This is a genomic window from Streptomyces sp. NPDC059166, from assembly GCF_042755185.1.
Taxonomy (GTDB): domain Bacteria; phylum Actinomycetota; class Actinomycetes; order Streptomycetales; family Streptomycetaceae; genus Streptomyces.
In genome coordinates, this window is sequence record NZ_JBHZCI010000034.1 from 1 (window position 1) to 57,311 (window position 57,311).

Annotated in this window: 47 protein-coding genes, 2 tRNA genes and 5 pseudogenes (1 of these 54 running past the window's edge); 39 read left to right on the plus strand and 15 right to left on the minus strand. The window is 70.8% G+C overall.

The window, feature by feature from the left end; genetic code table 11:
• Positions 1 to 95: 95 nt before the first annotated feature.
• Positions 96 to 311: pseudogene (locus ACFXOA_RS23810) on the minus strand (DUF4343 domain-containing protein); the annotation flags it as partial.
• An 84-nt stretch (positions 312 to 395) separates the two neighbouring features.
• On the opposite strand from ACFXOA_RS23810, the gene ACFXOA_RS23815 reads away from it, so the two are divergent.
• From ACFXOA_RS23815 to ACFXOA_RS23855, 9 genes and pseudogenes are all read left to right on the plus strand, one after another.
• Positions 396 to 1,268, plus strand: a complete 873-nt coding sequence (locus ACFXOA_RS23815) for an aminoglycoside phosphotransferase family protein (RefSeq protein ID WP_385032079.1) — start codon at positions 396 to 398, stop codon at positions 1,266 to 1,268.
• A gap of 185 nt (positions 1,269 to 1,453) precedes the next feature.
• Positions 1,454 to 1,667, plus strand: a pseudogene (locus ACFXOA_RS23820) (amino acid permease); the annotation flags it as partial.
• Positions 1,668 to 1,896: 229 nt separating this feature from the next.
• Complete coding sequence (gene kdpF, locus ACFXOA_RS23825) at positions 1,897 to 1,986, plus strand: K(+)-transporting ATPase subunit F (protein ID WP_362540215.1); 90 nt, start codon at positions 1,897 to 1,899, stop codon at positions 1,984 to 1,986.
• Between the two features lie 7 nt (positions 1,987 to 1,993).
• The gene (gene kdpA / locus ACFXOA_RS23830) at positions 1,994 to 3,694 is read left to right on the plus strand and encodes a potassium-transporting ATPase subunit KdpA (RefSeq protein ID WP_385032082.1); all 1,701 of its coding nucleotides are present in this window, start codon (positions 1,994 to 1,996) and stop codon (positions 3,692 to 3,694) included.
• Positions 3,691 to 5,826, plus strand: coding sequence for a potassium-transporting ATPase subunit KdpB (gene kdpB, locus ACFXOA_RS23835; RefSeq protein ID WP_385032085.1), 2,136 nt, complete (start codon positions 3,691 to 3,693; stop codon positions 5,824 to 5,826). Before kdpA ends, kdpB begins: the two co-directional genes overlap by 4 nt.
• A gap of 5 nt (positions 5,827 to 5,831) precedes the next feature.
• Positions 5,832 to 6,503, plus strand: a complete 672-nt coding sequence (locus tag ACFXOA_RS23840) for a potassium-transporting ATPase subunit C (RefSeq protein WP_385032088.1) — start codon at positions 5,832 to 5,834, stop codon at positions 6,501 to 6,503.
• A gap of 197 nt (positions 6,504 to 6,700) precedes the next feature.
• Complete coding sequence (locus ACFXOA_RS23845; RefSeq protein WP_385032091.1) at positions 6,701 to 6,913, plus strand: hypothetical protein; 213 nt, start codon at positions 6,701 to 6,703, stop codon at positions 6,911 to 6,913.
• Between the two features lie 211 nt (positions 6,914 to 7,124).
• A complete protein-coding gene (locus ACFXOA_RS23850; RefSeq protein ID WP_385032094.1) occupies positions 7,125 to 9,323 on the plus strand; it encodes a phosphocholine-specific phospholipase C in 2,199 nt (732 codons plus the stop codon).
• Between the two features lie 68 nt (positions 9,324 to 9,391).
• Positions 9,392 to 9,607, plus strand: a pseudogene (locus ACFXOA_RS23855) (DUF234 domain-containing protein); the annotation flags it as partial.
• A 216-nt stretch (positions 9,608 to 9,823) separates the two neighbouring features.
• On the opposite strand, the gene ACFXOA_RS23860 reads toward ACFXOA_RS23855, so the two are convergent.
• Positions 9,824 to 10,246, minus strand: a complete 423-nt coding sequence (locus ACFXOA_RS23860; protein WP_385032097.1) for a hypothetical protein — start codon at positions 10,244 to 10,246, stop codon at positions 9,824 to 9,826.
• Positions 10,247 to 10,511: 265 nt separating this feature from the next.
• Between ACFXOA_RS23860 and ACFXOA_RS23865 the strand changes: the two genes are divergently transcribed.
• Positions 10,512 to 12,671: an ATP-binding protein gene (locus ACFXOA_RS23865; RefSeq protein ID WP_385032100.1), complete on the plus strand. Its 2,160-nt coding sequence runs from the start codon at positions 10,512 to 10,514 to the stop codon at positions 12,669 to 12,671.
• 101 nt (positions 12,672 to 12,772) lie between these two features.
• Positions 12,773 to 12,967 (plus strand): annotated as a pseudogene (locus ACFXOA_RS23870) (tyrosine-type recombinase/integrase); the annotation flags it as partial.
• A gap of 71 nt (positions 12,968 to 13,038) precedes the next feature.
• Here the strand turns inward: ACFXOA_RS23870 and ACFXOA_RS23875 are convergent.
• Positions 13,039 to 13,111 (minus strand) — tRNA-Arg (locus ACFXOA_RS23875).
• Between the two features lie 654 nt (positions 13,112 to 13,765).
• Between ACFXOA_RS23875 and ACFXOA_RS23880 the strand changes: the two genes are divergently transcribed.
• The 3 genes and pseudogenes from ACFXOA_RS23880 (at position 13,766) to ACFXOA_RS23890 (ending at position 18,483) form a co-directional block, all read left to right on the plus strand.
• A complete protein-coding gene (locus ACFXOA_RS23880; protein WP_385032103.1) occupies positions 13,766 to 16,498 on the plus strand; it encodes an AAA family ATPase in 2,733 nt (910 codons plus the stop codon).
• Between the two features lie 26 nt (positions 16,499 to 16,524).
• A pseudogene (locus ACFXOA_RS23885) lies at positions 16,525 to 16,653 on the plus strand (6-pyruvoyl tetrahydropterin synthase family protein); the annotation flags it as partial.
• A gap of 72 nt (positions 16,654 to 16,725) precedes the next feature.
• A complete protein-coding gene (locus ACFXOA_RS23890) occupies positions 16,726 to 18,483 on the plus strand; it encodes a class I adenylate-forming enzyme family protein (RefSeq protein WP_385032106.1) in 1,758 nt (585 codons plus the stop codon).
• A 168-nt stretch (positions 18,484 to 18,651) separates the two neighbouring features.
• On the opposite strand, the gene ACFXOA_RS23895 is transcribed toward ACFXOA_RS23890, so the two are convergent.
• Positions 18,652 to 19,929: a M6 family metalloprotease domain-containing protein gene (locus ACFXOA_RS23895; RefSeq protein ID WP_385032108.1), complete on the minus strand. Its 1,278-nt coding sequence runs from the start codon at positions 19,927 to 19,929 to the stop codon at positions 18,652 to 18,654.
• Between the two features lie 265 nt (positions 19,930 to 20,194).
• On the opposite strand from ACFXOA_RS23895, the gene ACFXOA_RS23900 reads away from it, so the two are divergent.
• Complete coding sequence (locus tag ACFXOA_RS23900) at positions 20,195 to 20,857, plus strand: TetR/AcrR family transcriptional regulator (RefSeq protein WP_385032262.1); 663 nt, start codon at positions 20,195 to 20,197, stop codon at positions 20,855 to 20,857.
• Positions 20,858 to 21,098: 241 nt separating this feature from the next.
• Complete coding sequence (locus tag ACFXOA_RS23905; RefSeq protein WP_385032111.1) at positions 21,099 to 22,628, plus strand: MFS transporter; 1,530 nt, start codon at positions 21,099 to 21,101, stop codon at positions 22,626 to 22,628.
• A gap of 75 nt (positions 22,629 to 22,703) precedes the next feature.
• Here ACFXOA_RS23905 and ACFXOA_RS23910 read toward each other — a convergent pair whose 3' ends face one another.
• The gene (locus ACFXOA_RS23910) at positions 22,704 to 23,216 is read right to left on the minus strand and encodes a MarR family winged helix-turn-helix transcriptional regulator (protein WP_385032114.1); all 513 of its coding nucleotides are present in this window, start codon (positions 23,214 to 23,216) and stop codon (positions 22,704 to 22,706) included.
• Positions 23,217 to 23,428: 212 nt separating this feature from the next.
• On the opposite strand from ACFXOA_RS23910, the gene ACFXOA_RS23915 reads away from it, so the two are divergent.
• Complete coding sequence (locus tag ACFXOA_RS23915) at positions 23,429 to 24,211, plus strand: dioxygenase (RefSeq protein WP_385032117.1); 783 nt, start codon at positions 23,429 to 23,431, stop codon at positions 24,209 to 24,211.
• Here ACFXOA_RS23915 and ACFXOA_RS23920 read toward each other — a convergent pair.
• Entirely contained in the window at positions 24,159 to 24,737 is a 579-nt protein-coding gene (locus ACFXOA_RS23920) for a GNAT family N-acetyltransferase (protein ID WP_385032121.1), read from the minus strand. The two genes, ACFXOA_RS23915 and ACFXOA_RS23920, sit on opposite strands and share 53 nt — an antisense overlap.
• Before the next feature lie 147 nt (positions 24,738 to 24,884).
• Here ACFXOA_RS23920 and ACFXOA_RS23925 point away from each other — a divergent pair, with 147 nt between their 5' ends.
• On the plus strand, positions 24,885 to 25,886 hold the full coding sequence (locus ACFXOA_RS23925) for an RNA polymerase sigma factor RpoD/SigA (protein ID WP_385032124.1): 1,002 nt from the start codon (positions 24,885 to 24,887) through the stop codon (positions 25,884 to 25,886).
• 132 nt (positions 25,887 to 26,018) lie between these two features.
• Here ACFXOA_RS23925 and ACFXOA_RS23930 read toward each other — a convergent pair whose 3' ends face one another.
• The 3 genes from ACFXOA_RS23930 to ACFXOA_RS23940 all read right to left on the minus strand — a co-directional run bounded on the left by ACFXOA_RS23930 (position 26,019) and on the right by ACFXOA_RS23940 (position 29,080).
• Positions 26,019 to 26,990, minus strand: coding sequence for a helix-turn-helix transcriptional regulator (locus ACFXOA_RS23930; protein WP_385032127.1), 972 nt, complete (start codon positions 26,988 to 26,990; stop codon positions 26,019 to 26,021).
• A gap of 96 nt (positions 26,991 to 27,086) precedes the next feature.
• The gene (locus ACFXOA_RS23935; RefSeq protein ID WP_385032130.1) at positions 27,087 to 27,833 is read right to left on the minus strand and encodes a DUF6227 family protein; all 747 of its coding nucleotides are present in this window, start codon (positions 27,831 to 27,833) and stop codon (positions 27,087 to 27,089) included.
• A gap of 131 nt (positions 27,834 to 27,964) precedes the next feature.
• The gene (locus ACFXOA_RS23940; protein WP_385032133.1) at positions 27,965 to 29,080 is read right to left on the minus strand and encodes a P1 family peptidase; all 1,116 of its coding nucleotides are present in this window, start codon (positions 29,078 to 29,080) and stop codon (positions 27,965 to 27,967) included.
• Positions 29,081 to 29,243: 163 nt separating this feature from the next.
• Between ACFXOA_RS23940 and ACFXOA_RS23945 the strand changes: the two genes are divergently transcribed.
• The 6 genes from ACFXOA_RS23945 to ACFXOA_RS23970 are packed head-to-tail and all read left to right on the plus strand — an operon-like array spanning position 29,244 to position 34,680.
• Complete coding sequence (locus tag ACFXOA_RS23945; protein WP_385032136.1) at positions 29,244 to 30,407, plus strand: MFS transporter; 1,164 nt, start codon at positions 29,244 to 29,246, stop codon at positions 30,405 to 30,407.
• The gene (locus ACFXOA_RS23950; protein ID WP_385032139.1) at positions 30,404 to 32,728 is read left to right on the plus strand and encodes a molybdopterin oxidoreductase family protein; all 2,325 of its coding nucleotides are present in this window, start codon (positions 30,404 to 30,406) and stop codon (positions 32,726 to 32,728) included. The genes ACFXOA_RS23945 and ACFXOA_RS23950 overlap by 4 nt, the downstream gene beginning before the upstream one ends.
• Before the next feature lie 7 nt (positions 32,729 to 32,735).
• The gene (locus ACFXOA_RS23955) at positions 32,736 to 33,338 is read left to right on the plus strand and encodes a 4Fe-4S dicluster domain-containing protein (protein WP_362540280.1); all 603 of its coding nucleotides are present in this window, start codon (positions 32,736 to 32,738) and stop codon (positions 33,336 to 33,338) included.
• Positions 33,335 to 34,030, plus strand: a complete 696-nt coding sequence (locus ACFXOA_RS23960; protein WP_385032144.1) for a ubiquinol-cytochrome c reductase iron-sulfur subunit — start codon at positions 33,335 to 33,337, stop codon at positions 34,028 to 34,030. The genes ACFXOA_RS23955 and ACFXOA_RS23960 overlap by 4 nt, the downstream gene beginning before the upstream one ends.
• Complete coding sequence (locus tag ACFXOA_RS23965) at positions 34,027 to 34,431, plus strand: hypothetical protein (RefSeq protein ID WP_385032147.1); 405 nt, start codon at positions 34,027 to 34,029, stop codon at positions 34,429 to 34,431. The genes ACFXOA_RS23960 and ACFXOA_RS23965 overlap by 4 nt, the downstream gene beginning before the upstream one ends.
• Positions 34,432 to 34,452: 21 nt before the next feature.
• Complete coding sequence (locus ACFXOA_RS23970; RefSeq protein WP_385032150.1) at positions 34,453 to 34,680, plus strand: hypothetical protein; 228 nt, start codon at positions 34,453 to 34,455, stop codon at positions 34,678 to 34,680.
• A gap of 22 nt (positions 34,681 to 34,702) precedes the next feature.
• On the opposite strand, the gene ACFXOA_RS23975 is transcribed toward ACFXOA_RS23970, so the two are convergent.
• The 5 genes from ACFXOA_RS23975 to ACFXOA_RS23995 all read right to left on the minus strand — a co-directional run bounded on the left by ACFXOA_RS23975 (position 34,703) and on the right by ACFXOA_RS23995 (position 40,727).
• Positions 34,703 to 35,338, minus strand: a complete 636-nt coding sequence (locus ACFXOA_RS23975) for a hypothetical protein (protein WP_385032265.1) — start codon at positions 35,336 to 35,338, stop codon at positions 34,703 to 34,705.
• 799 nt (positions 35,339 to 36,137) lie between these two features.
• Positions 36,138 to 36,986 carry an S-methyl-5'-thioadenosine phosphorylase gene (locus tag ACFXOA_RS23980; RefSeq protein ID WP_385032153.1) on the minus strand — a complete coding sequence of 283 codons (849 nt, stop codon included), beginning with the start codon at positions 36,984 to 36,986 and terminating at the stop codon, positions 36,138 to 36,140.
• 80 nt (positions 36,987 to 37,066) lie between these two features.
• Positions 37,067 to 37,402: an FmdB family zinc ribbon protein gene (locus ACFXOA_RS23985; protein ID WP_385032155.1), complete on the minus strand. Its 336-nt coding sequence runs from the start codon at positions 37,400 to 37,402 to the stop codon at positions 37,067 to 37,069.
• A 66-nt stretch (positions 37,403 to 37,468) separates the two neighbouring features.
• A complete protein-coding gene (locus tag ACFXOA_RS23990; RefSeq protein WP_385032158.1) occupies positions 37,469 to 38,752 on the minus strand; it encodes an MFS transporter in 1,284 nt (427 codons plus the stop codon).
• A gap of 340 nt (positions 38,753 to 39,092) precedes the next feature.
• On the minus strand, positions 39,093 to 40,727 hold the full coding sequence (locus tag ACFXOA_RS23995) for a potassium/proton antiporter (RefSeq protein ID WP_385032160.1): 1,635 nt from the start codon (positions 40,725 to 40,727) through the stop codon (positions 39,093 to 39,095).
• A gap of 277 nt (positions 40,728 to 41,004) precedes the next feature.
• Here ACFXOA_RS23995 and ACFXOA_RS24000 point away from each other — a divergent pair, with 277 nt between their 5' ends.
• The gene (locus ACFXOA_RS24000) at positions 41,005 to 43,749 is read left to right on the plus strand and encodes a penicillin acylase family protein (protein WP_385032163.1); all 2,745 of its coding nucleotides are present in this window, start codon (positions 41,005 to 41,007) and stop codon (positions 43,747 to 43,749) included.
• Here ACFXOA_RS24000 and ACFXOA_RS24005 read toward each other — a convergent pair.
• Positions 43,746 to 44,354: a 5-formyltetrahydrofolate cyclo-ligase gene (locus tag ACFXOA_RS24005; protein ID WP_385032166.1), complete on the minus strand. Its 609-nt coding sequence runs from the start codon at positions 44,352 to 44,354 to the stop codon at positions 43,746 to 43,748. The genes ACFXOA_RS24000 and ACFXOA_RS24005 overlap by 4 nt on opposite strands.
• Positions 44,355 to 44,447: 93 nt before the next feature.
• On the opposite strand from ACFXOA_RS24005, the gene galU reads away from it, so the two are divergent.
• From galU to ACFXOA_RS24075, 14 genes are all read left to right on the plus strand, one after another.
• Positions 44,448 to 45,350: a UTP--glucose-1-phosphate uridylyltransferase GalU gene (galU, locus tag ACFXOA_RS24010; protein ID WP_385032169.1), complete on the plus strand. Its 903-nt coding sequence runs from the start codon at positions 44,448 to 44,450 to the stop codon at positions 45,348 to 45,350.
• 4 nt (positions 45,351 to 45,354) lie between these two features.
• Positions 45,355 to 46,662 (plus strand): gephyrin-like molybdotransferase Glp, encoded by a 1,308-nt coding sequence (gene glp / locus ACFXOA_RS24015; protein ID WP_385032172.1) that lies wholly within the window; start codon positions 45,355 to 45,357, stop codon positions 46,660 to 46,662.
• Between the two features lie 127 nt (positions 46,663 to 46,789).
• Complete coding sequence (gene moaC, locus ACFXOA_RS24020) at positions 46,790 to 47,290, plus strand: cyclic pyranopterin monophosphate synthase MoaC (RefSeq protein WP_385032175.1); 501 nt, start codon at positions 46,790 to 46,792, stop codon at positions 47,288 to 47,290.
• Positions 47,287 to 47,799 carry a molybdenum cofactor biosynthesis protein B gene (locus ACFXOA_RS24025; protein WP_385032178.1) on the plus strand — a complete coding sequence of 171 codons (513 nt, stop codon included), beginning with the start codon at positions 47,287 to 47,289 and terminating at the stop codon, positions 47,797 to 47,799. The genes moaC and ACFXOA_RS24025 overlap by 4 nt, the downstream gene beginning before the upstream one ends.
• Before the next feature lie 17 nt (positions 47,800 to 47,816).
• Positions 47,817 to 48,446: a GNAT family N-acetyltransferase gene (locus tag ACFXOA_RS24030; RefSeq protein WP_385032181.1), complete on the plus strand. Its 630-nt coding sequence runs from the start codon at positions 47,817 to 47,819 to the stop codon at positions 48,444 to 48,446.
• A gap of 124 nt (positions 48,447 to 48,570) precedes the next feature.
• Complete coding sequence (gene glpR / locus ACFXOA_RS24035) at positions 48,571 to 49,719, plus strand: gephyrin-like molybdotransferase receptor GlpR (protein ID WP_385032184.1); 1,149 nt, start codon at positions 48,571 to 48,573, stop codon at positions 49,717 to 49,719.
• Positions 49,720 to 49,806: 87 nt separating this feature from the next.
• A tRNA-Ala gene (locus ACFXOA_RS24040) sits at positions 49,807 to 49,880 on the plus strand.
• 587 nt (positions 49,881 to 50,467) lie between these two features.
• Positions 50,468 to 50,863: a hypothetical protein gene (locus ACFXOA_RS24045; protein WP_385032187.1), complete on the plus strand. Its 396-nt coding sequence runs from the start codon at positions 50,468 to 50,470 to the stop codon at positions 50,861 to 50,863.
• Positions 50,864 to 50,912: 49 nt separating this feature from the next.
• Positions 50,913 to 52,364, plus strand: coding sequence for a hypothetical protein (locus ACFXOA_RS24050; RefSeq protein ID WP_385032190.1), 1,452 nt, complete (start codon positions 50,913 to 50,915; stop codon positions 52,362 to 52,364).
• 11 nt (positions 52,365 to 52,375) lie between these two features.
• Complete coding sequence (locus ACFXOA_RS24055) at positions 52,376 to 52,987, plus strand: hypothetical protein (RefSeq protein ID WP_385032193.1); 612 nt, start codon at positions 52,376 to 52,378, stop codon at positions 52,985 to 52,987.
• A gap of 21 nt (positions 52,988 to 53,008) precedes the next feature.
• Positions 53,009 to 53,914 (plus strand): histidine kinase, encoded by a 906-nt coding sequence (locus tag ACFXOA_RS24060; RefSeq protein ID WP_385032196.1) that lies wholly within the window; start codon positions 53,009 to 53,011, stop codon positions 53,912 to 53,914.
• A 536-nt stretch (positions 53,915 to 54,450) separates the two neighbouring features.
• Positions 54,451 to 54,957, plus strand: a complete 507-nt coding sequence (locus ACFXOA_RS24065; protein WP_385032198.1) for a DinB family protein — start codon at positions 54,451 to 54,453, stop codon at positions 54,955 to 54,957.
• Between the two features lie 393 nt (positions 54,958 to 55,350).
• Positions 55,351 to 56,439: a MarR family transcriptional regulator gene (locus ACFXOA_RS24070; RefSeq protein WP_385032201.1), complete on the plus strand. Its 1,089-nt coding sequence runs from the start codon at positions 55,351 to 55,353 to the stop codon at positions 56,437 to 56,439.
• A gap of 430 nt (positions 56,440 to 56,869) precedes the next feature.
• Positions 56,870 to 57,311: the 5' portion of an SAM-dependent methyltransferase gene (locus ACFXOA_RS24075; RefSeq protein WP_385032204.1), read on the plus strand. Its footprint extends 344 nt past the window's final position; only the first 442 of its 786 coding nucleotides appear in the window; it begins with the start codon at positions 56,870 to 56,872; its stop codon lies beyond the right edge, outside the window.

Here is a 57,311-nt window from a genome sequence, read left to right on the forward strand (position 1 = left end):
CACCCCCCAGGTCATCCGTTCGACAGGGGGACACAGTCATGCCAGGCCCGGAGGCCAGCGGCCCCATTGCGGAGCCGCAGAAAACATAACGGGGGGGGCGCTTCGAGCGGCGCGATGCCCAGCGCGGGGGCGACGGCGTCGGCGAACGTAGGACCCGCGTGCAGATGGGCGCGCGCACGGGGGACGGCGACGGACAGGCCCGCCGGAACCGTGTGGTCCGTCAACCGCACCACAGGCAGCCCCCGTCGCTCGGCCGTGTCGGCGAGAGTCCGGGCGGAGGCGGTGAGACGGGGCGGGAGCACGAGGGTCATGGGCCCGGATCCTGCCGCAGCGGAGGCGGTCGGCCCACCGGATTCTGGTCGACATCCCGTGGCCGGTCCGGCTTTCATGAACGGATGCACGCCAAGGAGACGGACACCGGCACCAAGCTCGTACGCCGCCTGCTCGCGGCCCAGTTCCCCGCCTGGGCGGGACTTCCCGTCCGGCGGATCGCCTCGAACGGGACGGTCAACGCCGTCTACCGGCTGGGGGACGATCTGGCCGTACGGCTGCCCCAGGCCGAGGGCGGTTCGCGGGACGCGGTGTCCGAACGCCGTTGGCTGCCGCTCCTCGCCCAGCACCTTCCCCTGGCCGTTCCCGTCCCGCTGGCCCTGGGAACGCCCGCCGAGGGCTACCCGTTCCACTGGTCGGTCTGCCGCTGGATCGAGGGCGACAACCCGGCCGCGGGCACGGGGGACGCCCCGTTCGCCGTCGCCCTGGCGGAGTTCGTCCTCAGGCTGCGAAGCATCGACACCACCGATGGTCCGCCCGCCTACCGCAGCGAGCCTCTCGGTGCGCGGGACGCCGCCACCGGGGAAGCCCTGGACGCGCTGCACGGCGTCGTCGACACCCGTGCGGCGGCCGCCGTCTGGGCCGCCGCGCTGGCCGCCCCCGCCCCGCAGGGCCCACCGGTATGGGTCCACGGTGACCTGCAACCCGGCAACGTACTGGTCTCGGAGGGCAGGCTCGGCGCGGTCATCGACTTCGGCTGCATGGGCCTGGCCGACCCCGCGGTCGATCTGATCGCGGGGTGGTACCTGCTGCCGGCCGTGACGCGGCGGGTCTTCCGGGCACGGACGGGAGCGGACGGGGCGCAGTGGGCGCGTGGCCGGGGCTGGGCCCTGTCCATCGCGCTCATGGAGCTCTCGTACTACCGGACGTCGAACCCGGTGATGGCCGCGACGGCGAGGCACGTGATCGGCGAGATCCTCGACGAGGGCGACAACTGAGGGACAGCGGTGGCGCTGGGGGCTCGGCACGCTTCAGCCCCGGGGCCGTGCCCGGGGGCGGCGGGACGCGACGACTCCGTGAGCGCGTGCGGCGCTGTCACCAATTGCGGCCGGGTGCCCCGCGTACCTAGGCACCGTGCCCCGCAGACCCGGTGAGGTCGTCCCGGTCATAGCGGGATTGCCGCGCGTCGCTGGTCCTCCAATACGCGCTCTCGACGTGGCCGTCGCCGTGACCGCCGGTGTCGCCCCGCTGACCTGGGTGTCGTCCCGCTGACCTCGGCCTTCCCCACCCTCCACGAGGACCGGCTCCGGCTCTGTCCCGCCGTGCTCGGTCTGATCACCGCTGTGAACCTGCGGGGCATCGCCGATTCGGCGCGGCTCTTCATCGTGCCCACCGTCAGAGAAGCATCAAGGCCGCCCCCGCCGCCGTAAGGGAGCCATCAACGGCGGCGGCATCCGGCCCCGGAGGGGCTTTCCTCTGTATGTCGGATCCTCTTCCGCCACATCTCATCCCATTCCCCCGCATCTCATCCCACTAGGAGCACGTGATGGCCGACGTGGCCTTCGTCGTCGTCACGATCGCGGTCTTCGCGCTCGTGGCTCTCGTCGCCAAGGGAGTGACGAAGCTGTGACCGTGGACAACGTGGTCGGCCTGATCGTGGCCGTCGCCCTGCTGGGCTATCTCGTCCTCGCCCTGATCTACCCGGAGAGGTTCTGAGAGCGTCATGAGCCCCGTCCTCGCCGGAGTGCTCCAGCTGCTCGCTCTGGCAGCCGCGCTGGCACTCGCCTACATCCCCCTCGGCACGTACATGGCCAGGGTCTACACCTCGGACACGCACTGGCGCGTCGAGAAGTGGATCTACAAGGCCATCGGCGCCGACCCCGACGCGGCCATGCGCTGGCCCGCCTACCTGCGCGGCGTGCTGGCCTTCTCCTTCGCCGGTGTCCTCTTCCTCTACCTGCTGCAGCGGCTCCAGGGCGTACTGCCCGGCTCGCTCGGCTTCGCCTCGATCGACCCCGACCAGGCCTTCAACACGGCCGTGTCCTTCGTGACGAACACCAACTGGCAGTCGTACTACGGCGAACAGGCCATGGGCCACGTCGTCCAGACCGCCGGACTGGCCGTGCAGAACTTCGTCTCCGCCGCCGTGGGCATGGCCGTCGCCATCGCCCTCGTACGCGGGTTCTCCCTCCACCGCTCCCGACGGGGCGTGGACGCGGGCGCCCCCGCCCGCAACGGTGAACTGGGCAACTTCTGGGCCGACCTGGTCCGGGGCGTCGTCCGCATCCTGGTCCCGATCGCGGCGGTCTCCGCCGTGGTCCTGGTGGCCTGCGGCGCGATCCAGAACTTCTCCGGCATCCACGAGGTCGGCCAGTTCATGGGCGGCAGCCAGGAGTGGAACGGCGGCGCGGTCGCCTCCCAGGAGGCCATCAAGGAGCTGGGCACCAACGGCGGCGGCTACTTCAACGCCAACAGCGCCCACCCCTTCGAGAACCCCACCCCCTTCACCAACCTCTTCGAGATCTTCCTGATCCTGCTGATCCCGTTCGCCCTGACCCGGACCTTCGGCCTCATGGCCGGTTCGGTCCGCCAGGGGTACGCGATCCTGGCCGCCATGGCATCCATCTGGGTCGGCTTCGTCGCCCTGATGATGTGGACCGAGTTCTCCCACCACGGAACGGCCCTGGACCTCGCGGGCGGCGCGATGGAGGGCAAGGAGCTCCGCTTCGGGATCGGCGGATCGTCGATCTTCGCGGTGTCGACCACCCTGACCTCCACCGGCGCCGTGGACTCCTTCCACTCCTCCCTCACCGGGCTCGGAGGCGGTATCACCATGCTCGGCATGATGCTCGGCGAGATCGCGCCCGGCGGGGTCGGGTCCGGTCTCTACGGCATGCTGATCATGGCGGTCATCGCGGTGTTCATCGCGGGACTGATGGTCGGCCGCACGCCGGAGTACCTGGGCAGGAAGATCGGCACCCGGGAGATCAAGTTCGCCGCCTGCTACATCCTGATCACCCCGGCGCTGGTGCTGACCTTCACCGCAGCGGCGATGGCCCTGCCCACCCCCGGTGACTCGATGACCAACAGCGGGGCGCACGGCTTCTCCGAGATCCTCTACGCCTACACCTCGGCGTCGAACAACAACGGCTCCGCCTTCGCCGGCCTGAACGCCGACACCCAGTGGTTCAACACCACCCTGGGGCTGGCCATGCTGCTCGGACGTTTCCTGCCGATGGTCTTCGTCCTGGCCCTGGCGGGCTCGCTCGCCGGGCAGAAACCCGTACCGGTCACCGCCGGCACCCTGCGCACCGAGAAGCCGCTCTTCACCGGCCTCCTGGTGGGCGCGGTCCTGATCATCACCGGTCTCACCTACTTCCCGGCCCTCGCGCTGGGACCGCTCGCCGAGGGGTTGGCGGCATGAACACCGACACGCAGAAGCACGAGGACACGATGTCCACAGGGGTCACCTCCGCCATCAGCGAGGCGCGGGAGCCGCACAGCACCCCCGCCACCACGGAAGGACGGGTCGGCGCGGGCCTCTTCGACCCGGCGCAGCTCGTCACGTCGCTGCCCGGCGCCTTCCGCAAGCTCGATCCCCGGGTGATGGTCAAGTCGCCCGTCATGTTCGTCGTCCTGGTCGGATCCGTCCTGACGACGGTCTTCGCCTTCAAGGACCCCGGCGACTGGTTCGGCTGGGCCATCAGCGCCTGGCTCTGGCTCACCGTGATCTTCGCCAACCTGGCGGAAGCGGTGGCCGAGGGCCGCGGCAAGGCGCAGGCCGACACCCTGCGCAAGGCGAAGACCGACACCGTCGCCCGCCGGGTGGTGGACGGCCGTGAGGAGCGGATACCGGGTACCGACCTGCGGGTCGGAGACCAGGTCGTCTGCGAGGCGGGCGATGTCATCCCCGGCGACGGGGACGTCGTCGAGGGCGTCGCGTCCGTGGACGAGTCGGCCATCACCGGCGAGTCCGCACCGGTGATCCGGGAGTCCGGCGGCGACCGTTCGGCGGTCACCGGCGGTACGAAGGTGCTCTCCGACCGCATCGTCGTCAGGATCACCACCAAGCCGGGCGAGACCTTCATCGACCGGATGATCAACCTGGTGGAGGGCGCCGCCCGGCAGAAGACCCCCAACGAGATCGCGCTGAACATCCTGCTCGCCTCGCTGACCGTCGTCTTCCTGCTGGCGTGCGCCACCCTGCCGCCCTTCGCGGACCACGCCGGCACACACCTGACCATGGTGGTGCTGGTGGCGCTGCTGGTCTGCCTGATCCCGACGACGATCGGCGCCCTGCTCTCCGCCATCGGCATCGCGGGCATGGACCGCCTGGTGCAGCGCAACGTGCTGGCCATGTCGGGCCGTGCGGTCGAGGCCGCCGGCGACGTCTCGACCCTGCTGCTGGACAAGACCGGCACCATCACGCTCGGCAACCGTCAGGCCGCCGCGTTCGTACCGGTACGAGGCACCACCGAGACGGAGGTCGCGGACGCCGCACAGCTCTCCTCGCTGGCCGACGAGACGCCCGAGGGCCGTTCCGTCGTCGTCCTGGCCAAGGAACGGTACGGGCTCCGCGAACGCCACCAGGGCGAGCTGGTGGGGGCCGACTGGATCGCCTTCACCGCGCAGACCCGCATGTCCGGCGTGGACGTGGACGGCCGCAAGGTCCGCAAGGGAGCGGCCGGTTCCGTCATCGCCTGGGTCCAGGAGCGTGGCGGCACCGTCGACACCGGCGCGGAGGAGGCCGCGCACCGCATCTCCGAGGAAGGCGGCACACCGCTGCTCGTCGCCGTCGAGGACACCGAGGGGGCCCGCGTGCTCGGGGTGATCCACCTCAAGGACGTCGTGAAGGACGGCATGCGCGAACGGTTCGACGAACTCCGCCGCATGGGCATCAGGACCGTCATGATCACGGGCGACAACCCCCTGACGGCCAAGGCCATCGCGGAGGAGGCCGGCGTGGACGACTTCCTCGCCGAGGCCACCCCGGAGGACAAGATGGCGCTGATCAAGCGGGAGCAGGCCGGCGGGAAACTCGTCGCGATGACCGGCGACGGCACCAACGACGCGCCCGCGCTCGCCCAGGCGGACGTCGGCGTGGCGATGAACACCGGCACGTCGGCGGCGAAGGAGGCCGGCAACATGGTCGACCTCGACTCCGACCCGACCAAGCTCATCGAGATCGTCGGGATCGGCAAGCAACTCCTCATCACGAGGGGCGCGTTGACCACCTTCTCCATCGCCAACGACGTCGCCAAGTACTTCGCGATCATCCCGGCGCTGTTCGCGGCGGTGTACCCGGGGCTGGACAAGCTCAACATCATGGGACTGACCTCCCCGGACTCCGCGATCCTCTCCGCGGTCGTCTTCAACGCGCTGATCATCGTCGCGCTGGTGCCCCTCGCCCTCAGGGGCGTCCGGTACCGGCCGATGAGCGCGGACCGGATGCTCCGCCGCAACCTCACGGTCTACGGCCTCGGCGGGCTGGTCGCCCCCTTCATCGGCATCAAGATCATCGACATGCTCATCTCCCTCATCCCCGGGATCGGCTGAACGCCATGAACACCTCAGTGACCAACACCGCCCGGCTGCTCGGCGCCGGCCTGCGCGCCCTGCTCGTCCTCACCCTGGTGACGGGCGTCCTCTACCCCCTCGCCGTCACCGGCATCGGCCAAGGACTCTTCCCCGACCGGGCGAACGGCTCCGAGATCACGGCCGCCGACGGCAAGGTCGTCGGCTCCTCCCTGATCGGCCAGGCGTACGACCTGCCGCTGAAAGGCGGCCAGGAGACCCCGGAACCGGACCTCAAGTGGTTCCAGGGCCGACCGGCCAACGGGCTGGGCACCAACAGCGTCAACACCCGGTACGAGCTCATACTCTCCGGAGCCACCAACCGGGCCGCCGACAACGCGGAGTTGGTCCAGTGGGTCAAGGACGCCAAGGCCGCCGTCATCAAGGACAACTCCGTCGACGGCTACACCGTGAACCCCGCCGACGTACCCGCCGACGCGGTCACCTCCTCCGGCTCGGGACTCGACCCGGACATCTCACCGCAGTACGCGGAGATCCAGGTGCACCGCGTCGCCGAGCGGAACGGCCTGTCCGCCGCGCAGGTCGGCAAGCTCGTCGACGCCCACACCGACGGCCGCCAACTCGGCTTCCTCGGCGAACCCCGGGTCAACGTCCTCGAACTGAACACTGCCCTCAAGGCGCTCGTAGCCGGGCGGTGAGCGGGTCAAGCGAAGGAAAGCGAGCCCGATTCCCCCTACCCGCCCCGCCCCGCCCCTCCCCGCCCCTCCGCTCGTGTCAGGGCGCGAGCAGGGGAGCGGGGCGGCGGGTCGGGGAAGGGCCGAGCGCGATACCCGCGGCCGGTGCCCGTCCACCCTCCATCCGACGCACCATGATTCGACATGAACAGGGAGCAGAGATGCCGGCCCCGGAGAGCGCGGAGCCCCATGCCACGTCCATGCCACCCGAGTGCGTGGTCGAGGAGGTCCTCACCCGCTTCCACGCCTACGCCCGGATCCGCAGGTCCCGCGAACGCATACTGCCCGCCCGCCGCTACAGCCCCCGCGACGAGCAACAGGCCTTCGACGACCTGCACCGCGCGATGACCCGGCTGCGCAGCCCGGCGCGGTGACGCGGGCAGCGGCCGTCGACTTCTCGCCTCCTTCGGTCCCGTAATGCCGTGAGCCGCGCTTCCGGCCAGGTGCCGTTCATGCCGTCTTCCGTCTCCGGCGTACGAGGTGTCATTTCCGCCTCCCTAAGGTGCGGTGGCTGTCGCCGCAGCAGGCAGAACCCTGTGCCCGGCAGTTCCTGTCCTCACCGCCGCGCCAAGGAGAGAAGCTGCCATGAGTTCCGCCAGCACCCGACGTGACTTCCTCCGCAGATCCGCGACGACCCTCGGCGCGGCAGCCGCCGCCTCCGCGCTGCCCACCTCCATCGGCCGCGCGCTCGCCGTCGACGCCGCGGTGCGCACGGGGACCATCAAGGACGTCGAGCACGTGGTGATCCTGATGCAGGAGAACCGGGGCTTCAACCACTACTTCGGCTCGATGCGAGGAGTACGCGGCTTCGGTGACCGCTTCCCGATTCCGCTGGAGAGCGGGAAGCCCGTCTGGTACCAGTCCGACGGCTCCAGGGAGATCCCGCCCTACCACCTCGACCCGGCACGTTCCAGTGCGCTTCTCGTCCCCAGCACCCCTCACTCCTTCTCCGACGCGCAGGCCGCCTGGAATCAGGGAAAGCTCGGCTTCTGGCCGAAGTTCAAGTCCGAGTACTCCATGGGGTACTACCGGCGTGACGACATCCCCTTCCAGTTCGCTCTCGCCGAGGCGTTCACCATCTGCGACGCGTACCACTGCTCCGTCACCACCGGGACCGACCCCAACCGCATCACGTTCTGGTCCGGCTCCAACTTCAACCCCGAGCTCGGCCGCCAGGGCGTCAACCCCAAGGACGACCAGTCCGAGCCGAACAATCTCCGTAGCTGGATCAAGGGCAAGTGGGTGCCCGATGCCTGGCCGCAGACCTATACGTACGCGAGCAACGCCTTCACCTGGGACACCCTCCCCGACGTGCTGGAACGAGCCGGTGTCAGCTGGCACATCTACCAGGACATGAACGACAACTGGACAGGTGCGATGCACGGTTGCCTGGCCTTCGAGAGCTTCCGGACCGCGCGGCCCGGAACCCCGGTCTACGAGCACGGCATGACCGGTGGCCCCGACTTCCTCGACCGCCTCCGCGAGGACGTACGCAACGACACGCTCCCGCAGGTCTCCTGGGTGCTGACCACCGCGTCGAACTCCGAGCACCCCGGAGCCGGCTCCAGCCCGACGCACGGCGGCAACTTCACGGCGGATGTGCTGGACGCGCTGACCGCCAACCCCGAGGTGTGGAGCAAGACCGTCTTCCTGCTGACCTTCGACGAGAACGACGGCCTCTTCGACCACGTCCCCGCACCGGCCGTCCCCTCGTACAACCTCGACGGCAGCCTCGCCGGCAAGTCGACGATCCCCCTGGACGGCGAGTACTTCGACGCCTCCGCCGATCCGGCGAAGTGGCTCAAGCCGCAGGACACCGTGACCGGAACGACACGGCCCTGGGGGCTCGGCCCACGGGTGCCGCTCTACGCCGTGTCCCCCTGGAGCAGGGGCGGCTGGGTGTCCTCGGAGGTCTTCGACCACACGTCGGTGGGCATGTTCCTGGAGCAGCGCTTCGACATCGAGCTGGACACCATCAGTCCCTGGCACCGGGCGATCTCCGGCGACCTCACCTCGGCCTTCGACTTCAGGCACCCCAACGAGCGCCGCTTCCCCGACCTCCCGGACCAGAGCAACTGGGCCGACTCCGACGCCGAACAGCGAACCCTCCCGGCCCCGAAGGCACCGGCGGCACCGGAACCGCTCTTCCAGGAGCCCGGCCCCCGCTATTCGCGTGCGCTGCCCTACGAACTGCACACCGACGCCTCCGTGGACCGCGAGGCCGGCACGGTGGAGCTCCGGTTCCTCAACACCGGGGGCAAGGGGGCCGTCTTCCACGTCTACGACAGGCACCACCTCGACCGGATCCCACGCCGGTACACCGTCGAGCCCGGCAGACAGCTCACCGACGTGTGGACACCCACCGACGCCGACTCCGGCGCCTACGACCTCGAGGTCCACGGCCCGGGCGGCTTCTTCCGCTCCTTCACGGGGAGCACCGACGCGCCCGTCACGCCCTCCCTGGAACTCCGCTACGACCGTGCGGCGAAGTCCGTCGTCCTCACGGTCCGCAACCCGGGCGCACGAGGGATCATGCTCCGGGTCGAGCCCCACGCCTATCGCTTCGCAGGGCCGCGGGCGGTGCACGTCGGGCCCCGCAGGGAGGTCCACAAGCGCTGGCCGCTGTGGACCAGCGGTGACTGGTACGACTTCACGGTCACCACCGACGGCTCGCCCGCAGAGCACCGCTTCGCCGGCCGCGTGGAGACCGGCCGGGACGGCATCAGCGACCCGGCCATGGCCGCCCACCTGCAGCCGGGGAGGTCCCGAGCCGGCACGGAGTGAGGCGGCGCCGGTGCCGGCCGGTCAGCCGTGCAGGTCGGACGGGAATGCGGGGGGATGCTCAGACGGTTGTCGAGCGAGGCCGGGGAGACCTGACGCTGGAGCGCATCCGCGAGAGCTGGACCAGCTGGCGTGGCAGGGCTGTCCAACCTCTGGTGCGTGAGGCGCTGGCACGGCTGCTGCCCGACGCGCATCTTCCCGCCGCCCCCGCCGTCGGCGGTTGTTGGACCCGGACCAACGACGTGGAGATCGACATCGTGGGCCGAGACACGATGCTCACCGCGCGGTAGTCGTGCCCGTCCTGCTTGAAGCCTGGAGCTGCCCATGTGAACGTGGTCCGGATCGCTGAGAGATCCTTCGCCTTGCGCTCATGTGCAGACGGCGTCCGTATGGGATCGCGTCCGCAAGCGCATCGATGGGACGGGCGGGACAGGCGTACTTTGACGGCAGTTGCAGTTGGGTGCGACGTCCGATGGTTGAGCAGCTCGATTCGGCCGCAGCTTCTACTTCTCGCCGGCAGTAGGCGGAGCGGGGGGCAGGTTGAAAGTGAGGCTGGAGAAGTCATGGCCTTGAAGTACCGGGCCGTTCTGCGTCCCACCGCTGATGCTGTTGTGTACCTCAGCGCCCGAGCTGGTCTGCGCGTGTTGCCACCACTCGTCGAGCCGTGTTCGGAACTCCCGGTCCAGGGCGGCTCGTACGCCAAGAGCTGTCGCCAGCGCCTGCGCGGGCACAGGGTCGGCCGGGTTGGCCTCCAGCGCGGCTACCTCCAGCTCACCAGAACTGATCAGAGGTGATCCGTCCTGTTCAGCGCTGCGTCGAAACGGGCGCCGTACCAGCTCGGTGAGTCCTTGCCACGTCTGGCGTCCGGCTTCACTGCCGAGTGCGCCGGCCAGTGCTGCGAGTGCCGCTGCCGTGATCGGGTCCATGTCAGGACTCCCCCCGGGTTCGTGTCTGATCTTCACACCTTAGGCCTGCGGCATGGAGTGACGGAGTGGTTCCGGCACATCTGTTGCCCGTGCCGCGGCCTGACATGGTTGTCCGCGCCGAAAGCATCGGAGAGCAGCACCAGCATCTGCACGGCACCGGACGTCAGTCCAACCGACCTCTCGCGCACCTCACAACCAGGGGCCGTCTACGCATAAGGTCGGAGGAGCGAGTTGTCCGACCGGCCGGGTGCCAGGGGGTGGGAGCATGGGTGGGCTGGATGCCGCGGGAGCTCCGGAGGGGACCGGGATCGCGGTGGGCAATACGATTTCCGGTGGGTCGTTCGGTGTGAGTGTGCAGGCTGGGGCGATCCACGGCGGTGTGCACGTCCATCACCCGACACTCACGCGTGTGGTGCCGAGGCAGCTTCCGCCCGTTCCGGCGCATTTCACCAACCGGGCCGCCGAGGCCCGGCTGCTCGACGAGGTATGGGCCGGGCGGGCGGAGGGCGCTCCACCGCTGGTGCTGCTCACTGGTCCTGGGGGCGCCGGTAAGACGGCATTGGCCTCCTTTTGGGGTGCCCGCACGACGGACCATTTCCCGGACGGCCAGTTGTATGCAGACTTCGGTGGGTTCCGGCCGGAGAGGCCGGTGGAGCCGGGGCAGGTGCTGAGCGGCTTCCTGCGCGCATTGGGTGTGGCGCCGGAGCAGATGCCGGTCGAGATGGCGGAACAGGCGTCGCTTTACCGGTCGTTGACGGCCCAGTCTCGGCTGCTGGTACTGCTGGACAACGTTACCTCCGCTGCCCAGGTCGCCCCTCTGATGCCGGGATCCGCCGGTGGCATGGTCCTGATGACGAGCCGCCTGCGGCTGGCCGGGGTCCTGGCCCGGGGCGGCTCGCTGGTCGAGGTCGCGGCCCTGTCGCAGGAGCATGCGGTGGAGCTGCTCGTACGCGCGGTGGGCCGGACCAGAGGGGACGCCGAGGGGCAGCAGGTCGGGGATCTGGCGAGGCTGTGCGGCCGGCTCCCGATCGCCCTGTCCGTGGTGGGCGCGCGGCTCGCCTTGCGTCCGCGCTGGCCAGTCGCCCGCCTGGTTCGGGAACTGGCTGATGAACAGCGGCGGCTGGCGGCGCTGTCGGCCGACGAGGGGCTGTCGGTGTCGAGCGTGTTCGACGTCTCGTACGAAGGGCTGTCCGCGGGGCAGGCACGTGCGTACCGGCTGCTGGCCCTTCACCCCGGTCCCGACTTCGGCCCCGGGCTGGCCGCCGCGGTGCTTGAGCTGCCCGTCGAGGAAACCGCCGAGGTGCTGGATTCGTTGGTGGACGCCAGCGTGCTGGAGGACCGGGGGATCGACAAATACCGCTTTCATGACCTGGTCCGGCTGCACGCCCATGGGCGTGCAGCCGCGGAGGGCGGCGACGGCGAGGCTCGTGCCGTGCTCGAGCGCATCGCGGAACACTGTCTCAGTGTGGCGGTGGCGGCCAGTCGCGTGGTGATGCCCGGGGAATGGCATGTGGGTCCGGCGTACGGGCGCGACGCCGAGGGGGAGGTCGTCTTCGCGACCGGCCTTGAGGCACTGGACAGCCTGGAGCCCGAACTTCCCAATCTCATGGCGGTGTTGCGGGCCGCGAGCGAGTGCGGCTTGGACCAGCTGGTCTGGCAGCTGTGTGAGGCGATGTATTCGCTGTTCCTGTACCGCAAGCACTACCAGGACTGGATCGACGCCTACGGGATGGGCATCGAGGCGGCGGACAGGTGTGGTGACGAGGCCGCGAGGTCTCGGATGCACCACCGGCGGGGGGTTGCCTTCCACAATCTGGCCCAGTCGGAAGAGGCCCTTCGGGAAGGCGGGGCCGCGTTGGCCGCGGCGCGGGCCGCAGGGCACGAACTTGCTGAGTCCGCGGCGCTCCAGCTGATGGGGATGGCCTCGCGCGCCCTGGGTCGGTTCGGCGACGCGATCGAGATGTTGCGGCAGGCGGTGGAGGTCGACCACCGGGCGGGACAGGTCCGCAGTGAGGCCCTGGCCCAGAGGCTCTTGGGGTCGGCGCACCACGCGGCCGGCCACACCGGTCCGGCGGTCGACGTGCTGGAACGGGCGTGTGAACTGGCTGCGAGGCTGTCCGACCCTCCTGTGCTGGCGATGAGCCGTGTGTATCTCGCCGAAGCGTTGACCCGCGCCGGCCGTGCGTCCGAGGCACTTGAACTCGCTCGGGCCGCTTGGACCGTCATGGAGGACTCCGGCTCGAGCCAGTACCGGGCCCGCATCATGATGGCCTGGGGCCAGGCTGCGGAAGGACTCGGCGACCTGACCACTGCCCGGGATCGTCTGCTGAGGGCCCGCGACTTCTTCATCGAGGCGGGGGTGCCGAACCTGCAACCGGTGCGGGAGGCGTTGGGCCGGGTGGAAGCCCGTTTCGACGAGGGGTAGCGGCGGACAAGCGGTGAGGGGCGGCCGACACGACAATCTCCCTTCGATCAAGAAGGCCTTGGAAACGAGGGTTGGCGAGTTCAAGGACGTTGACTCCGCTCCTGCACGATGTCCGGCACGGCTGCGCTACGATCCTGACCGCAGCCGGGGTGGCTCCCCGCGTCGTGATGGAGATCCTCGGCCACAGCCAGATCAGCATCACGATGGATGTCTACACACACGTCGTCCAGGACACGCAGCGCGAGGCGATCAGTCACATGGACCGGCTGCTCAAGAGGCGGCCCGGCCGTGAGTGATCGCTGCCGTTGATGTCAGAAGTAGATGTCAAAGGCCACCTAGGAACGTTCCTAGGTGGCCTTTTCCCTTGTGCCCCCGGCAGGATTCGAACCTGCGACACCCGCTTTAGGAGAGCGGTGCTCTATCCCCTGAGCTACGAAGGCGGGGATCTGGCGGAAGCGGGTCTCGAAGCCCGGTGCGGTTGGCCGGTGGGCTTCGGGATTGCTGCCGACAGAGTTGTGGTGGGCAGGCCGGTGAGGTCTGGGCCACCGCCGACAGTGTAACGGGTCGCGCGGGATCCGCATCGCGGCCACACCCCGTGTTCTCCGGCCCGCAGCCGGGACCCGGGGTCCGAGAGGTGTCGGGCCGGGGCGGCAGTCCCGAGGGGTGCCGTCCCGGGGCCTGGAGCTCCGGGTCCCGGTCTGAGGGTGTGAGCGGACCGGGCCGCGAGGGGTGGGGTGCGCCACGAATGCGGAGGGCCCGCCGGTCTCGCGTGCACCAGGCGCGATGGGTGTTCTCCCGGCCGGGGACTGTGAGTCACCGGGCCACCGGGCCACCGGGCCGCCGGGTGGGCGTACGGCCGATGGAGCTGCTGAAGCGGCCCGGGGGCCCGCAGGTGGCTGGTGGGCCGTCCTCAGCGGCGGCACGTTGCCCGGTGCCACGCCTGTGGGCTGCGCCATCTCGAAGGCGCGCACGATGTCCGAGCAGCCGTAGCGGACCCGGCGATGGCCTGATGAGGCGTCATGACGCGCCCTGGTAAGTCGTGTTAAGCATGACCCGGGGCAGGTGCAGTCGGCGCCGGAGCGGCAGGGGGCAGGGTGGAAGCGGTATTCGTCGACCGGGAGGAGAGTCTGCGGCTCCTCGACGAGGCAGTGTCGCGTCTGGTCGCGGGTCGACCCGGTGTGGTGATCGTCGAGGGCGAGTCGGGCATGGGGAAGTCCTCGCTGCTGCGGGAGTTCACCCGGCGGCTGAACAGCCGCCCCGGGGGTGCCTCGAGGGATCGGCGGACCGGAGCGGTGAACGCGGCTCCGTGTCGGGCGGTTCTGGTGCATGCCACCCCGGGTATCGGCCCGCGCCGGCCGTTCGGTCCGGTGCGTGACGCGTTGTTCGCGCTGGAGCCGCCGGTCCCCGGGCGGCGGCTTCCACGTCTGGGGCGGACCATGCGCCGTGGGGCGGCCGCGGCGGCGCCGGATCTGCTGTCGCTGGCGGTGCCGGGGCTGGGCGCGGTGTTCTCGGCCGGCCGGGTCTTCGCCGAGGCCGCCGTGGCGACGGGGACGATCCCCGGCGACAGCCTCCAGCCCGTGGCGAGCACGGTGACGCGGCAACTGGTGGAGTTCGTCCTGACGCGTGCCAGGGACGGCAAGCCGCTGTTGCTGATGATCGACGACGTACAGCTCTGCGACGACTCCACTCTCGAGTTCCTGCACATGCTGTTGCCGCATCTGCGTCACGAGCCGATCGGTCTGGTTCTCGGGCTGAGCAAGTACACCTCTCACGTCGGCAACGGGCAGGCTGTCCGGGAACTGCTGCGCAGCTGGGAGCGTGACTACGAGGACCTGCTGACGACGCACCCCCTCCCACCACTGCCCGCCTGGGCAGTGGGGCAGCTGGTGGACGAGCGGCTGAGGGGGCACGCCCTGCCCGTCGGCTTCGCTCTGGAACTGAACGCGGTCACCAAGGGCCGGCCGGTCTTCGTCGAGCAGTGTCTGCGACTGTGGCGGCCGGATCACGGAACGCGTGTTCCCCTGCCGCAGGAGCTCGACGCCGCGGTCCGTGACCGGTTCGAGCGCCTGAACGACCAGGAGCGCGAACTACTCTGTGTCGGTGCGGCGATGGGTGAGTTCTTCTTCTCGCACACGATCGCCGAGGTCACCGGACTGCCCCATGCCCGGACCCAGGACCTCCTGTACGGGATCGAGCGGCACCACGGCCTCGTCCGAGCCCGCCCCTGGGGTGATGTCCCGGCGTGGGCGCAGGGTCTCGACACGTCCTGGTACGACTTCGAGCACCGGGTCCTGCAGACCGGTATCCGGCACGCCCAGGACGAAGGCGTCCGGCTGCGCCGGCACGCTGCCGTCGCGTCGGCCCTGGAGCGCCTGCGGGTGAGTGGTGAAGGGCGTAGGCCGTTGGAGCTGCGGGCGGTGGCCGCTGAGCAGTACCGATTGGCAGGTCCCGCTCTTGCGGCGCGCAGTGCGGAAGCACACTACGAGCTCGCCCGGTCCGTCGCGGTGGAGGACCTGTCGTTCGTCGAGGCGGAGCGGTACTGCCGCACCGCTATCGCTTCTGCCCGCCTGTTGCCCGGAAGGCATCCCGAGCGGGACGGACGGCTCGTCGAGGCGATCGAACTGCTGCTGAGCCTCACCGAAGTGCGCTGGAAGGGCGGCGAGGGTGAGCGGGAGAGCGCGGGGATCGACGCTCTCGCCGCCGAGGCGGAGGAGGCTGCTCACAGGCTGGGGGATCCACTGCTCGTCGCCCGGACCACGTTGCTCCGGGGCAAGACGCTCCTTGCGGTCAGCGGGGTCGCGCCCTCGCTGGAGAAGCTCCGGGAAGCGGTGGAACGGGCCCGCGACTGCGGTGAACGGGGGCGGCCCGCCCTCTTCGTCGCCATGGTCGAGTACGGGCGCCAGTTGCCCAAGCGCGACCTGCAGGCGGGCTTGCGGGTGCTGCGCGAGGCAGAGGAGCTGTACGCCTCCGATCCGCACCTGGGAGAAGCGGGCAACCCGGTCCTTCAGCACGCCCGGAACCTCAACGAGATGCAGATCGGGGTCAATCTCTTCGACACCGGCCTCCTCGGTGAGGCTCGTCAGCGGCTCACGCGGTGCATCGAACGCCTGAGGAGCGAACCCTTCCACGCCGAACTGCCCATCGGGCTGAACTACCTTGCTCAGCTCCACCTGGCCATGGGGGACTGGGACGAGGCCCGAACCGTGCTGCGCGAGGCGCTGGACTTCGAGGAACGCCGTGACGGCAGCAGCGGATGGCATGCGTACAACACGGCCCTTCTCGCCCGTGTCGTCGCACGTGACCCCTCTCGCGCCGACGAGGCCGTACAACTGGCGGAGGACGCCTGGGCGGAGACCCGGCGGACCTGGCTCGTCAACCTGGTGCCCATCGTGCGCAACCTCTACATCGAGATCCTCCTAGACACGGGCGGCGGCCTGGAACTCGCCGCCCGGCTCGCGGAGGACACGCTGGTCGACACCCGCAGGAGCGGCATGGTCCGCAGCGAGATCGCCGGGTACATCCTGCGCAGCAGGATCCATACGCGTCAGGAGCGGACGGACCTGGCGGCCCGTGACGCCCGGCAGGCCCTGGCGTTGCTCGCGGAGCACGGCGACCTGCCGGCGCTGCGCACGGAGGAGGTCCTGTACCGGGCCGCAGACGCTGTCGCGCGGGCTGGTGACACGGAGGAGGCCGGTCTTCTGCTCGGTCGTGCCCGGGAAGTGGTGCGACGGAAGGCGGGAAGTATCGGAGATCCGGTGCTGCGTGCTCGGTTCCTCGACGCGGTGCCGCTCAATCGCTGCCTGCTCGGTGACCAGGAGGAGGTGTAGTTCGAAAAGCGCGCCCTGTGCCGCCCCCCACCGCCGAGAACGTCGCGAAGTGGATCTACGACGCCTGGCGGGGCGAGCTGCCGGAGCTGAGCGCCGTACGTGTCTCCGAGACACCCAGGACCTGGGCGACGTACCGGCCTCGCGGGTGCCCGTAGGGATGGTTGACGGGTCCGGGGTGCGGGCATAGCGTCGCCGGGTCGCCGAGCCCGTACGTGGAGAGGCCGTTCGTGCCGCACACCGATCCCAGCCGTACGCCCGATCCCAGCCGTACGCCCGATCCCAGCCGTGGCCGTGTGCCGCGAGCGCCGGCACCCGGGGAGGGCGAGCGCGCCCGTATCGAGGCGTCACTGACCGCGCCGGGTGCCCCGTTCGCGGTGGAGCGCGCCGAGCACGGGCCGCTGGTGTACGCGCACGGCCCCCGCACCCTGCGGGAGTTCGTGGAGACCACCTGGGCCTTCGGTGAGCAGCCGTTCCTCGTGTCCGGTGAACGCGTCTGTACGTACGGGGAGTTCTTCGCGGCGGCCTCCGCCCTCGCCGTACGCCTCAGTGAGACGTACGGGCTGTGCCCCGGTGACCGGGCCGTGGTGGCGATGCGTAATCACCCCGAGTGGCAGATCGCCTTCTGGGCCGCGCAGTTGGCCGGCCTGATCGCCGTTCCGCTCAACTCGTGGTGGACGGAGGGAGAGTTCGCACCCGTCCTCGACGACTGCGAGCCGAGGGTGCTGCTCGTCGACGGTGAGCAGCTGGGCAAGGTCGAGGCGTGGGGGCGGAAGGCCGGGGCGCGCTTCGTCGTCTTCCACCACGACGGGGGGTTGCCCGAAGGGGGCGAGCGGTACTCCGACCTGCCGGAGCCCGACCCTTACGCCGCTCCGCCCGATGTGGAGGTCCGGCCCGAGGACGACGCGACGATCATCTACACCTCGGGTACCACCGGGCGGCCGAAAGGGGCCGTGGCCACCCATCTCGCGCAGGCCGGCGCCGCCCTCAATCCGCGCTACCAGGCAGCCGTCTCGGCGCTGGGCCGTGGCGTCATCCCGGGGCAGGGGCCCGTGCCGGTCACGCTGATGACGTTTCCCTTCTTCCATGTCGCCGCGTTCACCAGCCTCTACTCGGCCATGTCGGCGGGCGGCACCCTGGTGCTGATGCCGAAGTGGGACGCGGAGGAGGCGCTGCGGCTGATCCGGGAACACGGGGTCACGCACTACGCGGGTGTCCCGGCCACCGCGCTCCAGCTGCTCGCCGCGGCGGACAGGGCGGGTGACGCGCTGGAGGGGCTGCGCGGGCTGAACACGGGCGGCGCGGCCGCCCCTCCCGCGCTGGTGGCCGGGATCACCGCCCGGTACGGGGAGCGCGTCGAGCCCCGCAACGGCTACGGCCTCACCGAGACCAGCGGCGGGGTGCTCGCCAACTTCGGTGACGCCTACCGGGCGCACCCGGAGTCCGTGGGTACCCCGACGCCGGTGACCGAAGTGCGGATCGCGGGACCGGCGGGGGAGGAGCTGCCGGAGGGCGAGGCGGGTGAGCTGTGGCTGCGTGGGCAGTCCCTGGTGCGGGGCTACTGGCGCGACGAGGCCGCGACCGGGGCGGCGTTCACCGGCGGCTGGTTCCGTACGGGAGATCTCGCCGTCGTCCGGGACGGGCGCGTCGCCGTCGTGGACCGGATCAAGGACCTGGTGATCCGCGGTGGTGAGAACGTGTACTGCGTGGAGGTCGAGGGCGTACTGCACGACCACCCCGACGTGGAGGACGCGGCGGTGTTCGGCCTGCCGCATCCGGTGCTGGGCGAGGAGGTCGCGGCGGTCGTCCGGGTGCGCCCGTCTTCCGCCGTCACCCCGGAGGCGCTGCGGGAGCATGTGGGCCGGAGCCTGGCGGCGTTCAAGGTGCCGGCCCGGGTGCGGGTCACCGAGGAGCCGCTGCCGAGGAACCCCACCGGCAAGCTCCTCAAGCGGGAGCTGCGGGATGCGTTCCCGGGGCGGCCGGAGTGAGGGGCGGACGCTTACGACCGGGTGATCCGGACCAGTAGGCGTTCACAGCTGGGTGATCCGGCCGGCAGATGTTCACGGCCGGGTGGTCCGTACCCGTCAGTCCCTCACGGCCGGGTGGTCCGTACCCGTCAGACCCGCACGGCCGGGTGGTCCGCACCCGTCAGTCCCTCACGGCCGGGTGATCCGCACCCGGTAGTTCCCGTCGGAGTCCTTGTCCCGCACGGATATTCGTACGCCGTCGGCCCGGTCGGTGAAGGTCTCGCCGGGCTGGAACGGGGCGTCCGAGAGTTCGGCGTGGACGTTGGGGCGCCGGGTGCAGCCGCCGCTGTCCTCGGTGCTGTCCTCGACGGAGATCGGCCCCTGGCCGGTGTCCACGTCGGAGCTCACCTTGTAGATGAGGACGCCGGGCCGGCACACCGCGTCGTCGTTGCCCTCCGCGGTCCGTACCTCCACCGCGTAGCCGGACCGGTCGCTCACCGGTACGAAGACGAGCTTGGGGCCGCCCTCGGTCGCCAGCGGGCCGAGGAGGTGTTCGCTGGTTCCCGGCATGGCGGCGCAGCTGATCTGGTCGTCGTCCAGCCAGCCGAGCTTCCACTTGTGCCAGCCGAGGAGGTCGTTGTTGGCCCCCCAGTCCTCGGACATGATGTCCCAGTGCCCCACCGAGCCGCCGCCCTCCATCGTGTAGAGGTCGGGCAGCCCGAAGACATGGCCGTTCTCGTGGGGCAGGACGCGGTAGCCGGTCTCCGCGTAGGAGCCGGAGCCGTCGTCCTGGCGGCTGTAGACGAAGGACGTGTTGGCGAGCGGGATGCCGTCGGCGAAGGGGGCGTCGTCGTTGCCGGAGAAGGTCACCGACAGCACGGTGTCCAGCGCCGAGGGACCGGCGTTCGGGGTGACCAGCACGTTGACCAGGTCGTACGCGGAGAAGTCGACCTTGGGGTCGGCGATCTCCACCAGGTCCTTGACCATCTTGCGGTAGCCGGGTTCGTACGGGGAGCCGCGCTCGATGCCGTACTCGGAGAACGGCAGGGGCATCCGCAGCCAGTCGTTCACGGGTGTCTCGGGCTGGTAGACGAGGCGTCCGTAGGAGCTGGTGCGGAACCAGTCGGAGGTCTGCGGGAAGAACTCGGCCAGCCGGTCGGCGGCGGGCTCGGTGGCCTTGGCGTCGGGGAAGTCGATCATCAGGTTGAGGGCTCTGATCCGCCCGGTCGAGCGGGCGTAGCCGGCCTGGGTCGGCATCCCCTCCGACATCTGTACGCCCATGGCCGCGGGTATCCGGCAGGGGGCCAGGCCGGTGCCCCGGGGGGCGGCCGCCGGTCCGGCGGAGGCGGGACCGGCGAGCGGGAGGGTGGAGCTGGCCGAGGCCATCGTGGCGATGACCAGGGCGGTCGCTCCGGCGAGAGCGAGCGGGCGGCGGTATCCGCGTATCCGGTGGCGGGACTGCTGCATGGGCGTCGCCTTCGGTCCGCGGCAGCCGGCCGGTCCTGACTGCGCTCTGCCGATCAGCCTCTGCCGGGTGGCGGGGGACCGCCTGCGGGGTGCGCCGATGGGGGGAAATTCCGGCGCCCAGGATTGTGTGGCCCACGTCACAACGGGGCGGGAAATAACCGGGGAGGGCTTCCCCGTTTGAACCTGTGTCCCCGGCGAAACGGGGATACGGTCCCCGGTTCGCGCCGGAGGCCGGGACACTCACCGGAAGGGAAGGACCGTGGCCGTGGAATCCGTCGCCGGAACCGCCCCCTGCGCCGCGCAGCGCCGTGCCCCCCGCCCGCGGGCGGACGCGCTGCGCAACAGGGAGCGGATCGTGGCGGCAGCGCGCGAGATGTTCGTCGAGTTCGGGCCCGACGTGCCCCTCGACGAGGTCGCGCGGCGCGCCGGAGTCGGCAACGCCACGCTCTACCGGAACTTCCCCGACCGGGCCGCCCTGGTCCACGAGGTCGTCCTGGCCGTCACCTCCCGCACCACCGACCGGGTGGAGGAGGCCGTCGCGGCCGAGTCCGACCCGTTCGCCGCGCTGAGCCGCTTCGTGCACGCGGCCGCCGACGAGCGGATCGGCGCTCTGTGCCCGATGCTGTCCGGCGGTTTCGACACGGACCACCCAGAACTGCTCGCCGAGCGCCGTCGCCTCGAAGAGGCCGTCGAAGGGCTCGTGGAGCGCGCCATGTCCGCGGGGAGGCTGCGCACCGACATCGCCGTCGGTGACGTACTCGTCGCCCTGTCCCAGCTCACCCGGCCGCTGCCCGGCATCGCCTGCCCGGACATCGACCGGTTCACCCACCGTCATCTGCAGCTCTTCCTGGACGGCCTGGAAGCCCCGGCCCGCTCCGAGCTGCCCGGATCGGCGGCGACCTTGGAGGTCCTGCGCAGCGGGCGCTGACGTCCGCGCACCGGAGAACCGACACCCACAGCCCCGGCCCGACGGGCCGTCCGACCCGACCGCGATCCCTTCCCGACCGCAGATGGCGCGGCCCCGCACGGCCGCTCCGTCCCTGCCGCCGGGCCGGACCTGAAACAGGTCCCGGCGCCGGTACCTCCTGCCCTTCCGGTCCCGTACGGGTGGCTGCGCGCGCCCCGCACGCCGGACCGGTGACTCCTCGTGCCCCTAGGTGGCTATTCCCATGTCGAAAACAACCGGCACCGTCCCTGATCCCGGTCGCTGGAAAGCGCTGGCGTTCATCGCCCTCGCCCAGCTGATGGTCGTGCTCGACGCGACGATCGTGAACATCGCCCTGCCGTCCGCCCAGACGGACCTGGGTATCTCCGACGGCAACAAGCAGTGGGTCATCACGGCCTACGCCCTCGCCTTCGGTGGCCTCCTGCTCTTCGGTGGCCGCATCGCCGACCTGTGGGGCCGCAAGCGGACCTTCGTGGTCGGCCTGATCGGCTTCGCCGCCGCCTCCGCGCTCGGCGGCGCGGCCCAGGGCGAGGCCATGATGTTCGGCTCGCGCGCCCTGCAGGGCGTCTTCGGCGCGCTGCTCGCGCCCGCCGCCCTGTCCCTGCTCGCGGTGATGTTCACCGACGCCAAGGAGCGGGCGAAGGCCTTCGGTATCTACGGGGCCATCGCCGGTGGCGGTGGCGCGGTCGGCCTGATCCTGGGCGGCTTCCTGACCGAGTACCTGAACTGGCGCTGGACCTTCTTCGTCAACATCCCGTTCGCGATCGTCGCCGCCGTGGGCGCCTGGCTGGTCATCCGTGAGCCGGCCGGCGGCCGCAACCGCTCGCCGCTCGACATCCCCGGTGTCGTCCTGTCCACGCTGGGTCTCGTCTCGCTGGTGTACGGCTTCACCCGTGCCGAGTCGGCCGGCTGGTCGGACTCGCTGACCATCGGCATGTTCGTGGCCGCCGGCGTCCTGCTGCTCGCCTTCGTCGTCACCGAGTCCCGGGTGAAGTCCCCGCTGCTGCCGCTGCGCGTCCTGACCGAGCGCAACCGCGGGGGCGTCTACCTCTCGCTGGGCCTCGCGATCATCGCGATGTTCGGGCTCTTCCTCTTCCTGACGTACTACCTCCAGGTCGTGAAGGGCTACACGCCGGTCAGGACCGGCTTCGCGTTCATGCCGATGATCGTGGGCATGATCACCGGTTCCACGCAGATCGGTGCCCGTCTGATGACCCGCGTCCCGCCGCGGCTGCTGATGGGCCCGGGCTTCCTGCTCGCGGCGTCCGGCATGCTCCTGCTGACGCAGCTGGACATCGACACCTCCTACGCGGCCGTCATCCTGCCGGCGCAGCTGCTGCTCGGCCTGGGTATGGGTACCGCGTTCATGCCGGCGATGTCGCTGGCCACGCACGGCATCGAACCGCGTGACGCGGGTGTGGCCTCCGCGATGGTGAACACCTCGCAGCAGGTCGGCGGCGCCATCGGCACCGCACTGCTCAACACCATCGCGGCCGGTGCCACCACCGCGTACATCGCCGACCACGCCGCCGGTGCGAGCGACCCGAAGCTGCTCCAGCTGCAGGCCATGGTCAGCGGCTTCGCCGCCGCCATCTGGTGGGCCGTCGGCATCCTGGTCGTCGCCTCGGCGATCGCCGTGACGCTGATCAACACCGGACGCCCGGGCGCCGGTACGGCCGGCCCGTCCGGTGGGGCGGGGGAGCCGGTGGACGGCTCCGAGGACGAGTTCAGGATCCCGGTCGTCGCACACTGACCCGGGCGCCGCGGGCCGCCCGCGCATGACGCGCGGCGGCCTCCCCGGCCCGTCCTCCCTCTGCCCTGGTTCCGCTCAGCGGAGCCAGGGCAGATCCGCGTCCGTGCCCTCCGGCTGGAGGCCGGTTGCGATGACCTGCATGATCTCGCCGAGGGACGACACCTGCTGGGGTGTGAGCCGGGCGAACATCGCCTGCCGTACGGCCTCGACGTGCCCCGGTGCGGACCGTGCCAGCATCTCGTAGCCCTCGTCGGTGAGCACCGCGTTCTGGCCGCGCTTGTCGGAGGGGCAGTCCTCACGGCGGACCCAGCCGCTCTTCTCGAGCCGTGCGACGGCGTGCGAGAGGCGGGAGCGGGTGATCTTGGCGTCCTTGGCCAGCTCGGTCATGCGCTTCCGGCGCCGGGGCGCCTGGGAGAGGTGGACCAGTAGTCCGTAATAGATGTGCGGCATGCCCGCGTCGCGCTGCAACTGGCGGTCGAGGTGGTCCTCCATGAGCGTGGTGGCGTGGAGGTACGCGCGCCACACGCTCTGCTCTTCGTCGGAGAGCCACCGGGGCCCGCCGGGGGATGCCGTGGTCATGTACTCCACTGTACGACCTTTTCTTGAAAGTTGAACTAGATAGAGCTAAGGTCTCGGGGGGTTGGACCTTGAAGTTTCAAGGACTGGGCGGCGAACCGGTCCGGGAGGCCGATGCGTCCGCCTGATCTCCCGGGACCGCCCGTTCCCCTCGCCCGCAGGCGCGGATGCCCGGTACTTGTACGGAACACACATACCTTGACCAGTCCGGGAATGGGAGTGCCATGACAGCCACCGCGGACCGTATGCCCGCCCTCTACCTCTCCCACGGCGCTCCTCCGCTCGCCGACGACCCGGTCTGGCCCGGAGAGCTGGCCGCCTGGTCGGCAGGGCTGCCGCGCCCCAAGGCGATCCTGATGGTCTCCGCCCACTGGGAGGAGGCCCCGCTCGCCCTCGGCGCGACCGAGGCGGTGCCGCTGGTCTACGACTTCTGGGGATTCCCCGAGCATTACTACACGGTAAGTTACGCCGCTCCGGGCGCCCCGAAGCTGGCGGACGACGTCCGCAAGCTCCTGCGCGGCGCCGGCACCCCGGTCCAGGACATCCCCGACCGAGGGCTGGACCACGGGGCGTACGTGCCGCTGGTCGAGATGTTCCCCGCCGCGGACATCCCCGTGCTCCAGATCTCGATGCCGACCCTCGACCCGCAGAAGCTGATGGCCATCGGGCGGAAGCTCGCCACGCTGCGCGACGAGGGTGTGCTGATCGTCGGCAGCGGGTTCTTCACCCACAACCTGGCCGCTCTGAGGCACGCCGGCGGCGGCACCCCGGGCTGGTCGGCGGAGTTCGACGACTGGGGGCACCGGGCGCTGCTGGCCCAGGACGTCGACTCGCTGCTGGACTTCGAGCACGCCTCGCCCGCGGGCAGGCTCGCGCATCCGCGCACCGAGCACTTCGCCCCGCTGTTCGTCACGCTCGGCGCCGCGGAGGGCGACCTCGATCAGGCGAGCAGCGTCATCGACGGCTTCTGGATGGGTCTGGCGAAGCGCTCGGTGCAGTTCGGCTGAGCTCCTTCTCGTACCAGGCGACGTCCCAGTACCGGCCGAACTTCCGGCCCACCTCCGTGTACGTGCCGATGTGGCGGAAGCCGAAGGCGGTGTGGAGGCGGACCGAAGGCTCGTTGGGCTGCGCGATGCCCGCGTAGGCGCGGTGGATGTCCTCGGCGGCCAGGGCCTCGAACAGCGCCTTGTAGAGCAGGGTGCCGATGCCGCGCCCGGTGGCCTCCGGCGCGCAGTAGGCACTCACCTCGACAGAGGTGCTGTACGCCGGCTTGGGGCGGAAGGGGCTGCTGGTGGCATAACCGAGGACATGCGGCGCGTCGTGCCGGGTATCCGGGTTCAGAGCAACCAGGAGCCGGTGGGGGCCGTCTTCCGGGTGGGAGCGCAGCCAGGGGAGCCGCGCGTCCGGGGTGAACGCGACCGTGTCGAATGTGAGGGCGGTCTCACGGACGTAGTGGTTGTAGATGTTCGTGAGAGCCGTCAGATCGGCTTCCACGCCAGCCCTGACCTGCACTTCTGTGGGTATCTGCACCATCTGTCCTCGCGTTGGGGCCGACAGGGTACTGCATGATCTCGAAAGTGAATGGTCCCCGTGGGAATTCTGTCCGGATTCCAGTCGTTGTTTCCATCGGATGCAGGGCACCCGAAAGGGTGTCGCGACCTACTCAGCAAGGGAGCACGCATGGCAACCCGTGCCGTCGCCCGTCGTTCGTCCGCCAGCACCGGCGGGACCGACCGGGCAAGCAGTGTTCGCGCCGGGGGCGGGGAGATCGCCGATCGCGACCTGGTCGGCATGTACCTGGACGAGATCGCCCGCACTCCGCTGCTCGACGCCGCCAAGGAGGTCGAGCTCTCCCAGACGATCGAGGCGGGCGTCTACGCCCGGCAGATCCTCGACGGCGAGGTGGAGAGCGACGCGGGCGGGGCGACGCGTGAGGAGCTGGAAGCGCTGGTCGCCGAGAGCGAGCGCGCCAAGGACATATTCATCCGTTCCAACCTCCGCCTCGTCGTTGCCGTGGCCAGGCGCTACCCCAGGGCGGGCCTGCCCCTCCTCGACCTGATCCAGGAAGGGAACGCCGGCCTGGTGCGCGCGGTCGAGAAGTTCGACTACGCCAAGGGCTTCAAGTTCTCGACGTACGCCACGTGGTGGATCCGCCAGGCCATCACCCGCTCCATCGCCGACCAGTCGCGCACGATCCGCCTCCCCGTGCACCTCGTGGAGGAGCTCGGACGTATCCGGCGTGTGCAGCGTGAGTTCAACCGCGAGCACGGGCGGGACCCGGAGCACGCGGAGATCGCCGAGGAGCTCGGATCGAACGCCGAGCGCGTGGGCAACGTCCTCGACTGGGCCCGTGACCCGGTCAGCCTCAACATGTCCGTGGACGACGACGGCGACACCCAGTTCGGGGACCTGCTGGAGGACACATCCGCCGTCTCGCCCGAGCAGTCCGTGATGACGCTGCTGCGCAGCGAGGAGCTCGAGGACCTGATCGGCAAGCTCGACAACCGCACCGCCTCCATCATCAAGATGCGCTACGGGATCGAGGACGGCCGTGAGCGGACCCTCACCGAGGTGGGCAAGCAGCACGGCCTCACCCGCGAGCGGATCCGCCAGATCGAGAAGCACGCGCTGCTCGAATTGAAGCGAATGGCTCACGACACGGGCTTTGATGCTGCGGCATGAGCCGATAACCCGTAATCTCCCCTTAACGCCGGTTCGCACCGGCCCGACGACCGGCCTGCCGCCGGTCCCCCGAACTGAGTCCCGGCGCCCACCCCCCCCGGCGCCGGGGCTCATCCCTTTCTCCGGCGGGCCTCAGGTGCTCGATGCGGCCCGGGTGAGACGGGCGCCGAGGGTGGCGAGGCGCTCCACCAGCGCGGGTGGTCCATGGGCCTCGAAGGCGCAGTCCGCCAGGGCGAGCCGCAGGGCCACCCACTCCAGGGAATTCGACGTCCGCGTCCGCAGCCGGCAGGTGTGGTCGCCGGTGGGCTCCAGCGGCCCGAGTTCCGTGGGCAGCCGGTCCGCGAGGACCGAAGCCGGCCCTTCGAACGCCACGTCGACGTCCCAGGCCGGCTGGGCGACCGACATCGTCCGCCCCAGCAGCTCGCCCGCGTCCTCGCTCCCGGCGGGGAGAGCGCGCGGGGTGAAGCGGGCACCCGTGGCGAAGGGCTCGCTCAGTCGGTCCACCCGGAACGTGCGCCAGTCCTCGCGGTCCAGGTCGTAGGCGATGAGATACCAGCGGCTGCCCGTACTGACCAGCCGGTAGGGCTCGGTCAGCCGCTTCGACCCCGTGCCGTCCGCGGCCCGGTAGCCGAAGCGCAGCGTCTCCCGGGCGGTGGCGGCCGACGCGATCGCCGTGAGGGTGCGCGGGGCGATCGTCGCACCGTCGCCCCGGGTGAGCGCGACCGTGGCGTGCTGCAGGGCGGAGACCCGGTGCCGCAGCCGGGACGGCAGCACCTGCTCCAGCTTGGCCAGCGCCCGGACGGACGCCTCGTCCACCCCCTCGATGGCGTGCCCCGCCCCGGCCCGGAGGCCGACGGCGATGGCCACGGCCTCCTCGTCGTCCAGCAGGAGGGGAGGCATGGCGGTGCCCGCGACCAGCCGGTAGCCGCCCACGGAGCCGCGTGAGGCCTCTACGGGATACCCGAGACCCCTGAGCCGGTCGACGTCCCTGCGTACCGTGCGCGGGCTGACCTCCAGTCGTGCGGCCAGCTCGGGGCCGGGCCATTCCCTCGGAGTCTGGAGCAGCGAGAGCAGACGCAGAAGTCGTGCCGGGGTGTCCGTCATGCGCCCAGGATGCCGCTCATCGAGGTCAGGAACCGGCCGCATGGGAGAACCGGAGGTCTCGGTGCGGCCGGATCGGGGACGGTGGCGCTGACGGGCTCAGCCGATCCTGGTGCGGTTCTCCATCGCCAGTCTGGCGGCGCTCTCCTCGTCGTAGACCTCGCACATGTGGCGGCCGTCGGGCGTGGCCGTGTGCTCGACCTCCCAGAGGCTCGTCTCCGTGCCGTCCAGCAGGAGGAAGGCGTGTTCGTAGAGCGTGAAGCCGGCGTCGCGCCCGTCGACCTGGTACTGGCGGCCGAAGACCTGGGTGATGTGGTGCGCGAAGGCGGCGCGCAGCAGCCGGGCCGTGCCGTCTCCCGGCCGGTCGCCGTTCTCCGCGCGGCGAAGCACGCGGCGGGCGTGGTCGGCCGAGTTGTCCGGGGCGTACATCCGGGGCAGCGGTGCCGGGGGGACGGTCATCAGCAGGGTGAGTGCCTCCAGATCCTCCCGCAGGCTGTCGTCGCCGAGGGCGGGGGTGTCCCACAGGCTGCCGGCCAGTCGGGCCGCGGCGAGCCGTGCGTCTCCCTCGTCGTCGTACACCTCGTGCCGGCGGGGTGCCGGGACGTCCCTGCCGCCGCAGTGCACCAGCTCCCAGAGGGTGAGCGCAGTGCCGTCGGAGAGCAGATAGGTGTGCCGGTAGGTCTCACGGTGCAGTACGGCGCTGTGGTGGGACGAGTGGAGGGCGCTGCTGTGCGCCAGCGCCGACCCGAGGCGGTCGATGGTGGTGTCGGAGAGGTCGAAGGAGTTGAGGGCGCATCGCAGGAGTCGCTCGAGGTGTTGCTCGGTTGTCTCGTACGGATCGCTCAAGGTGCTGTCTCCAGGCCGTTGCCGCGTGTTACCTGATGCGTGCATAACGTAGTCCCTGGGTCTGACATCGTGACCGGGGTTCGCGAAAAACGTACCGCGCACGCAGAAAGTTCCCGGCTCCGCGAGCGGTCTCACGCAAGAGCTTCCCGGGCGCCCGGGGGAGCACCGTAGAGCTCGCTGTAGGAGGGGAAGGCCCCGCCGGGGCCGTCGACCCCGGAGGCCGCCCTGGCGGCCTTCACCACCGCACGCGCCAGTGTGTCGGCTCCGGCCGCCAGGATGCCGTTGAGCGCGGCGACCGGTTCGCCCGGCAGCGGCAGGGCCCCGGTGGAGAGCGTGAACACGGTGTCCCCGTCCGTGAGCAGGTGCACCGGCCGCACGGCGCGCGCCAGCCCGTCGTGCGCCGTGCCCGCGAGCTTCTGCGCCTGCGCGCGGGTGAGTTCCGCGTCTGTCGCGACGACGGCGATCGTGGTGTTGAAGACACCGCCGGACGCCCCTTCCTCCCGGGCGTCCGCGTCCCGGGCGGGACGCGCGCCCGCGATCTCGTCCAGGCGCCGGCAGGCCGCCTCGTGCACCTCCGGCTCCGGCGGCACCGGCGGACGGCCGGCGCCGTACTCCCCGTACAGCACCCCGGTCGCCGGATCGACGACGGAGCCCGCCGCGTTGACGACCGCCAGTGCGGCGACGGTGACCCCGGAGGGCAGTCGCACGGAGGCGGATCCGACCCCGCCCTTGAGCCGTCCGGCGACCGCGCCGGTACCGGCGCCCACCGTGCCCTCGGCGACCCGCGCACCCGGCCCGGACGCGGCGGCGGCCTCGGCCGCGGCCCGGCCCGTCGAGGCGTCGGGGCGGGCCCGCCAGTCGCCGCCCCTGCCCAGATCGAAGAGGCAGGCGGCCGGGACCACCGGCACCACCTGGGCGGGATCCGGGCCCACGCGCACGCCGCGCCCCTGCTCCTCCAGCCAGGCCATGACGCCTGACGCCGCGTCGAGCCCGTACGCGCTGCCACCCGTCAGGACGACGGCGTCGATGCGCTGCACCAGGTTGCGCGGGTCGAGGGCATCCGTCTCCCGGGTGCCCGGGCCGCCGCCCCGGACGTCCACGGCCGCCACCGCGCCGCCCTCCGGGGCGAGGACGACGGTGGTGCCGCTCAATGCGCCCTCGCCCGCCACCTCGGCGTGGCCGACCCGGATCCCCGCCACGTCCGTCAGAGCGTCCAGCGGTCCTGGCGCGGGCAGTTCCTCGGTCATCAAAGGCTCCTCCGGGCGCGATTGCCGTGTACGGCGAACGTACAGGTGCCGCCCGTCGGACCGGGCCGGGTCGTGGCGCGGCAGGTGACCCTCCGGGCGACTCGCTCACACGACCGGTGGACAAAAGCGGACCAATAGTACTTTTCCGCCTTACGGTGGCCGGGTGACCGAGCCATCAGAGCCGCCCGCCACCGAAGCCGAGCAGTCCGAGCCCGCGGCACGCGCGGGCACCGCCACGGGCTCCGGCACGCGCCCGTCAGGCCGGCTTCCCACCGCCGTCGCGAGAGCGTCCGAAAGACTCCCCCGGTCGGTGTCCGGCCGCGCCGCCCTGGCCGGAGCAGTCGTCTCCGCCCTGCTGATCCTCGCGATCGTGCTCGGCAGCCGCCTGCTGCGCGACTTCGACTCGGCGCTCCTGCCCTACGCCGTCGCCACGGTCTTCCTCGCCTTCGGCGTCGCCTACCGCTACACGGTCTGGGTCTCGGCGCCGGGTGCACGCCGCCTCTTCAAGAACGGCTGGGCCAGCCTCTTCTCGGCCGAGAACTTCCGCAGGGCACCCACCGCCCTGCCGAAGATGATCGCGACGTACCTGGGCTTCCAGAAGTTCCTCGGGGCACGCTCACACGGACGCTGGATCGCCCATCAGCTGATCTTCTGGGGCTGCATCCTCGCCGCGCTGATCACCTTCCCCCTGACCTGGGGCTGGTTCACCTTCACCTCCGGCAGCGGATCCGGCCCCGGCTACGAGATGCGCATCTGGGGCGTCAAGATCCTGGGCTTCGACTCGCTGAACTTCATCGGCTGGCTGATGTTCCACGGCCTGGACATCGCCGCGGTGCTCGTCATCCCGGGCGCCGGGTACTTCCTCTGGCGCCGGATGAAGGACCGCGGGGCGATCACCGGACAGCGTTTCGCCTACGACCTCGTGCCGCTGCTCGCGCTGATCATCGTCTCCGTCACCGGCCTGCTGCTCACCTTCTCCTCGATCTTCCTGCACGGCGGAGGCTACGAGTTCCTCGCCATCCTCCACATGGTCTCGGTGGTGTTCACCCTGATCTACATCCCCTTCGGGAAGTTCTTCCACATCGTGCAGCGCCCGGCGGCGGTCGGCATGCAGCTCTTCAAGTACACCGGACGCCAGGACGACGAGGTCTTCGCATGCCGCCGGTGCGAGGAACCCATCGACACCGGCCCGTACGTCGAGAACCTGCGCGGCACCATGCGCGACCTCGAACTCGGCTTCGACGCATGGGCCGAGTACTGCCCGCGCTGCAAGCGGGTGCTGCGTGGCAACGCCTATCTCACCCAGGTCAAGAAGGGCTTCAAGTGACCGCGGAACCACGCTCGGCCGACGGCCGGACACTCCTGCCTCTCGACCCCTCCATGGCCCCGCCCGGGACCCGCGGATTCAGGGACGCGGGCGGCATCCCGGCGGACCGGTGGCACGCCGACCAGAACGGCGAGACACTCGTCCCCACCCACTGCTGCTTCTGCGGCGTCCAGTGCGGGATGTACCTCCGGGTGGACCGGGGCGGCAAGGTCTTCGGCGTCGAGCCCCGCAACCACGACATCAACCGCATGCGCCTCTGCCCCAAGGGCATCAACGCGTACCAGCAGGTCAACCACCCGGACCGGCTCACCGCACCCCTCATGCGCCGCTCCCGCGACGAGGAGCTGCGCGAGGTCTCCTGGGACGAGGCACTCGACTTCACCGTCTCCGAGATCAGACGCATCCAGGAGGAGCACGGGCGGGACGCGTTCGGCGTGCTCGGCGGGGCGAGCCTCTTCTCGGAGAAGACCTACCTCGTCGGCAAGTTCGCCCGCGTCGCGCTGAAGACCCGGCACGTCGACTACAACGGCCGGCTCTGCATGGTCAGCGCGGCCGGCGCCAACAAGCTCGCCTTCAACATCGACCGGGCCGGGAACCCGTTCTCCGACATCCTGCTCACCGACTGCCTGCTGCTCGCCGGGGCCAACGTCGGCGAATGCTTCCCCGTGCTGACCCAGTACGTATGGGGCGCCCGGGACCGCGGAGCGACGTTGATCGTGGTCGATCCGCGTGAGACCGCCGTCGCCCGTACGGCGGACATCCATGTCGCGCTCAAGTCGGGGACCGACTCGGCCTTCTTCAACGCGGTGCTGAACGTGGTCGTCGAGGAAGGCCTCACAGACGAGACCTACCTCGCGGAGCACGCCACCGGCTGGGAGGAGGTCAAGGCCAACGCGGCGCAGTACCCGCCTTCCCGGGCGGCCGAGATCTGCGGCATCCCCGCGGAGCAGGTCGTCCAGGTGGCCCGCGCGTTCGCCCGCGCCCCCAAGGCCATGGCCTGGCACGCCCGGGGTATCGAACACCACACACAGGGCGTCGAGAACTGCCTCAGTGTGATCAACCTCTGCACGGCCACCGGCCACATCGGCAAACCCGGAGCCGGCTACGGCACCCTCACCGGCCAGGGCAACGGCCAGGGCGGCCGCGAGCACGGGCAGAAGGCCGACCTGCTGCCCGGCGGGCGCTCGATCCTCAACGAGGACCACCGCCGGCAGATCAGCGAGATCTGGGGCATCGACGAGTCCGAACTCCCCGCCGCCGGTACGTCGATGATGGAGATGGTCTGGCAGATGCAGCGCCGCGAGATCCGCGGCCTGATCGGCATCTGCAACAACCCCTTCGTGTCCCTCCCCAACTACGCGGTCGTCAAGGACGGGTACGACGCCACGGAGTTCCACGCCCAGTTCGACTTCTTCCTCTCCGAGACGGCGGCCAACGCGCACGTCGTCTTCCCCGTCACCAGCTGGGCCGAGGACGAGGGGGTGATGGCCAACGCCGAGGCCAGGGTCATCAAGCACAACAAGGCGCAGGAGCCACCGGCCGGGGTGCGGACCGACACCTGGGTGATGTGCGAGCTCGCCCGCCGCCTCGGCGCGGGGGACAAATTCGCCTTCCAGGGCTCCCGCGACGTGTTCGACGAACTCCGCGTCGCGTCGGCGGGCACGATCATCGACTACTCGGGCATCACCTACGAACGCCTCGAGGAGACGGGCGGGATCTCCTGGCCCTGCCCGTCCACCGACCACCCGGGAACCCCCAGGCTGTTCGAGGACGGCCGGACCTACCACGCCGACGGCAAGATCCATATGCAGGTCGTCGAGTGGCACCCGCCGGCGGACCCGTACGACGACGAGCATCCGATGACGCTGACCACCGGACGCACCGTCGCCCACTTCCTCTCGGGCAACCAGACCCGCAGACTGGGCGCCCTCGTCGAGCAGACGCCGCGGCCCTGGGCCGAGGTCCACCCCTCGCACGGCTTCCGCAACGGTGAACCCGTCCGCGTCGTCACACGGCGCGGGAGCGAGATCTTCCCCGCCCTCGTCACCGAGGCCATCCGCCCGGACACGGTGTTCATCCCCTATCACTGGCCCTTCCCCACCGCGGCCAACGCCCTCACCATCGATGCCCTCGACCCCCGCTCGAAGATCCCTGAGTACAAGGTCTGTGCCTGCCGCATCGAGCACGCCGAGGCGATCGACGAGGTCCCCGCACCCCCGGTCGCACCGGGCCACACCGCCTATCCCGAGACCCAGGTCTCCCGTACCGACCCACTGCCGCCCACGGCCCCGCAGGGCCGCGGCACCTCGGAAAGGAGCTGATGCCCGGATGATGGGCAGAACGATCTTCATCGACCCGGGGCGCTGCATCGGCTGTCAGGCCTGTGTCTCGGCGTGCCGGGAGTGCGACTCGCACCGCGGCAAGTCGATGATCCACCTCGACTACACCGACGAGGGCTCCTCCGTAGCCTCCCTCCCCACCGTCTGCATGCACTGCGAGGACCCGGTGGCCCCCTGCGCCGAGGTCTGCCCCGCGGACGCCATCCTGGTCACCGCCGACGGAGTCGTGCAGCAGGCCGACACCACCCGCTGCATCGGCTGCGCGAACTGCGTCAACGCCTGCCCCTTCGGCGTACCGAAGATCGACCTGGAGGCGAAGCTCCAGCTGAAGTGCAACCTCTGCTACGACCGCACCGCATACGGACTCGCCCCGATGTGCGCCACGGTCTGCCCTACCGGGGCCCTCTTCTACGGCACCGTCGAGGAACTCCAGGCGGAACGCCCCGGAGTCCAGGTCGCCGACACATTCGTCTTCGGCGAGAGCGAGGTCCGCACGGGCGTCGCCATGGTCGTACCCGCCGAGAGGGTCCAGTGGCCGGTGCCCGGCGGGCTCCCCGTCGTCGAGATCAACGGGAAGGACGTCCGCCGATGAGCGTCACCGACCAGCAGCAGCCCGGGCGGGACCCCGGCTCCGGCGGCGACCCGCGTGAGGCGTTGCACGACCGGATCGCCGCGGACTCGCTCACCACCCGGCGGGACTACCTCCGGATCGTCGCCACCGTCTCCGGGGGTCTCGCCGTCGGCGGGCTGGCCGTGGCCGGAGGCATCCTCCACCGGCACGGCGACACCGAGGACGGCAAGGCGCCCCAGCCGAAGCAGATCGCGGACCGGCTGCTTCCCGGCGAATCCCTCGCCTTCCGATACCCGGGCGAGGAGGACAGGGCGGTCGCCGTGCGGATGGACGACGGCACACTCGTGGGGTACTCCGCCGTCTGCACCCACCTGGCCTGTGCGGTGCTGTGGCGCAGGGACCGGGGGACCGAGGGCGAGCTGTACTGCCCCTGCCACGAAGGCGTCTTCGACGCCCGCACCGGTGAGGTCACCGCCGGGCCGCCGCCCCGCGGGCTGCCGAAGGTGGCGCTGACCGAACTGGACGACGGAAGTATCTGGGCCGTCGGCACGACCCGCTCGGGGGAGAGCCTCGAAGAGGGGCTGTGCCGGCAGCTTCGCGCGGACCGCCCCGACCTCGCCGACCGCATCGGCTGCCCCGGCACCGGAGGCGGTGCCGAGGCACCGCCCGGACCCGGTCCTGCCGACGCCACCGGGCCGGCGAGGCGGTCATGACCGAGCCACTCGAACCGGTCGAGCCTCCGCGCCCCCCGGAGCCGACCGGATCGGCGTACCCCGACTACCGGCCGGGGAGCGCGCGGGCGGAGCTGAACAGGCCGGTCCACGAGCGCTACCCCCAGATCCGGCCGACCAGCGGCTACGCCGATCCACGGGTCCGCCACACCGGCCCCGGCCCCGGAGCCGGCGCGGAGCAGGAACCCGAGCGCTCCTCGAAGCTGACGGCAAGGCTCGCGCTGGCGCTCAGCGTGGTGATCGGTCAGCTGTGGGCCCTGTCCGAGGTCGTCAACCTGTGGATGGAGGGCGAGACGGGCACCGCGTGGTGGGGTGCGGGCTTCCTGTGCCTGTCCTTCCTCGTGGTGCTGGGGCTCTGGCTGCTGGACCCCGAGGACCGCTGATACCGGCCTTACCCTGGAGACATGAGTACCGCCCCCACCCCCGGACCGCGAGAGCCGGAGCAGCCTCAGACGCAGGAACAGCCGGCGCAGCAGTCGCGGCCCAGGCCTGCAGCTCTGGTCTTCGACGATCCGCTGGACCGGCAGTCCGCGGACGACACGGACCAGGGCTGGGGCGATCGGGCTCCCTCGGCCGGCGGCGCGTCCGACCTGGCACGTTTCCTCGACGAGAAGCCGCCCCACCACGTCTGATGCCCGGCGGGCCGGCCCGGTCTCACCCCTCCGCAGCATCGGACACCGCCACGGCCAGCCGTCCCGACACCCCGGCCCCGGCCAGGGCCGCGGCGGTGTCCCGCTCCACGGACAGGACCACCAGGGCTCCCTCGCCTGCCCCCGGGCCGGGGAAGTCGTACGCGCGGTACCCGGGCGGAGGCGCCCCGGGGCCCGGTCCGCCGGTCCGCTCCGAACCCCTCCCCGGTCCGGAGGGTCCCCCCGGGTACGCCCCGCTTCCGGATTCGTCGCCACCGGGGATCTCCACCACCCGTGCACCGCGCGCCACCACGTCGGCACCGGTGCCGCCCTCCTGGGCGGCGATCACATCGACCCGGTCGCCCGGCCGCAGCAGCCCGACCGCCGCCGCGTCGGCGATCCGCACGGGGGCCGCGACCAGCCGTTCGGTCCGGCGCTCCGGCCCCGGTGGCCCGTCGCCCGCCACGGCGGCCGTCCCCTGGCCGTCGGCCAGCCCTGACGCGGCGATCACAGCCGAGGCCAACGCGAAGCCGGCCGCCAGCGCCCGACGCTGACCGCGCAGCAGGCGCCGCAGGCGACGGCCGCCCCCGCCGCGCACACGGACGGGCCCGAAGGACGGAACTCCGTACGGCCTGGGTGGGTCAGAACGGATGACGGGCACCTCGGCCCGGCCGGCGGGCACCTCTGGCACTTCGGGACGCGACTCGGGCGCACCCGTGCGTGAGACGGGCGCACCCGTGCGTGAGACGGCACCCGTGCGCGAGACGGGCGCGTCGAGATGCGAGAGGTGCGCATCCGCACCTGAGACGCGTGCGTCCGCACGGCCGATGGCCGCGTCCGCACGGCCGATGGCCGCGTCCGCACGGCCGATGGCCGCGTCCGCACGGCCGAGGGGCCCGTCGCAGCGGACGAACGCGTCTCCACGGACGGAAGGCGCGTCGCAGCGGACGAACGCGTCCGCACGGCCGAAGTGCCCGTCGGAGCGGACGAACGCGTCTCCACGGACGAAGGCCGCGTCTCCACGGGCGAAGGGCACGTCGGGACGGCCGAAGGGCGCGTAGGGACGGTCGCAGGACATGGAAGGGAACACCGAACGGGGCATGGCCGACTCCACCGGATGAGGGGATGAGCGAGGGCACCCGTCGCCGGAACGTCCGCGGACGCCACCGGGGGAGCCCGGAGCCGACCTGGACACGCGCGAGGGGGAGTCCCGCGGATTCCCCGCCGAACTCCCCCTCACCATCCACCGTTCGCCGATTCTCCGCCCGGGCCTGTGGACGACCCGGGCGATGTGGAAAACCTGGTCACCCGATGGGGGTGCGCCCGATGGGGGTGCACCCGACCAGCGAGGTCCGGCGCGCTTCCCCGAGGCGCCCCGGCGGCGCTTCCGAAGCGTCTACGGCATGCCTTCGACATGCCGCTCCTGAGGCATGCCCTCGACAATGCCTCAGGAGTGCGGCCTACGGCAGCTTGATCCCGGTGTCGAGACCGTCCAGGGCGTGCGAGCAGACGCAGGCCCGCTCCTCGGACGAGGGCAGCGCGGCCACGGCGTCGAAGAGCACCGACCGCAGTCGGTCCACGTTGGCCGCGAAGACCTCCAGGACCTCCGCGTGGCTGACGCCCTCGCCGGCCTCGGCGCCCGCGTCCAGGTCCGTCACCAGGGTCATCGTGGTGTAGCAGAGCTCCAGTTCCCGGGCGAGCACCGCCTCGGGATGCCCCGTCATCCCGACGACCGACCAGCCCATCGCCGCGTGCCAGCGTGACTCCGCGCGGGTCGAGAACCGGGGGCCTTCGACGACGACGAGCGTTCCGCCGTCCACCGGTTCCCAGTCCCGGCCGCGTGCGGCCGCCAGCGCGGCCTTGCGGCCCTCGGGGCAGTACGGGTCGGCGAAGCCGAGGTGCACGACGTTCGGCCGGGTGCCGTCGGCCCGGGCCTCACCGTCGTAGTACGTCTGCGTACGGGACTTGGTGCGGTCGACCATCTGGTCCGGGACGAGGAGGGTGCCCGGCCCGTACTCGGGGCGCAGACCGCCGACGGCGCATGGGCCGAGGACCTGGCGCACGCCGAGGGAGCGCAGCGCCCAGAGGTTGGCGCGGTAGTTGATCCGGTGGGGCGGGAGATGGTGACCGCGGCCGTGACGCGGGAGGAAGGCGACCCGGCGGCCGGCGAGTTCACCGAGGAAGACGGAATCGCTCGGCGCCCCGTAGGGGGTGTCCACCTGGACCTCGGTCACGTCCTCCAGGAAGGAGTAGAAGCCCGATCCGCCGATGACACCGATTTCCGCTGACGTCGTTTCTGCGTTCACCATGCGGTCACACTAGCGGGGCACCTACGACCGGGACCCCGCCGAGTCGATCGGCGGGGTCCGGGTGAGACGTATGCGGTGCGTCAGGCGGCCGACGTGCTGCTCGACGACGTGGACGCCGAGGAGGAGGCCGAGGTCGACGCGGAAGCGGCGGGCTTCGACTCCGTCTTGGCCGAGGACGAGCCGGAGGACGACTCCGACGACTTGGCGGACGACGTGGCCGGCGAGCTGCTCGACGAGGAGCCGCGGCTGTCGTTCCGGTAGAAACCGGATCCCTTGAAGACGATGCCGACGGCCGAGAACACCTTCTTGAGGCGTCCCTCGCAGTTCGGGCACACGGTCAGGGCATCATCGGTGAACTTCTGCACCGCTTCGAGGCCCTCGCCGCACTCGGTGCACTGGTACTGATAGGTCGGCACTTGCTCCTCCTGGCACTCTCACTCAGTGAGTGCTAACGACGCTCCATACTGACGTATTCCGAGCCATCAGTCCACCGTGACGGGCTCGCGGTGACCGATACCACGTGCCACCGTCCGGCCGGAAGCGCGGGAGACCAGCCGCGATCGCAGGCTCAGCAAGGTGGCCAGGGCCAGCGCGGTACCGGCCATCGGCACCATGAAACCGAAGGCCGATCCGTGTGCGTCCGCGAGCTGCCCGGCCACCGTGACGGCCGCGGCCTGTCCCAGGGCGACCGCCCCGGTGAGCCAGGTGAAGGCCTCGGTCCTGGCGGACGCCGGAACCAGCGACTCCACCAGGGTGTACCCGCTGATCAGCGCCGGGGCGATGCAGAGCCCGACCAGCAGCCCGAGACCCGCGAGCAGCGGTACGGAGTGCACGGCCCAGAGCCCGGACGCGGTCAGCGTCAGCGCCAGATAGCCGACGATCAGCCGACGGCGCGGGCCGCTCTTCCAGGCGATGGCGCCGCACGCGATGCCGGCGAGCATGTTGCCCGCCGCGAAGACCCCGTACAGCACGCCGTTCACCCCGGGGTGCCCGATCTCCTCGGCGAACGCCGTCAGGGAGACCTGCATCCCGCCGAACACGGCGCCGATGCCCAGGAAGGTGACCGCGAGGACGCGGACGCCAGGGACGGAGAGCGCCGAGCGGTGGGGCCCGGCCGCGGTCGCGGCCGCGCTCCGGGGCGCCGGCTGGGTGGAGCGCTGCGCGGCGAACAGGACGCCTCCCAGCAGCGTCAGACCTGCCTCCGCGAGGAGGCCGGCCGCGGGGTGCACGCCGGTGCACAGCGCCGTCGTCAGCACGGGGCCGATGACGAAGGTGAACTCGTCGGTCACCGACTCGAAGGCCGCCGCGGTACTCATCAGCGGTGACGCGGGCCGCCCCGGGGCGCCGCCGAGCAGTGCCGCCCACCGTGCCCGCACCATCGGGCCGATCTGCGGGATCGAGGCGCCGGTGGGCACCGCGGCCGCGAACAGCGACCACAGGGGCGCGCCCGCCAGGGCCAGCGCCGTGAGGACGCCGACGGAGACGGCGTGCAGCAGGACGCCCGGCAGCAGCACGGCACGCTGGCCGTACCGGTCGGCGAGCCGGCCGCTCTGCGGCGCGAACAGGGCCATGGAGACGCCGGAGACGGCGGCCACGGCGCCGGCACTGCCGTACGAGCCGGTGGTGTGCTGCACCAGGAGCACGATGCCCATGGTCAGCATCGCGAAGGGCTGCCGGGCGGCGAAGCCCGGAAGAAGGAAGGTCCACGCACCCGGGGTGCGCAGCAACTGCCCGTAACCGGGGCGGTCGGAGACCGTGGACGCCACGGTCCATGCCTTTCTGCCGCCTGGTGGCCGTGCTCCCCCTGGGGCACGGCACCGGGGGACGGGCGTGCGGGGAACTGCCGAGAGCTGTCCTCTTCGCGCGGAACTGCGGTAGATGCCGGGCGCTCGCTCCGAAGGCGAGGGACGCCACGACCGCCATACGGTCGCGCCAGCTCTGCATCAGACAGAGTTGGTCGATCAGGTTCGGACCGGATGCAGATCGATGGGATCGGAATCCGACCAGTGCGTTTTGAGCGGATCAGGAGATCCGGTCCTTCATGTTACAGGTCCCGTAGGTCGTGCACCTGTGATTCACCACATCCGCCCGACCGGTGGCCTCCGTTCAGTGGTGGGCCCTGCCGCTGCCGGCGCCGTCCTTGGCGCGGTCCTCGTCGGCGGCGCGGTTCCCGCTCCCCGTGCCGGTTCCGGTGCGGTTCCCGCCGCCCGAGCCGGTCCGCGCGCGGCGCCGGCCGCCCTTGCCCAGCTTCTTGACCGGCCCGCTGAGCAGCTGTGCGGAGGGGGAGCGGCGGCCGCCGTTCGCGGCGCCGCCGCCCGTGCCCAGCCAGCCGGCCAGCTTGCCGCCCTCGCCGACGGCCCGCAGCCGTGCCTCCGCCGCGTCGCGCACCGGGTCGGTCGCGACGACCAGCAGTTCGTCTCCGTGCCGCAGCACGGTCGAGGGGGAGGGGACGAAGCTCTTCCCGTCGCGGACGACGAGGGTGACCGCCGCTCCCGCCGGCAGCCGCAGTTCGGCGACCTCCACGCCGTGCATCCGGGACCTGCCGGGGACGGCCACGGACAGCAGGTGGCCGCGCAGCCGCTCCAGGGGCGCCGACTCGATGCCGAGGTCCGCCGCCTCCGACGGGTCCTCGGCGATGTGCAGCGACTTCGCCAGCCACGGCAGGGTGGGCCCCTGGATCAGGGTGTAGACGACCACGAGCACGAAGACGATGTTGAAGACCCGGGTGCTGCCCTCGATGCCGGACACCATGGGGATGGTCGCCAGGATGATGGGGACGGCTCCGCGCAGCCCGGCCCACGACATCAGGGCCTTCTCGCGGTGCGGCAGCCGGAAGGGTGCCAGGCTGATGAAGACCGACAGCGGCCGTGCGACGGCGGTCAGCACCAGCCCCACGACGATGGCGGGCCAGAAGTCGTCCACGAGGTCGTGCGGGGTGACCAGCAGTCCGAGCAGGACGAACATGCCGATCTGTGCCAGCCAGCCGAGCCCGTCGGCGAAGCCGCGGGTGGCCGGCCAGTGCGGCAGCTTGGAGTTGCCGAGGACCATAGCCGCCAGATAGACGGCGAGGAAGCCGCTGCCGTGGGCCATGGCGCCCGCGGCGTACGAGGACACCGCGATGGCCATGACGGCGATCGGGTAGAGGCCCGAGGCGGGCAGCGCCACATGACGCAGACCGAAGGAGCCGAGGAAGCCCACCGCCAGCCCGATCGCGGCGCCGATCGCCAGCTCCAGGGCTATCTCGCCGACCAGTACGTACCAGTGCTCCACCGGCCCGGCGGCCGAGAAGGCCACCACCAGGATCACCACGGGGGCGTCGTTGAAGCCCGACTCGGCTTCCAGGACCCCGGTGACGCGGGAGGGGAGCGGAACCTTCCGCAGCACGGAGAAGACCGCCGCGGCGTCCGTGGACGACACCACCGCCCCGATGATCAGGGCCTGCCGCCAGTCGAGGCCCACCAGGTAGTGCGCCGCGCTCGCCGTGACCCCCACGCTGATGCCCACACCGGCCGTCGACAGCACCGCGGCCGCCGGCAGGGCGGGCCGGACCTCCTTCCACTTCGTGCCCAGACCGCCCTCGGCCAGGATGACGACCAGGGCGGCGTAGCCGATCACCTGGGTCAGCTCGGCGTTGTCGAACCTGACGTCGAAGATGCCGTCCTGCCCCATGACGATCCCGATGCCGAGATACAGGAGCAGGCTGGGGAGCCCGCTGCGGGACGAGATGCGTACGGCCGCCACGGCGACCAGCAGGACGAGCGAGCAGACGAGCAGAAGTTCGTTGAGCGCGTGGACAGTCAGCGTCAGTTCCTTCCCTGCGTGGGCCTTCCGGATCGTCCTCCGGAAGCCGGTACTTCGTTACCTTACCTAATCTTTAACGCTTTCTTGATGCCTTCGAGTGTTCGTACGAACCGGTGCGCAAATGGATGCATCCCCATACCGCGTCCGAGTGGCTTCGGCGGGGCGCCTATGGTTGCTCCTGCACTCCCAGGACCACCCTGCCCCTCGAAGGACAGCGATGCCCGCCAACACAACCGCCCCTTCCGGGTCTTCCGATGCGAAGAAGTCCGGCAGGAAGAAGGGGCGACGCGCCCGCCTGTTCGTGATCGTCCTGGTGCTGGCGCTTGTCGCGGGTGTCGGGTTCGGCGCGTACTGGTCCGTCTCGACCGTCCGGGCCTCGTACCCGCAGACCACCGGTTCCATCGAGCTGAAGGGGCTCTCCGGGGACGTCGACGTGAAACGCGACGACTACGGGATCCCGCAGATCTACGCGGACACCGACAGCGACCTCTTCCGCGCCCAGGGCTTCGTCCAGGCCCAGGACCGCTTCTGGGAGATGGACGTCCGCCGGCACATGACCTCCGGACGCCTCTCCGAGATGTTCGGCTCGGGCCAGGTCGCCACCGACTCCTTCCTGCGCACGCTGGGCTGGCGCAAGGTCGCCCAGGAGGAGTACGACACCGTCCTGGACGAGGACACCAAGAAGAACCTCCAGGCCTACGCGGAGGGGGTGAACGCGTATCTGGACGGCAAGGACGGCAAGGACATCTCCGTCGAGTACGCGGCCCTCGGGCTGACCAACGACTACAAGCCGGCCAAGTGGACGCCCGTCGACTCGGTGGCCTGGCTCAAGGCGATGGCCTGGGACCTGCGCGGAAACATGCAGGACGAGATCGACCGCTCGCTGATGACCAGCAGGCTCAGCTCGAAGCAGATCAAGGACCTCTACCCGGACTATCCGTACGAGAAGAACGAGCCCATCGTCGACAAGGGCGCGGTCTCCCCGGTCACCGGCAAGTTCGACCCGGACGCCGAGCCTTCGGGCGGTGTCGGCGCCCAGACCCCCCAGGGCGCGGCCGAGGGCGTCAACACGCAGCTCTCCTCGCTCTCGAAGACACTCGACGAGATCCCCGCGCTGCTCGGGCCGAACGGTGACGGCATCGGATCGAACTCCTGGGTCGTCTCCGGTGCGCACACGACGACCGGCAGCCCCCTGCTGGCCAACGACCCGCACCTGGCGCCCATGCTGCCGTCGCTCTGGTACCAGATGGGGCTGCACTGCCGGCAGGTCTCCGAGTCCTGCGGATACGACACCGCCGGGTACACGTTCTCCGGGATGCCCGGTGTGATCATCGGTCACAACCAGGACATCTCCTGGGGCTTCACCAACCTCGGCGCCGACGTCACGGACCTCTTCCTCGAGAAGGTCGGTGCGGACGGCTACCAGTACGACGGGAAGACCGAACCCTTCGTCACCCGGCAGGAGACCATCAAGGTCGCCGGCGGCAAGGACAGGAAGATCACCGTCCGCGAGACCAACAACGGTCCGCTGGTGTCGGACCGCAGCGGGGAACTGGAGAAGGTCGGGAAGAAGGCCCCCGTCACCACCTCCGCCCCGGACCGCGGCGACGGGTACGGGGTCTCCCTGAAGTGGACGGCGCTGCAGCCCGGCAGGTCCATGGACGCGGTCTTCGAGCTCAACCGCGCGAAGGACTTCACGACCTTCCGCAAGGCGGCCTCCGACTTCGAGGTGCCCTCGCAGAACCTCATCTACGCCGACACCAAGGGCAACATCGGCTATCAGGCGCCCGGCACCATCCCGGTCCGCAAGAAGGGGGACGGCACGATGCCGAGCCCCGGCTGGGACCCGGCGTACGGCTGGGAGAAGGACCCCATCCCCTTCGACGAGCTGCCCTACGAGTACAACCCGGACCGTGGCTACATCGTCACCGCCAACCAGGCGGTCATCGGTCAGGACTACGACCACATGCTGACGAAGGACTGGGGCTACGGCGCCCGGAGCCAGCGGATCAACGACCTGATCGGCGACAAGATCGAGGGTGGCGAGAAGATCTCCACCGACGACATGCAGACGCTGCAGATGGACAACCAGAGCGCGATCGCGCCGAAGCTGGTGCCCATCCTGAAGAACCTCAACATCTCCGACAAGAACGTCCGCGAGGCGCAGAAGCTGCTGGAGGGCTGGGAGTACACCCAGGACTCCGACTCGGCCGCCGCCGCGTACTTCAACGCGGTCTGGCGCAACATCCTCAAGCTGGCCTTCGGGGACAAGCTCCCCAAGGAGATGCGGGCCAAGGGCGACTGCATCTACGTGGAGCCCGTCGCGGGCGTCGGCCCGGTGGACGAGCAGGACAAGCTCGTACGCGAATGCGGCCAGCGCGCCCCGGACGCGGCGCAGCCGGACGGCGGCGACCGCTGGTACGAGGTGGTCGAGAACATCCTGGACGACCAGGACAACGCGTGGTGGAAGGTCCCCGCCAAGGGCCGTGAGCACGCCATCGACAACCGTGACGAGCTCTTCGCCCGCGCCATGGAGGACGCGCGCTGGGAGCTGACCGCGGAGCTCGGCAAGGACATGAGCACCTGGACGTGGGGCCGGCTGCACCAGCTGACCCTGCGCAACCAGACCCTCGGCACCGAGGGCCCCGGCCTGCTGCAGCGCGCCCTCAACCGAGGCCCCTGGGACCTCGGCGGCGGCGAGGCGACCGTGGACGCCACCGGCTGGAACGCCGCGGGCGGCTACGAGGTGATCTGGGTGCCGTCGATGCGGATGGTCGTCAACGTCGGCGACTGGGACAAGTCCCGCTGGATCAACCTCACCGGTGCGTCCGGTCACGCCTTCAGCGCCCACTACACCGACCAGACCGACAAATGGGTGAAAGGCGAACTGCTGGACTGGTCCTTCGGGGAGAGCGCCGTGGAGAAGTCCACGGTCGACTCCCTGACGCTCAAGAAGCCCTAACCCCGGGCGGTCCCGGTGCGGAAGCGCCGGGTTCCGGCCGGTGTGACCACGGCGTCCACGAGGTGGTCGTGCGGTTCCTCCGGGACCCGCGCGACCACCTCGTCGTCGTAGAGCAGGACGACGAGGGCGGGGTGCGCCCCCGCGGCCGCCAGCCGTGCCAGCACCCGGTCGTAGCTGCCACCACCCCGGCCGAGGCGCATCCCCCGCCCGTCCACGGCCAGTCCGGGCAGCAGGACCGCGTCCGCTTCGAGCACCGCCCGCGGACCGAGGCGCGCACCGTCGGGCTCGCGCAGGCCGCGGCCGGCGGCGACGAGTCGGTCCGCCCCCTCGAACTCGGCCCAGTCCAGGTCGTTGTCGTCCATCAGCACCGGCAGCAGGACGCGTACGCCGCGCCGCCGCAGGGCGTCGAGGAGGACGCGGGTTCCCGGTTCGCGGCCCACCGACACGTACGCCGCCACGGTCCGGGCGTCCGCGAGCTCGGGAAGAGCGGTCGCGGCGGAGGCGAGAACCGCGGCCGCCTCAGCGACGTCCTCAGAGGTGAGGAGGGCACGGGCGGCCAGCAGCTCGCCGCGCAACGCCTGCTTTCCGGACATGTCGGGGTTCAACGGGTCCCACATCCTTCATCTATGCGCATGTATGAGGACGAAGTTAACCGGACGCTCATCTTCCGCCCATACGCACCGGTTACAGTTCTGCGCATGACTCAGTCGCACCCCAGGATCAGCAAAGCTGTCATCCCAGCTGCGGGCCTCGGCACCCGGTTCCTGCCGGCCACCAAGGCCACTCCCAAAGAGATGCTGCCTGTCGTCGACAAGCCCGCCATCCAGTATGTCGTCGAGGAAGCCGTCGGCGCGGGCCTCTCCGACGTACTGATGATCACCGGCCGGAACAAGCGTCCTCTGGAGGACCACTTCGACCGGAACTACGAGTTGGAGTCCGCGCTGACCCGCAAGGGCGACGCCGACCGCCTCTCGAAGGTCCAGGAGTCCAGCGATCTGGCCACCATGCACTACGTGCGCCAGGGTGACCCGCGCGGGCTCGGCCACGCCGTCCTCTGCGCCGCGCCGCACGTCGGCGACCAGCCGTTCGCCGTGCTCCTCGGCGACGACCTCATCGACCCGCGCGACCCCCTGCTCGCCCGGATGGTCGAGGTCCAGGAGCGCGAGGGCGGCAGCGTCGTCGCGCTGATGGAGGTCGACCCCTCCCAGATCCACATGTACGGCTGCGCCGCCACCGAGGCGACCACCGACAGCGACGTCGTCCGAGTCACCGGACTCGTGGAGAAGCCCGAGACGGGCGAGGCTCCCAGCAACCTCGCCGTGATCGGCCGCTACGTCCTCGACCCGGCCGTCTTCGGCATACTGCGCCGGACCGAACCCGGACGCGGCGGCGAGATCCAGCTGACCGACGCCCTCCAACTCCTCGCCGAGGACGAGAAGATCGGCGGCCCCGTGCACGGCGTCGTCTTCAAGGGACGCCGCTACGACACCGGTGACCGGGGCGACTATCTGCGTGCCATTGTCAGACTCGCGTGCGAACGTGAGGACCTGGGACCGGACTTCCGGTCCTGGCTGCGCAGTTACGTCAGCGAGGAGTTGTAAGAGCTTGAGCAGCACGATCTGGTCGGTCGACGAGCACCTGGACGACATCCTCTCCGCGGTGAGGCCGCTCGAACCCATCGAGCTGCAACTGCCGGACGCCCAGGGCTGCGTCCTGGTCGAGGACGTCGTGGTCGAGGTCGCCCTGCCGCCCTTCGACAACAGCTCGATGGACGGATACGCCGTCCGGATCGCCGACGTCGAGGGCGCCAGCGAGGAGTTCCCGGCCGTCCTCACCGTCATCGGCGATGTCGCGGCCGGTGACGGCGGCCTGGCCGAGGGCCGGACCGTCGGCCCCGGAGAGGCCGCCCGCATCATGACCGGTGCACCGCTCCCCGAGGGCGCGGAGGCGGTCGTCCCGGTCGAGTGGACCGACGGCGGCACCGGCGAAGGCCCCGCGACCACGATGCGGGCCCACAGCGACGCCCCGGAGGGGGCGAGCGGCGAGGTGCGCGTCCACCGGCCGGCCGAGCCGCGCGCCCACGTCCGGGCCAAGGGCAGTGACGTGAAGCCCGGTGACCTGGCGCTGGCGGCCGGCTCGGTCGTCGGACCGCCGCAGATCGGACTGCTCGCGGCGATCGGCAGGTCGACGGTGAAGGTGCGGCCCCGGCCGCGAGTCGTCGTCCTGTCCACCGGCAGCGAACTGGCCCAGCCGGGGGAGGAGCTGACCCCCGGCCGGATCTACGACTCCAACAGCTTCGCGCTGACCGCTGCCGCCAGGGAGGCCGGGGCCATCGCCTACCGGGTCCCCGCGGTCGCCGACGACGCCGGGACGCTCCGCGCCACGATCGAGGACCAGTTGATCCGCGCCGACATCGTCGTCACCACGGGCGGGGTGAGCGTCGGCGCGTACGACGTGGTCAAGGAGGCCCTGTCCTCCGTGGGCGACGACGACGAGGGCGGCGGCATCGACTTCCGCAAGCTCGCCATGCAGCCGGGCAAGCCCCAGGGCTTCGGCGCGATCGGCCCCGACCACACCCCGCTGCTCGCACTGCCCGGCAACCCGGTCTCCTCGTACGTCTCCTTCGAGTTGTTCGTCCGCCCGGCGATCATGACGCTGATGGGGCTGAAGGACGTCCACCGCCCGAAGGTCCGGGCAACGCTCGACATGGACAAGGCGCTCACCTCGCCCGACGGGAAGCGGCAGTTCCTGCGCGGGACGTACGACGCGGAGAAGGGCACCGTGACTCCCGTCGGCGGCGCCGGATCGCATCTGATCGCCGCACTCGCCCAGGCCGACGCGCTGATCGTGCTGCCGGAGGACGTCACCTCCGCGGAGCCCGGCGCGGAGACCGAGGTGATCCTCCTCCGCTGACTTCCGCGCGGTGGCGGTACCGTATCTGCCGCTGTGCCTTACCGGGGGAAGCCCCCCGGCCCCCCCTGCTCGCACGCGTGTGCGCGGCCGGGCGGGCAACCGGCGCCCTACCGCTAGGCGGAGTGAGTTGAGTACGCAGAACAGGCTGACCCACATCGACGAGGCGGGCGCGGCCCGCATGGTCGACGTGTCGGAGAAGGACGTCACGACCCGTGTTGCCCGGGCGAGCGGACGGGTCCTCGTGTCGCCGCGCGTCATCGAACTCCTCAGGGGCGAGGGCGTACCCAAGGGTGACGCCCTCGCCACCGCGCGGATCGCGGGGATCATGGGGGCCAAGCGCACACCCGACCTGATCCCGCTCTGTCACCCGCTCGCCGTCTCCGGCGTCAAGGTCGATCTGAGCGTCGCCGACGACGCGGTGGAGATCCTGGCCACGGTGAAGACGACCGACCGGACGGGGGTCGAGATGGAGGCCCTGACCGCCGTGTCGGTGGCCGCTCTCACGGTGATCGACATGGTCAAGGCGGTCGACAAGAGCGCGGTCATCACGGACGTGCGGGTGGAGGCGAAGTCGGGCGGCAAGTCCGGCGACTACCGGCGCACCGGACCGGAGGGGTCGCACGCATGAGCACGCCCGGCAGCGGCGGATACCGCGCCCTCGTCGTGACCGCCTCCAACCGCGCCTCCGCCGGTGTGTACGCCGACAAGGGCGGCCCCCTCATCTCCGACGCCCTCACCGGCCTCGGCTTCACCGTCGAGGGCCCGCAGGTCGTGCCCGACGGCGACCCGGTCGAGGCGGCCCTGCGAGCCGGCGTGGAGGCCGGCTACGACGTGATCGTCACCACCGGTGGTACGGGCATCTCGCCCACCGACCGCACACCGGAAGCCACCCGCCGGGTCCTGGACCGCGAGGTGCCGGGCATCGCCGAGGCCATCCGCGCCGAGGGCCGGGACAAGGTTCCCACCGCCGCGCTCTCCCGAGGTCTCGCCGGAATCGCCGGCGGCACCCTGATCGTGAACCTGCCCGGCTCGACCGGCGGCGTACGCGACGGCCTCGCGGTGCTCGGCAGGCTTCTGGTGCACGCCGTCGACCAGTTGCGCGGTGGCGACCACGCCCGACCGGGGAGCCCGAGCTGAACGTCCGGACCTGGCCGGTGATCCTGACCGACGGCGCCGTCACCCTCCGCCCGATAAAGCTCCGGGACCAGAGCGTGTGGCGTGAGGTCAACCGGCGTAACCGGGACTGGCTGCGCCCCTGGGAGGCGACGGTCCCACCGCCCGCCCCCGGTGGGCCGGTTGCGCGTCGGCCCACCTACCGGCAGATGATCCGGCACCTGCGCGCCGAGGCGAACGCGGGCCGGATGCTTCCGTTCGCCATCGAGTACGAGGGCCGTCTCGTCGGGCAGTTGACGGTGGCGGGCATCACCTGGGGCTCCATGTGCTCGGGGCATGTCGGGTACTGGGTCGACCAGAGCGTGGCGGGCCGCGGGGTCATGCCCACCGCGGTGGCGCTCGCCGTCGACCACTGTTTCGGCACGGTCGGACTGCACCGGATCGAGGTGTGCATTCGGCCGGAGAACACGCCCAGCCGGCGCGTCGTGGAGAAACTCGGATTCCGTGCCGAAGGGCTGAGGCCGCGTTATCTGCACATCGACGGTGCGTGGCGCGACCACCTGATCTTCGCCCTCACGGCGGAAGAGGTGCCGGACGGGCTGCTGCGGCGTTGGCGCAGGGTGCGGCCGGGTACACCGGACACGCCGAGCACTCCTGGGGAAATAAGATAAGTGTTCGAATTTGATCGACGGCTGAAGGTAATCGCCCCCACTTTCGTCGACCGGTGACCCGAAGAATCACAAAAAAAGTCCGTCATATGAGCGAGAACGTGCGACACACCGGGCCAATTGGCGGATGCTGCCGCGCAAACCCCTCTACGGTGTGAGAGTGAGCAGCAGCGGCCTCATCTACGCAGTCATCGTCGGTGCCTGGGCCGCCTACTTGGTGCCGATGTGGCTCCGCAGGCAGGACGAGCTCAACGAGGCGCGTCCGACGGAACGCTTCAGCACCGCCATCCGGCTGCTGTCCGGACGGGCGGCGATGGAGCGTCGTTACGCCAAGGAGCTGCAGGAGCGGGATGCCGAGGAGGCGCCCGGCGACGCGGACCCGGATGCCGTCACGGACCGTTTGGAGTCCGTCGACGTCCGGGCCTTTTCCGCGCCCCCGGCCCATACGGAAGCGCGGTTGCGCGACCCGGCGTCCGCCGGGCCCGGGCCGGACCGCCGGCGTGAGATGCCGGTCCGCCCGGCCTCCGGCCGGCGGGAGACGAGACGCCCCTCCGGTGCCGAGGCCGAGCGTGAGCGCCGGCGGCGTTCGCAGGTCCTGGCCCGGCGCCGGCGCACCACCACGGTCCTGTTCCTCGCGTTCACGCTGGGCGCGGTGGTCGCCGCGGTGGGCGGACTCCGCTTCCTGTGGGCTCCGGCGGTCCCGGCCGTGATGCTGAGCGCGTACATCGTGCACCTGCGTGGCCAGGAGCGCCGCCGGTTCGTCTTCACGATGGACCGGCGCCGCGCGGAGGCCGCCGCGCAGCGGCTCCGCGAGAACCGCCCTCGCAGGCAGCACTCATCGTCCTCGGCGGCCGCCGAGCCCGACGAGGAGTCCGAAGCGCCCGCGCCCGTCCCGACGGTCTCACCGCAGGAGGCCGGCCGCCGCGCTCTCGTCGAGCAGACGGATCACGCGGAGTGGGTCGACCAGCAGCGCGAGCGGGGCCCCGCCCAGGGGGACAGCTGGGAGCCCGTCCCGGTCCCGCTGCCGACCTATGTCACCGCCCCCGTCGCCCCGCGCGCCACCGGCGGGGTCGAGGTCGGCGACCCGGAGACCTGGAGCGCCGCCCGCTCCAGCCCGGCCGAGCCGAGCCGCGACTCCCAGGACGCGGCCCCTTCGGACGCCGAGCCGGCTCCGCGCCGCCGGTCCAGCCCGGCCAGGCGCACCCGCGACCGGGGCCGTACCCCGCTCTTCGACCAGTACGACGGCGAGGACCGGCCGCGTGCGGCCAACGAGTGAGCTCGCTCGCGGAGCCGACTCGGTGACCTGCCGGGATACGGATTTCCGAGCACCCCGATCGGGGTGCTAGAGTTTCACACGTCGCAAGGGCCTGTGGCGCAGTCTGGTAGCGCACCTCGTTCGCATCGAGGGGGTCTGGGGTTCAAATCCCCACAGGTCCACAGACGACAGTTCGCGAGTAGCTCTCGCGGACGTCACGAGATCCCGTTCCGCCGGAAGGCGGGGCGGGATCTCAGCGTTTCCGGGGCCCTTCCGACGGCGCGTCCCTGACACTTGACGTCGCTGATGACCACGCGTGCCCCGCTGCCTCCTCGTCCGCCGGAAGGCCTGAGCCCCGCGCTGACGATGGCACCGGGGCGCCCGGGCTTCCGGGACGCGGCGCCCTTCAGCATCCCCGCGGAGTTCGTCCGGTACGCCGCGGCGCGGACTGCAGTGGTGGCTGTGGCGGCACAGCATGCGTGCGTACCCGGCCCGGCGACCGCGAGACCGGTGACGCCGGCGAGGCGAGCCGGTGAGGCCGTGTCACGACAGGCTCCGCCGGAACGGGCGGGGTGGCGGACAAAGGCGTCGGGAACCGAATGCCGACCGAGGGCGTGATCGTTCATGACGGCATGAGACCGGTCTTGCATTCATGTCTGCCGTTCATAGGATGTGGCCTCGAACAGTCGGCCGACGGAGGCGCGGAGTGGGAACCGAAGGGGAGCGGACGGGGCTCAGGTCCGACGCGAGCGCGGGCGGAACAGCCTCCATGAGGTTGAACGGGCTTCCCGAGGACGGTCCGGCACCGGTGTACGGCCCTGTGGCGCCCCTGGCCCCTCCGAGTCTCGTGTCAACGGCGTCCGAGAAGAAGGCCGCCGCCGGGGTCATCGAGAACGAGCTGCTGACGAGCACCAGGAAGGCCGGCAACCACGCCGACGAGGCCAACGCCGGAGCCGCGAAGTCGCTCAGCGGATGGGCCACCGCGGGGGCGTTGAAGAAGGTGCAGACCACCTGGGACGGACAGGTCAGAACTCTCCTGGGCCGTCTGGGCAGGGAGCGCGACGGGCTGAGGAACACCGCCACCACGTTCACGGGCATCGACGCCGACCGGCGGGACGGCATCAGTTCCGTCAGGACCCCGTCGGTCTTCGACACCTACCGATGAGGGGCCCGAGGCCGCTGCGCGGTACGCGGACAGCCCGGGAGGATCGATCATGCTGACCTATCGCGACGTCATGACGGCGGACTTCGCGGAGCTTTCGGCAGCCGCCGAAAGCTGGACCTCCATGGCGAAGGAGTTCGGGAAGGCCGAGAAGCGCTACCGGGACGGCGTCCAGACCGTCACGCTGGGAACCGGATGGCTCGGACTCAGCGCTGACGCGGCCTCCCTGAACTTCGCGGCGACCCGGTACGAGTACCAGGCGGCCCAGACCCAGGCGAAGGCGACGGCGACCCTGCTGCGCAACGCCCACGCCCAGTTCGTCGAGCTGAAGCAGCGGCTGGTGACCGCCCGCGCCGACGCCGTGGCCGCCGGGATGAAGGTGTCCGAGCAGGGCAATGTCGCCTTCGACCACGAGCGAGCCACCGAGGCCGAACGCGACGCCCTGCGCCACGACCCGGACTACGCCAGGAGCGTCCACGACAGCGAGCAGTCCTGGGCCGACTACATCAAGGCCTGCGTCAAAGCCGTCGACGACGCCGATCAGGACGTGCAGAAGGACCTCGAAGCCGTCGTCAAGGACACCGGCGGGGGTGGGAACGACGGCACGGCGGGCGGCTTCAACGGCAACGCCGACAAGGTCGCGGCAGCCGACGACCAGCAGAAGCAGCAGCGCATGGAGCTCAACTCGCTGGCCATGCGTGACGGTGAGACGCTCGACGACTATCTGCAGCGACTTCAGCGTGACGGAGTCGAGAAGATCACGGGCAGCAAGCGGCTGGCCGATCTCTTCGCCGCGGTGCAGAAGGGCACGATCACGGCCTCCGCCTTCGCCGCCGCCGTCGGAGGGAGCGCGGGCGGCGCGTTCAAACTGTTCAAGTACCTCAAGCAGGGCAAGGACGTCACCGCGCCCGGAACCTTCCTCTCCACCTTCATCAACAACCGCATGGCCGGGGCCGTACCGGGGAGCCTGCTGAGCAAGGTTCCGCCGGGCATGGTCAATGCCATCACCGGATCGGACGAGGCCGCCATGTTCGGCGGGTTCATGCGTAACGGCACGTTCGTGATGCCGTCGGCCGCCGAGGCCAACCTCGCCAAGGTCGCACAGAACGGCGGCCTGGCGAACGCGGCGAAGGCAGCCGGCTGGATCCGGGGCGCGGGAGTGGTCGGCGGTGTCGCGGCGACCGCGTACGGGGTCGCCAACCTGACGACGTACGACGCGGACATGATCAAGGCCGATCCGGCGAAGTTCGCCAGTGACCTCAGTGGTACGGCGTTCAGCGCGTCCATGACCGCCCTGACGGTCGCGCCCAATCCGGTCACCGCGGGCCTGGCGGTCGGTACCGGCCTGGTGTACGCGGGCTGCCTGGTCTGGGACAACCACGAGGCCATCGGGGAGGGCATCGAGAAGGCCGGGGAGTGGGTGGGGGACACCGCCTCGGACATCGGGGAGGGAATCGCCGACGGCGCCAAGAAGGTCGGCAGCGCGCTCAACCCGTTCGACTGACGAGGACACCCATGCATACGACGATCAACCCGTTCACCCTCGCCTTCTGGAAGGAGAAGCAGCCTCACGGCCGTACGAAATTCGGCTGGCAGGGCACGGCCGGTGAACTCGGAGACATCCGGCTCGTCTATCCGGCGGGCAGGGACATGACTAATGTCCTGGTCACGGAGGTGACCGGCGGGCTGATCCCGACCGCCACCTTCGAGACACGCGGGGTGCACACCGACGTGGTCTCGATGCCCACCCTGAATCGTTCGACGCTCCGGCTGGGCGGCGGACAGGTGAGGACGGAACGCAACCGCTGGGCGCCGAGCCACCGGGGCCGCAGCCTGCGGATGACCTACCTGGGCGACTCCTACCGGCTCACGGCGATCAATCGCAGGGCGTACGAACTGATCCGGCTGCGCGATTCCGAGGACCCCGGCGTGGAGATCGTCGTACGCGAGTCGGGCCGGGGCAGCGGCCGGAAGCTGACGGTTCGGGCCACCGGACGGGTGCTGCCCGCAGACATCTCCCTGGCTATCCTCTTCGCCGGGGTCGACCGGTCCGTGCTGACCCGGCGTGGAGCCGTACGCGCGGGTGTTTCAAGGATCTTCAACTTCTGGGCCGAGTCCCAGTACTGAGCCACGACCAAGTGAGTGCGTATGCCTTCGTTCGACATCTCCCGTGCCAGGTTCCGGCTGGCCGACGAGCATCTGATCGTGCTCTCCGAGCTCGCCACGGGTGCCCCACTGCCCGGTGAGCTCGCGACGGCCCGGCAGGAACTGGTGGACTGCGGGCTCGTCGACGGGGGCGGCAGGCTGTCCCCGCTGCTGCTTCCGTTGATCAACACGGTCCTGTCGCCGGGAGTGGTCGTCTCGCTGGAGGCGGCCGGCAGACAGGGCAGCCTGCACCACGGCATGCTCATCGGGGAGGAGCACGTCGTCGCCCATGAGGCGTGGCCGGGCACGAACGAGGCCGAGTACTCCCTGGTCGACCCGAAGATGCTGGTGTGGAAGCTCGCCGACATGGTGAACCTGCGGCAGACGACCACGGGCGTGGCGCCAGGCGCGTCCGCGGCCTCCGCGCGGCCCGCCTCCGATGCTTCCGGGGCCGCCCTTTCCGTCGTGGAGACGGCCGTCGGAACCGCCGAGGCCGGGCTTGCGGTGCTGGCGGGGCCCGCAGTCCTCCCGGCGGCCGAGGAACGCCGGGCGATTCTGGAGGCCCTGGCGGCAGGCGGTCCGGCACGCCCCGCCGAGCGGGAGCTCGACCTCCTCGCCGAGCTGATCTCCGGGCTGCGGTCGAGCTGGCGGCTCACCTCGGCATGGCGGGGCCACGGCGACGGACGGGACGTGACGACAGCCCGTGGCATCGCGGTCTGGGACTGCGGACCGCTCGGCTACTGGCAGCGCGAACTGCCCACCGAGCCCGTGGCCGAAGAGAGGATCACCCCGGACGCACCCTTCCGGCTCGTACGTGTGGAGCCGAGAACCCTCTGGGCACAGATCACCGGCCTGCTGCCTGACGCGGCTGAACTCCGGTTGCCCGCGACCGGGGCGGGTGCGGCGTAGCACCGCGTCGGGACTGTTTGCTCCCGCTCTCCTGGACGAGGAGCGACACCACGAGACACGCGAAGAAGGCCGAGGCGAGAAGGGCCCAGCCGCCGGGGCTCTCGGGGAACACCAGGAAGGCGGAGATCAGAACGGCGACCACGGAGAAGGACGCGACGAACTGGGCGTACCGCCTCACAGCGGTTCGCTGCTCCACAGGCTGTCCGAGACGGGACATGGGCTGATCCTTTCCGGAAGGTCCGATTCCCCGGAGGCCGCTTCGACGGCCTGTGCGAGACGGCGGAACCGCGGCTGGGAGGTGTCCACCGCGGTGCCGGTCCCGGCGGGGATCGCGGCGACCTGCGCGCCTACGCGTCGGCGGGCGAGGTGCGCAGGAATCTGCCCCGGTGGTCATGGAGTTGCGAGTGCCCCGTGGCTCCCGGATAAACGGGATCGTCGAGATGTTTCTGCTTCCGCTCCCGGGGAGAGCCGCCCGGAGCCACGCCCCGTGGCAAATGGCTCGACACCGGTCCCGGCGATCGGGGACGCTTCGCGCGATGACCAGAATCGATGACATCCCGACCGCGTGGGACGAGCGCACCCAGCTCACCACGTTCCTCGACTACGCCCGTGACACCGCCCGCGCCAAATGTGAGGGCGTCTCGGCGGAGAACGCGCGCAAGGCACTCCTGCCGGGCTCACCGCTGATGACCATGAGCGGTCTGATCAACCACCTCCGCTGGGTCGAGTACCACTGGTTCCAGGTGGTCTTCCTCGGCGAGGAGGACCAGGGTCCCTGGACCGACGAGGACCCCGACCGCGAGATGCGTATCGCGGTGGACTTCCCGCTGGCCCAACTGCTCGACGAATACGCCGAACAGAGCGCCCGGTACCGCGAACTGGTCGCCGGGAACGACCTCGACAAGCAGGCCGTACGAGCGCGCCCCAGCGGCTCCCCCGTCGACCTGCGCTGGATCCTCCTGCACCTCACGGAGGAGACGGCACGCCACAACGGCCACCTGGACATCCTGCGCGAGATGCTCGACGGCACGACCGGGGACTGAGGGCTTCCGGCGCTCGCAGCCCGAACCTCGGAGCCCGAACCTCAAAGCCCGAACCTCGGAGCCCGAATCTCGGGACTCGGGCTCCGGGAGGGCTGGTTCGCTCTTTCGGGGGATGCCGGGAGGGCTCCGGCTCGGCGCTTGAGCTTCGGGATCCGGGGGGCGGGATCCGGGAGCCGAGGTTCGAGCGGTGTTGTTCATCCGGGTGGGAAAGAAGGGTTTGGGAAGAACCTTTCCACCCTCCCTACCCCGTCACGGCCAGCAAGTATGACTAATCGTGACCGACTTGCGGCGCAGAGTGGCGACTGCTTACGGTGCCCACAACGAATCGACCCCGACGCGGTGTAGTCGCACCGGCCGGGGTCTCGCCCCAAGATCCGAAAAAAGGTCGGTCCCGTGGCTGTTCAGCACCTTAGCTCCGCCCCGAGTGCCCCCGCATCTTCCCGCGCCGAGGCTTCCCGGCCCTACCGGCAGGCCCCGAGCGGCTACGGAAAGCGGTCCGCTCCGGATCAACGCCCCGCCTCAGCAGCTGACTTCGCGTGCCTCCCGGCGCGGGAGCGCTATGTCGCCGGGTACGTCGACCATCTGCCCGAGGGTGCCGCGATGGACATCAAGTCCCTGGCCAAAGACCTCCCGTTGTACGGCCAGATGGCGATCGGCTCGGCGCTCAGGGCGCTCGCCGTGGCGGGGCATCTGAGGCATGTGCGCTGCCGGGTGGAAAGCCTCGGGCAGAGCCGATGGGTCACCCTCACCTACTGGTCCCGCACCGCTCGCGACAACGAGTGGTGGTCGCTCCAGCTCGCGTCGGGCGGGAGTCCCGCCGGGAGTGCTGCCGGGAGTCCTGCCGGGAGTCCTGCCGGGAGTTCCGCCTCCGCCGCCTCCATCGACAGCACCGCAGCAACGGTTGCCCCCGAGGTTCCCCGGCAGCGGGTCCCGGAGCAGCCGCCCGAGCCCGACCCCGGACCTGTAGCCGGTCCCGCCCCTGCGGCCCCCGCCCCCGCCCCGGCTGAGGCCGGCCGCGCGACCGAGCCCGAGCGGTCGCCCGCGTATCTCGCGCTGGCCCGGCTGGGGCGGGCCGATGCGCGGCTGACCCTGTCCGCCAAGGACTGCGAGGTGCTGGAGGGCCTGGCCGCCGCTTGGTTCGAGCGCGGGGTGGACGCCGACTACCTCACCCGGGCGCTCACGGCCGGGCTGCCCGCACAGGTCGGATCGCCCGTGGGACTCGTCCGGCGCAGGCTGACCGACAAGCTTCCGGCTCGGCTGCCCGGCCAGGCGGTTCCCGCGCCGGACGCACCCGTGCGCGCCGTTCTGGTCGAATGCGCCGACTGCGGGCGTCCGGGGCCGCCCGAAGCGCTGCCCGACGGGCTGTGCCGCGCCTGCCGTCAGACGGCGGCCGCCTCCCCGGGCCTGCTTGAGGCACCCGCGCTCGAACCGGACATCGAGGCCCACATGAAGCTGCTCAGGGAGAAGCTCCGGCTGCCCTGAGTGCGGAGGTCCGCCTCAACTCCTGGCCGAAATCCGTACGAAGGCGGCCCAGGACGCGGGGCCGACCGCCAGTACCGGCCCCTGCGGCCGGGCTGTTCGGGTGGAGGTCGCCGGCGCCCGGGTCGAACGGTGGCCCGTCCTGAGTCCCGGAGGCCGTCCCGCCGACGCGGAGTCCGGGGGACTGATGCTCGTGGACGTACTGTCCGACGACCGGGGTGTCCGGCCGAGGGCGGGGCGCCCGGCAAGCTGGTGTGGGCTGAGGCCGGGGACCGGACCAGGTGAATGCGCGAAGGCACTGTCCCGGTGGAGGAGACCAGCCGGTAACCTGGGCCGGACTCGCTCATCCGGCCTGCCGATGAACGGTGTTGAGGTCCGCGGTGGCCGGGTCCGGGGCGCGTGCTCCACGGTTCCGTACGCATGGAGGGTTCCTGTGACTGCCGGAATACCCGACTCCTCGGTCGACACGAGCAAGCCGCACCCGGCACGGGTCTACGACTGGCTGCTGGGCGGCAAGGACAACTACCCGGTCGACCAGGAGGTCGCGGGGAAACTGCCGGCCGAGGCGCGGGCCAACGCGGCGCGGAACCGGGCCTTCATGCACCGGGCGTCCGCGTGGCTGGCGGGACAGGGCGTCGGCCAGTTCCTCGACATCGGGACGGGCATTCCCACCGCCCCCAACCTCCACCAGGTGGTCCAGGGCGTCACACCGCACGCCAGGGTCGTCTACGCGGACAACGATCCGATCGTCCTGCGTCATGCGGAAGCGCTTCTGGCGGGCGGCCCCGAGGGGGCCACGGACTACATCCACGCCGATGTGCGCAGGCCTGCGGAAATACTCGAACGGGCCGCCCGGACGCTGGACTTCACCCGGC

Bases quoted from the DNA above. Each gene is read 5' to 3' on its own strand.
- ACFXOA_RS23915 (WP_385032117.1), top strand. From the start codon at position 23,429: ATGACAGCCACCGCGGACCGTATGCCCGCCCTCTACCTCTCCCACGGC.
- ACFXOA_RS23965 (WP_385032147.1), top strand. From the start codon at position 34,027: ATGACCGAGCCACTCGAACCGGTCGAGCCTCCGCGCCCCCCGGAGCCG.
- galU (WP_385032169.1), top strand. From the start codon at position 44,448: ATGACTCAGTCGCACCCCAGGATCAGCAAAGCTGTCATCCCAGCTGCG.
- ACFXOA_RS23920 (WP_385032121.1), bottom strand. From the start codon at position 24,737: ATGGTGCAGATACCCACAGAAGTGCAGGTCAGGGCTGGCGTGGAAGCC.
- kdpB (WP_385032085.1), top strand. From the start codon at position 3,691: ATGAACACCGACACGCAGAAGCACGAGGACACGATGTCCACAGGGGTC.
- ACFXOA_RS23940 (WP_385032133.1), bottom strand. From the start codon at position 29,080: ATGACCGAGGAACTGCCCGCGCCAGGACCGCTGGACGCTCTGACGGAC.
- ACFXOA_RS23895 (WP_385032108.1), bottom strand. From the start codon at position 19,929: ATGCAGCAGTCCCGCCACCGGATACGCGGATACCGCCGCCCGCTCGCT.
- ACFXOA_RS23840 (WP_385032088.1), top strand. From the start codon at position 5,832: ATGAACACCTCAGTGACCAACACCGCCCGGCTGCTCGGCGCCGGCCTG.
- ACFXOA_RS24055 (WP_385032193.1), top strand. From the start codon at position 52,376: ATGCATACGACGATCAACCCGTTCACCCTCGCCTTCTGGAAGGAGAAG.
- ACFXOA_RS24045 (WP_385032187.1), top strand. From the start codon at position 50,468: ATGAGGTTGAACGGGCTTCCCGAGGACGGTCCGGCACCGGTGTACGGC.
- ACFXOA_RS23925 (WP_385032124.1), top strand. From the start codon at position 24,885: ATGGCAACCCGTGCCGTCGCCCGTCGTTCGTCCGCCAGCACCGGCGGG.
- ACFXOA_RS23905 (WP_385032111.1), top strand. From the start codon at position 21,099: ATGTCGAAAACAACCGGCACCGTCCCTGATCCCGGTCGCTGGAAAGCG.
- ACFXOA_RS23865 (WP_385032100.1), top strand. From the start codon at position 10,512: ATGGGTGGGCTGGATGCCGCGGGAGCTCCGGAGGGGACCGGGATCGCG.
- ACFXOA_RS24000 (WP_385032163.1), top strand. From the start codon at position 41,005: ATGCCCGCCAACACAACCGCCCCTTCCGGGTCTTCCGATGCGAAGAAG.
- ACFXOA_RS23860 (WP_385032097.1), bottom strand. From the start codon at position 10,246: ATGGACCCGATCACGGCAGCGGCACTCGCAGCACTGGCCGGCGCACTC.
- ACFXOA_RS23970 (WP_385032150.1), top strand. From the start codon at position 34,453: ATGAGTACCGCCCCCACCCCCGGACCGCGAGAGCCGGAGCAGCCTCAG.
- ACFXOA_RS23845 (WP_385032091.1), top strand. From the start codon at position 6,701: ATGCCGGCCCCGGAGAGCGCGGAGCCCCATGCCACGTCCATGCCACCC.
- ACFXOA_RS24050 (WP_385032190.1), top strand. From the start codon at position 50,913: ATGCTGACCTATCGCGACGTCATGACGGCGGACTTCGCGGAGCTTTCG.
- ACFXOA_RS23815 (WP_385032079.1), top strand. From the start codon at position 396: ATGCACGCCAAGGAGACGGACACCGGCACCAAGCTCGTACGCCGCCTG.
- ACFXOA_RS24065 (WP_385032198.1), top strand. From the start codon at position 54,451: ATGACCAGAATCGATGACATCCCGACCGCGTGGGACGAGCGCACCCAG.
- ACFXOA_RS23930 (WP_385032127.1), bottom strand. From the start codon at position 26,990: ATGACGGACACCCCGGCACGACTTCTGCGTCTGCTCTCGCTGCTCCAG.
- ACFXOA_RS24025 (WP_385032178.1), top strand. From the start codon at position 47,287: ATGAGCACGCCCGGCAGCGGCGGATACCGCGCCCTCGTCGTGACCGCC.
- ACFXOA_RS23960 (WP_385032144.1), top strand. From the start codon at position 33,335: ATGAGCGTCACCGACCAGCAGCAGCCCGGGCGGGACCCCGGCTCCGGC.
- kdpA (WP_385032082.1), top strand. From the start codon at position 1,994: ATGAGCCCCGTCCTCGCCGGAGTGCTCCAGCTGCTCGCTCTGGCAGCC.
- glpR (WP_385032184.1), top strand. From the start codon at position 48,571: ATGCTGCCGCGCAAACCCCTCTACGGTGTGAGAGTGAGCAGCAGCGGC.
- ACFXOA_RS24060 (WP_385032196.1), top strand. From the start codon at position 53,009: ATGCCTTCGTTCGACATCTCCCGTGCCAGGTTCCGGCTGGCCGACGAG.
- ACFXOA_RS23955 (WP_362540280.1), top strand. From the start codon at position 32,736: ATGATGGGCAGAACGATCTTCATCGACCCGGGGCGCTGCATCGGCTGT.
- ACFXOA_RS23980 (WP_385032153.1), bottom strand. From the start codon at position 36,986: ATGGTGAACGCAGAAACGACGTCAGCGGAAATCGGTGTCATCGGCGGA.
- ACFXOA_RS23850 (WP_385032094.1), top strand. From the start codon at position 7,125: ATGAGTTCCGCCAGCACCCGACGTGACTTCCTCCGCAGATCCGCGACG.